Origin of the sequence: Azospirillum aestuarii (assembly GCF_016632405.1) — a bacterium.
Taxonomy (GTDB): Bacteria; Pseudomonadota; Alphaproteobacteria; order Azospirillales; family Azospirillaceae; genus Azospirillum; species Azospirillum aestuarii.
Genome location: NZ_JAEPIV010000006.1, coordinates 112171 through 166247 on the forward strand (window position 1 = coordinate 112171; position 54077 = coordinate 166247).

Below are 54077 nucleotides of genomic sequence, written 5' to 3' on the forward strand. Positions count from 1 at the left end.
TCAGCCCTTGCTCTCGCCCGGCGGGGTGCGGACGGCGGTGGCGGCGAGATACTGGGCCGCCGTGCGCAGCAGGAACTCTGCCACCGCCATGTCGCCCAGGTCGCGGTCGGGGCCGCCCAGCCGGTGGCGGCGGTCGGCGTCGATCAGGCCGGTGGCGATCACCTGCGCGGTCAGCCACGCCCGCTGGTCGGCGTCCGGCACGCCGGCCATGCGCTCCAACATCTCGTTGCAGGCGTGGTCGATCGTCCCCAGGCCGGGCCGGTCGGACGACAGGTAGCTGGTTTCGTTCTGCGGCGCCGGCTCCCCGACGTAGGAGCGGGCGAGCAGCGCCGTCTCCAGGGTCAGGCGGAAGGCGGTGCGGCGCGGCCGACCCTTCCGCCGCAGGCGCAGCGCCATCATGGTGAAGAGCTGGGCCACCGCCTCCACCCGCTCCGCCGGCACCTCGTCGAGGATGTCGACGATCTCGGCGCTGACGGCGTTGCGCGGCGCCTTCTCGCCGGGCCGCACCACCGCGGTGGCGAAGACGGCGATCAGGGTGCGCAGGGCGTCGGCCTGCTCCACGGGAGAGATGCGGCCGATCTGGGCGGGGTCGAACATGGGGGCGCTCCGCTCTGGCTGAGAGGGATGGACAACTCCTCCCAGCAATGTTGGAACGCGAGGGGCGGTCAGGAATCCCCCTCCTTCGGGTCGATGGTCTCCGCCCGTCGGCTGATCAGCTGGTAGAGCCCAAGGCCCAGCACCATGAAGACGATGACCATCAGGAGGATGGCCGGATACACCATGTCGCTCATCTCCGAGGTCCGAGCCTCGAACACCAGCACCAGCCCTTCCAGACTGGCCGCGATGATGATGGTGGTCAGGAACTTGGTCAGGGTGCGCCGCGCCTCGTCGGCGTGGCGCAACTCGCGGTCGTGCTCCAGCTCCTCTTCATAGAGATACTTGGCGATCTCGAAGACGGCGATGGCCAGCACGATCATGCCCACCCCGTCCAGCAGTCCGTGCGTCGTCGCCTCGATGTCGAGGAGCAGAAGGCTGTGAAACACCGCATAGGCGGCCACGCCGATGAACACCAGGGCGAACAGCATCAACACGCCGGTCGCCAGCAAATAGATGACCTGCGACGCTTTCCGGAATCCGTTCCCCACGATGCGTTTCCCTTTCCGACGCGAGTGCCTGCCCTGCGCCTGACAACGCATTGTCCCGGCTTTCGGACCGCAGCCTTGCGGGTCACCCCGGAAGGGAGGGTGGAACCGGCGGCCCGGCGGGCGCGTTTGAAGTCAGGCAGCACAGGGGATTGTGCCTCCTCGACAGGCTCCGCCGCGCTCCCTGAAGCGGCGGAGCCTTTCTTTTCCTGCCCCTTGTCTTTTCCTGCCCCTTGCGTTTATGGCTGCGGTGCCGGACCACGCCGACCACGGAACCGCCCCATGCCCGAGACCCCGCCCCCCTCCGCCGAATCCCTGCACGCCCTGCTCGACCGCTACCTGCGCTGCCCGTCCGAGCCACTGCGCGGCGAACTGAACCAAGCTCTGACCGCTTTCCAATCGGCCTGGATACACGCCCGCGCCGGGCAGGATGCCCCGGCAGCGCCCGCGCCCGCCCCCGCCTCACTCGGCCGCGCCCCGGCGAAGCCGAAATTCCCGATCGCCGCCGCCGATCTGGCGGTGCTGGAAAGGATGGCCGAAGGCTGGGTCCCCACCGCGGCGGAGGTTCCCCGCTGGGTCTGGTTCGAGAACCGGGAGCTGGTGACGATGGAGCCCAACCCCGCCGGCAGCGGCCCGGAGGTGATGCGCCTCGCCCCCGCCGGCTGGGCTGCGCTGGGACGCCAGCCGGGCTGAAGAACGGCCGGCAAAGGAAGCGGACAACAAAAAAGGGAGGCTGAAGCCTCCCCTTTTCTCATTCGGCGACCGGCTCCGCTTACTTCGGAACCTTGCCCTGTACGCCCTCGACGTACCAGTCCATCTTCAGGATCTGCTCGTCGGTGGCATGCTTGCCCTCGGCGATCACGACCTTGCCGGACTGGTCCTTCACCGGGCCCTGGAAGGAGTGGCGCTTGCCTTCCATGATGTCGGTGCGGGTCTTTTCCGCCGCCGCGACGACGTCCGCCGGGAGCGCCGGGTTGTAGGGGGCCAGGAACAGCATGTGGTCCTTGAAACCGCCCCAGGTGTCCTGCGACTTCCAGGAACCGTCCAGCGCCGCCTTGACGCGGCCGACATAATACTCGCGCCAGTCGTCGACGATGGCGGTCAGATGCGCCTTCGGGCCGAAGCGGGTCATGTCGGAGGACTGGCCGAATACCCACAGGCCGCGCTCCTGCGCGACCTGGATGGCCGCCGGGCTGTCGGTGTGCAGCGAGATCACGTCGGCGCCCTGGTCGATCAGGGCCTTGGCGGCCTCGGCTTCCTTGCCGGGGTCGTACCAGCTGTTCACCCAGACCACGCGCACCTCGGCCTTGGGGTTCACCTCGCGCATGGCGATGGTGAAGGCGTTGATGCCGCTGATGACCTCGGGAATCGGGAAGGACCCGATGTAGCCGATGATGTTCGACTTGGTCATCTTGCCGGCGATCTGGCCGATGACCGTGCGGGCCTCGTAGAAGCGCGCGGAATAGGTGGCGACGTTGGCCGAGCGCTTGTAGCCGGTGGCATGCTCGAACTTCACGTCGGGATGGCGCTGCGCGACCTTCAGCGTCGGGTTCATGAAGCCGAAGGAGGTCGTGAAGATCAGCTTGTGGCCGGAGGAGGCGAGCTGCTCGATCACGCGCTCGGCGTCGGCGCCCTCGGGCACGTTCTCGACGAAGGTGGTGGTGACCTTGTCGCCCAACTCCTTCTCCACGGCCAGACGGCCCTGGTCGTGCTGGTAGCTGTAGCCGTGGTCGCTGATCGGACCGACATAGACGAAGCCGACCTTCATCTTCTCCTGCGCGTCGGCCGCGCCGACGCCCAGCGCCAGCATGGCGGCGCCGGTGGCCAGACCCATAAGGGCCTTGCCCATGGTCCTTCTGTTCACGTGTTTGCTCCCTGATCCAATTGATTGAGCACGAACGTAAGACTTGCAGACATCCCGAGACCTGTCAGGCATCGGCCTATCAAGCATCGGGATGGAAAACCTTCCCGAGGCTGGCCGGCGCGTTCAGCCGGATTCGGGCGACATCGCGTGAAATCACCACCAGGACGATGACGGTAGCCAGATAAGGCAGCATCGACAAGAGTTGTGACGGAATGTCGATTCCCAGCCCCTGGACGTGGAGCTGCGCGATGGTCACCCCGCCGAACAGCCAGGCACCGAGCAGCACGCGGCCCGGCTTCCAGGTCGCGAAGACCACCAGCGCCAGCGCGATCCAGCCGCGCCCGGAGGAGATGCCCTCCGACCACATCGGCGTGTAGTCGAGCGACAGAAAGGCCCCGCCCATGCCGCTCATGGCGCCGCCGAACAGCACGGCGAGGAAGCGGATGCGGATGACCTTGTAGCCGAGCGCGTGGGCCGCCGCGTGGTTCTCGCCCACCGCGCGCAGGATCAGCCCCTTGCGCGTGGCGTAGAGGAACCAGTGCACGGCCGGCACCGCCGCCAGCGCCAGATAGACCAGCGCGTCCTGCCCGAACAGCGCCTTGCCGATCACCGGCAGGTCGGTCAGGCCGGGGATGTAGAGCTCCGGCACGTCGGCGATGGGGATGCCGACGAAGCCCTGCCCGATCAGCGCCGACAGGCCGACGCCGAACAGCGTCAGCGCAAGGCCGGTCGCCACCTGGTTGGCGAGCAGGAGCAGGGTCAGCACGCCGAACAGCGCCGCCATGCCCGCACCCGCCGCGGCCCCCGCGACGAAGCCGAGCGTGGAACTGCCGGTCTGGACCGCAACGGCGAAGCCGCAGACGGCACCCACCAGCATCATGCCTTCGACGCCGAGGTTCAGGACGCCGGACTTCTCCACCACCAGTTCGCCCAGCGCGGCGAACAGCAGCGGCGTGGCGGCGGCCAGCATGGCCGCGAGGATCGGGCCGAGAAGGGCCAGTTCGGCGCTCATGCCGCGGCCCTCCCGACAACGCGCTTCGCGCCGAAGCGCAGGCGGTAGCGGATCAGCACGTCGGTCGCCAGAAGGAAGAACAGCAGCATGCCCTGGAACACGCCCGTGATGGCCTTGGGCAGCCCCAGCGCGATCTGCGCCGCCTCGCCACCGATGAAGGACAGCGCCATCAGGAAACCGGCCAGCAGGATGCCCACCGGGTGCAGCCGCCCCAGGAAGGCGACGATGATGGCGGTGTAGCCGTAGCCGGGGGAGATGGTCGGATTCATCTGGCCGATCGGCCCGGCGACCTCGCCCAGACCGGCCAGACCGGCCAGCGCGCCGGAGAGCAGCAGCGTCATCCAGATGATCTTCTTCTGATTGAAACCGGCGTAGCCCGCCGCCGTTGGGGTCAGGCCGATGACCTTGATCTGGAAGCCGATGAAGGTCCGCGCCATCAGGAACCAGCCCAACCCCACCGCCAGCAGGGCGAACAGCGAGCCCAGATGCACGCGCGTCCCGGCGACCAGCAGCGGCAGCACCGCGTCGGCCTCGAACAGGCGGGACTCCGGGAAGGCGAAGCCGTCCGGGTCGCGGTAGGGGCCGTGCATCAGGTAGTTCAGCAGGTGCAGCGCCACGTAGTTCAGCATCAGGCTGGTCAGGATCTCGCTGGCGTTGAAGCGCACCCGCAGGAAGGCGGGGATCGCCGCCCACAGCGCGCCGCCGGCCATGCCCGCGACGATCATCAGCGGCAGCAGCCACCAGCCGCCCTCGCCGTAGAAGGCCAGCGCCAGACCGCCGCCGGTGATGGCGCCGAGCGTGAGCTGCCCCTCGGCCCCGATGTTCCACACGTTGGCGCGGAAGCCGATGGCCAGCCCGATGGCGCAGAGCACCAGCGGGGTCGCCTTGACCGCCAGCTCGCCCAGACCGCGCAGTGACATCAGCGGCGCGATGAAGAAGGCGTGCAGCGCCTTCACCGGGTCGAAGCCCATGGCCCAGAACAGCAGGAAGCCGCTGGCGAGCGTGAGCGCGACCGCCAGCAGCGGCGTCGCGTAGACCATCGCGCGCGACGCTTCGCCGCGGGCTTCGAGACGGAGGAGGGTCATGCCCGTGCCTTACCGAGGATTGCCTCCTCTCCCCCACGGGGAGAGGGACGGGGTGAAGGGTTTACGCGTGGCGCGGCGTTCGGCAAAAGGGCATCCCCCTCGCCCTCCCCTCTCCCCAGAGGGGAGAGGGCCAGAGGGGAGAGGGTATGAAGCGTCGGTCCCATCACTCCTCATCCTCGTCGGGCGGGTGGTTGAACAGGCCGCCCATCAGCAGGCCGATCTCCTCCACGCTGGTGTGGTGGGTGGGGCGGCTCTCCGACAAACGGCCGTGGAACAGCACGGCGATGCGGTCGCTCAGCACGAACAGTTCGTCCAGGTCCTGGCTGATCACCAGAACGGCGGCGCCCGAGCGCGCCAGATCGATCAGCGCCCGGTGGATCGCCGCCGCGGCGCCCGCGTCCACGCCCCAGGTCGGCTGGCCGACCACCAGCAGGCGCGGCTTCTGCAGGATCTCGCGGCCGATGATGAATTTCTGGAGGTTGCCGCCCGACAGCGACCGCGCCTCCGCCCGGTGGCCGTGGGTGACCACGTTGAAGGCGCCGATGATCCGCTCGGCGTAGGAGCGCGCGCGCCCGAAATGCACCAACCCGCTGCGCACCAGCGGCTCGCGGGCGTAGCCGGAGAGCAGCGCGTTCTCCGACAGGCTCAGTTCCGGCACGGCGCCGCGGCCCAGCCGCTCCTCCGGCACGAAGGCGAGGCCGAGCAGGCGCCGCTCGCGCGGGCCGAGATGGCCGGCGGGCCGCCCCTCGATGGCGACCGAGGCCGGGTCGGGCACCAGAGCCTCGCCGCTCAGCGCGGCCATCAGCTCCGCCTGGCCGTTGCCGGCCACACCCGCGATGCCCAGGATCTCGCCGGCCCGCACCTCGAAGGACACGTCCTTCAGGTTGGTGGAGAATGGGTTGTCGGAGGTGGTGGAAAGATGCCGCACCTGAAGCTTCGGCGCCCCGGCCTCACCCTGCGGCAGCCGTTCCGGGGTGGACAGCTCGGTTCCGATCATCATCTCGGCGAGGCTGCGCGCCGTCTCCTTGCGCGGGTCGCAGCTCCCTACGACGCGCCCGCCGCGCAGCACCGTTGCGGTGTCGCAGAGCGCGCGGATCTCCTCCAGCTTGTGGCTGATGTAGAGGATCGTGCAGCCCTCCGCCGCCAGACGGCGCAACGTCTCGAACAGGCGGGTCGCCTCCTGCGGCGTCAGGACCGAGGTCGGCTCGTCCATGATCAGCAGCTTCGGGTCCTGGAGCAGGCAGCGCACGATCTCCACCCGCTGCCGCTCGCCGACCGACAGGGTGTGGACGTGGCGGCGCGGGTCCAGCGACAGGCCGTAGCGCTCCGACACCTCGGCGATGCGCGCCGACAGCGGGTCCATCGGACCGGGCTGGTCCAGGCCGAGCGAGATGTTCTCGGCGACCGTCAGCGTGTCGAACAGGGAGAAATGCTGGAACACCATGCCGATGCCCAGCCGGCGCGCGCCCGCCGGGTCGGGAATGTGGGTGTCATGCCCGTTCCACCGGATCTGGCCGGCGTCGGCGTGCAGCACGCCGTAGATGATCTTCACCAGCGTCGATTTGCCGGCGCCGTTTTCGCCCAGCAGCGCGTGGATCTCGCCCGGCCGGAGGACGAGATCGACCTGATCGTTCGCCAGACAGCCCGGAAAGCGCTTGGTGATGCCGCGCAGTTCGAGCCGGTGCGGAGAGGATGACACGGATGGGGAATCCAAGGAGGCGGACCGGGTAGGGGTGAAGTCGGCAGGGCATTGCCAAAGCCATGCCACTTTCGGAGAGTCTTGCCCGTCAAGGCTGTTCGCCGTCAACAGGGGAAGCGGTTGCCCAGCCTGCGGTCATTCGCCCCGTTCCAGGCGCCCGTCGCAGCCCAACAAAGCGGCAGATGACCCAACAAATCAGCAGTTGCTTCGCACACGGACAGATGCCACGCCGCCGCACGGTTGACAAGAGGCCGCCGTCGTCATCAGCTATGGAAAGGGCCGCCACTTCCGGCGGCCTTTGCTTATGGAGCTTTTGGAATGAACCGCAAGTCGATGCTCGGCGATCCGCCACCGATCCGAATCACCCCCCAGGATCTCGGGCGTCTCGACGTCCTTCTCGCCCATCTCAGCCGGCCCGCCGGCGTCATCGACTTTCTCCAGCGCGAGGTCGACCGCGCCGATGTCGCGGATTCCCCCGATGGCGGCGGCACGCCCTTCGTCCGGCTCGGCAGTCGGGTCACCTTCGCGGACGACCGCGGCACGCGGCACACCGCCACACTCATCACACCGGACGAAGCGGCCCGGCGCCAGGACGGCATCTCGATCCTGACACCGGTGGGCGCCGCCCTGCTCGGCCTGTCCGAGGGGCAATCCATCGCCTACGGCACGCTCGACGGCCGCACCAAGTCGGTGCAGGTCCTGCGGATCGATCCCCCGGCCGGTTAAGACGGTCCATCGACCACGGCTTGCACCGTGGCGCGTCCGCGGAAAAGGCGGACGCGCCATGCAAGGGCCCAGCCTTCGCCACCCTTGCCTCCCCTGCCCCCTTCGCCCAACTATCGGGGACTTGAACGGGACATTCGGAGCAAGGGCATGACGGCGGAACAGGCGGGCTACGCGATCCTGGAGGATCGGGGTGTCATCGCGGTCGCGGGCGAGGACCGGGCGGCCTTCCTGCAGGGGCTGGTGTCCAACGACGTGCGCCGCGTCGCAGCGGACCGCGCCATCTACGCGCTGTTCCTCACCCCGCAGGGCAAGTTCCTGCACGACTTCCGCATCGCCGAATCGGACGGCGCCCTTCTGCTCGACCCCGAGACGGAGCGGCGGGAGGAATTCCTGCGCCGCCTGAAGATGTACAAGCTGCGCTCCAAGATCACGTTGGAGGATCGCGCCGGCGCCCTGGTGGCGGTCGCCCTGTTCGGCGGCGACGCCCTCGCCCGGCTGGGCCTGCCGGAGGAGGCCGGCGCCGCGGTGCCCTTCGCGGGCGGCGTCGCCTTCACCGACCCACGCCTGCCGGCGCTGGGCGCCCGTGCCTTCCTGCCGCGCGATGGCGCCGCGGCGGCGCTGGAAGCGGCAGGCTTCGTTCCGCGCAGTGCCGAGGGCTACGACCGGCTGCGCCTCGTGCTCGGTGTTCCGGAAGGCAGCCGCGACCTCACGCCCGACAAGGCGCTGCCCCTGGAAAACGACCTGGACGACCTCAACGCCATTTCCTGGGACAAGGGCTGCTACATGGGGCAGGAGTTGACCGCCCGCACCAAATACCGCGCGCTGATCAAGAAGAAGCTGTTCCCGGTGGCGCTGGACGGCCCCCTGCCCGCCCCCGGCACGCCGGTGACGCTCGACGGCAAGGAGGTCGGCGAGATCCGCAGCGGCCATGGCTCCTCCGCCCTGGCGTTGCTGCGGCTGGAAGACCTCACCCGTGCGGGGCAAGACGGATTGGTCTTGACAGCCGGAGAGGCCACAGTCACGCCGGCAAAGCCAGTCTGGGCAAGCTTTTGAGTTCTTCGTCACTTTTATTCCCGAACCTTGCACGGACTAGCCGAAAGATTTTTTCGATTTTCCGCGTGACCATTCCTGCCGAGACCCTGTTGTCGAATTGCCTTACCGAGACAAACCAAGGCACTCGACGACACGCCGAAACACGGAGAGGAGTGAGTTATGCGTAGGGAAATCATCGCGGCTGCGTCCGTCCTGGCGCTGATGACCGGCACGGCGATGGCGCAGACCACGTCGCCGACCACCGGCAGCCCCACCACCGGCGCCCCGACCGCGACCGAAATGAACAAAAGCGGCAACGCCCCGGGCAGCGCCGCGACCGGCAGCGCCTCCGGCCTGACCGGCGGCCAGATGGCCAGCGCCGAGAACATGATGGGCAAGAACGTCTACGGCACCGACAACGAAAAGGTCGGCGAGGTCGAGGACATCATCCTCGACGGCAACGGCCAGGCCCAGCAGCTCGTGATCTCCTCGGGCGGATTCCTCGGCATCGGCGAGAAGCAGATCGCCGTGGACATCGGCAAAGCCAACTGGGACGCCCAGCAGGAGCGCGTCCAGCTTTCGGGCATGACCCGCGATCAGGTGAAGGAGATGCCGGAGTTCGAGTACTCCGACACCACCACCTCGCTGAACCGCAACAAGGACAAGGCCGGTGACACGGTGAACGGCGCGGCGAGCCGCTCCTCCACCGGCACCTCCGGCACCATGACCGCTCCGGGCGGTGCCACCGGCACCCCGCCGGCCGCTCCGTCGGGCACCGGCCAGTAACAGCCGGGCAATCGCCGACGTTACCGTTACGAAAAGCCCCCGCGGCCCAGCGCCGCGGGGGCTTTTCCCTGTTCGGAACCGCGTTTACGGGCGCGCGACGTGCCAGACGTTGTTCACCCCGTCACCGGTGGTGTCGCCCGGCTTGCCGTCCTTGGCCCAGCCATAGAGCGGCTTGCCCTTGTAGGCCCACTGCATGGAGCCGTCGTCGCGGGTGACGACCGAATAGTCGCCCATCGCCTTCGCGCCCGCCGGGGCCATCAACGGCGGCCAGTTGGTGGCGCACTGCCCGTTGCAGGCGGACTTGCCGCCCGAATCGCGGTCGAAGACGTAGAGCGTCATGCCCTTGCTGTCGGTCAGCACGGGGCCGCCGGCCGACTGGCCGGTCTTGGCGGGCATGGCGCCCTGCGCGAAGGCGGACGGTGCCGCAAGGCCGAGCGCCAGCACGGTCGCCACGGCGGCGGTGAAACGGATGAAGCGGTGCATGGACGGAACCTCCCTGTCGTGATGGGGCGGATAATCGACCCGGCCCTCACTGACAGGACGCCCACCGTGGCGCTTTATTCCGTCCTCACCCGATGGATGATCACGCCCGCAAAAGATCGACGAAGCGGCGGCAGGCGGCGATGTCCACCCGCAGGGCGGCGCGGCGCTTGGTCGCCTCCGGGTCCTCGCCCCAAGCTTCGATCTGGAAGGTCTCGTCGAGCTGCGACACCGCGAACGCCTCCTCGGCGTCGATGCGCCCTTCGACCAGAGCCAGCGCCACGATCAGCGAGCCGCAGGAGCCGGTGGCGGTCTGGAGCGCCGACAGCGCCCAGTCGTCGTAGGCCTCCACCGCGTTGCGCAGGGCGCGCAACGCCTCGGGCGGCTGCGGCTTGGGCATCAGCCCGGCATTGACGTGCAGCGGCGCGTCGTAGCGCAGCGTCGCCCAATCCAGCAGCGGCTGCCAGCGTTGCGCCTGCAACTCCACCAGGTTCCGGGGATGCTCCGCGCGGTAGCAGAGCAGATCCGTCTCGGCATAGGCGGCCACGCCGTCCACGATGGCGGCCCGGCCCTTGCCGATCAGGTCCACCGCCGTGCTGGCGAGCTGCATCAGCGGCATGCTGTCCGGGGCGATGTCCTCGGGCTGCGCGTCCCATTCGGCGGCGACGGCCTGGGCCAGCGGCCAGCTCGCGAAGACCAGCGGCGCCTTGGCCGGGCTGCGGATCGGGCGGTTGTCCAGGCGCACCTCGAAGCCGCCGCCGGCGGCCTCGTCGACGGAGGCGGTCTTGTAGAAGCGCTTCATCAGAGTCCTTCGAATGCTCTCTTATCGGTGCAACAGGTCCAGCACGGCGCCGGCCACCTCGCGCCCGCGATGGACGATGCGGTCGGCCCCGGCACCCTCCAGCTCGGCCACCGCGTGATAGCCCCAGGAGACGCCGACCGACGCGACCCGCGCGTTGCGGGCCATCTGCATGTCGTAGGTGGTGTCGCCGATCACAACCGTTCCCGCCGCGTCCACCCCGGTTTCGGCCAGCGCGCGGTAGACCATGTCGGGATGCGGCTTGCCGGGGCCGATGTCGCTGGTCTGCAGCGTGACGAAGCGGTCCGTCAGCCCGTGATGGGCCAGCACGGCGTCCAGCCCGCGCCGCGACTTGCCGGTCGCCACGCCCAGCAGCACGCCCTCGGCCTCCAGAGCGTCCAGCGTGTCGCGCAGGCCGGGGAACAGCGGCTCGTGCAGATCGCCCCGGTGGCGCAGCGCCGCGAAGGCGTCCTTGTAGCTCTCCGCGACGGCCACATGGCGGTCGGTGTCCAGATCGGGCAGCAACTGCGACACCGCCTGCACCAGCGGCAGCCCGACCATGCGGCGCACCTCCAGCGAGTCCGGCTCGCCCAGACCGTGGGCGGCCCAGGCGGTGGTCATGGCGTCGATGATGGCGAACTGGCTGTCCACCAGCGTGCCGTCGCAATCGAACAGGGCCAGCCGCAGGGGACGGGCATTCTCTGAGCTGCTCACGGGCATCGCCTCCGGGACGCGGGTCGTACCGGACTTATGCGGCCCATGCCGGGAAAGCGCAACTCACTTTGCCGGTTGCAAGGCGGCGGGGCGCCAGTAAAGCAAGTGGACCGCCCCGCCGAGCAGAAGCCCCCAGAAGGCCGACCCCACCCCGGCGAAGGACAGGCCGGACGCGGTGACCAGCAGCGTGACCAGGGCGGCCGTCCGGTTCGCTTCCACCTGCACGGCGCCCATCAGGGCGGAGCCGAAGGCCCCGACCAGGGCCAGCCCGGCCACCGCCTCGATCAGGATCGGCGGGGAGCGGGTGACCATCACCGCCGTCACCCCGGCCAAGCCGGCGAACAGGATGTAGCCGATGCCGCCGACGAAGGCGGCCTGCCAGCGTCGCGCCGGGTTCGGGTCGGCGTCCGGGCTGGCGCAGAGCGCCGCGGTGATCGCCGCGAGGTTCACGGTCGGCGCGCCGCCCAGCGCCGTCAGGGCGGAGGCCGCCCCCGTCACCAGGAAAATCGGGCGGGTCGGCGGCGTGTAGTTGTAGGTCGCCAGAACGGCAAGGCCGGGGATGTTCTGCGAGGCCATGGTGACGACGAACAGCGGCAGCGCGATGCCGACCATCGCCTCCCAGGTGAAGACCGGCTGGACGAAGGTCACGCCCGGCCAGAGCGCACCGGACAGCGCCGCCCCGCCGGAGGAATCGAGCGCCATCGCCCCCAGCGCCACGGCCACCGCGGCCGGCACGGCGTAGAGCCGCGCCACCCGCCCCACCACAGCCCAGGTCGCCAGCACCAGCAGCGCCACGCCGGGCGCCTGCGACACCGCCAGGAAGGGGGCGAGGCACAGCTTCAGCAGGATGCCCGCCAGCATGCCGTTGGCCAGCGGCTTTGGGATGGCGGCGATCCAGCGGCCCAGCGGCGACCACAGCCCGGCCAGGACGATCAGCACGCCGGTCACCACGAAGGCCCCCACCGCGGCGGCGAACCCGCCCTCCACCGCGCCGGTGGCGGCCAGCAGGGCCATGCCCGGCGTGGTCCAGGCGATGCTGATCGGCTTGCGCCGATAGAGGCTCAGCCCCATCGCCGTCAGCCCCATGGCGAAGCCCACCAGGACGAGGCCCGACACCACCTGTTCCGTGCTGGCGCCAACGGCGGTCAAACCGTGGATGACCACCGCCACCGAACTGGCGTAGCCGACCAGTGCCGCCAGCAGTCCCGCCCCGACCGCGCGCAGGGAAAGCCCCGTCGGAAGGCCCGTCGCCGGAACGGTGTCGGAAGAAGACATGGCGCGGAACCCTCCGTCAGGGGTGCGGAACGATGAGAAGGGTGATAAATTGTATCCAATATCCTGGCAAGCGGAGATCACGCATGGCGGTCAACGAAGGGCTGTCGCGCCTCGTGGCGCGGGCGCAGCCGCGCCACCGCACCACCGCGGAGTTCGTGGAGGCGACGCTGCGCGAAGCGATCCTGACCGGGGTCATCGCGCCGGGCACGCCGTTGCGGCAGGAGGATCTGGCAGAGACCTTCGGGGTCAGCCGCATGCCGGTGCGCGAGGCGCTGCGCCAGTTGGAGGCGCGGGCGCTGGCCGAGTTCCACCCGCACCGCGGCGCCGTCGTCGCGGAGATCTCGGCGGCGGATGGCGCCGACATCGGGGCGATCCGCATGGCGCTGGAACCGATGGCGCTGCGCCTGTCGCTGCCCGCCCTGACGGCGGCGGACCTTGATCAGGCGGAGGAACTGATCGCAGAGATGGACGGGGAGGCCGATCCGGGCCGCATGGGGGAGCTGAACCGGCGCTTCCACATGACGCTTTACGCGCGCGCCGGGCGGCCCCGGCTGCTGGCGCTGACGGAACAGCATCTGCTCGCCGCCGACCGCTATCTGCGCTTCCAGTTCGCGGCACTGGGCTATCGTCCGCGGTCGCAGGACGAGCACCGCGCGCTGCTGGCCGCCTGCAGGGCGGGGGACGCTGACGAAGCGTGCCGGCTGGTGACCGAGCATGTCGGGCAGGCGGCGGAGCAGCTTACGGCGTTTCTGGAGGGGCGCGAGGCGGGGTAAACCCCCGCTTCTACTCGACCCCCTCGAACGGATCGTCCTTCAGGCTGGCGCTGAAGCCCAGATACTTCCAGGTCGTCAGCATGTGGTCCGGCAGCGGCGCCGTCACGTCGATCATCCGGTTGCCGCCGCGCGGGTGCGGCAGGATCAGGCGGCGGGCGTGCAGGTGCAGCTTCTTCTGGACCTCGGCCCCCGGAAGATAGGCCCCCTGCCCGGCGTACTTGCCGTCGCCCAGGATCGGCGTGCCGATGGCGTTCATGTGGACGCGGAGCTGGTGCGTGCGCCCCGTGCGCGGCCACATCGCGACGAAGGCCGCCTGCTTGCCCAGGTTTTCCAGCACCGTGTAGTAGGTGACGGCGCGCTTGCCGTCGTCCTCGTCGCCGGCCACCCGCTCGCCCTGCGGCCCGCCTTCCTTGGCCAGCGCGAGGTCGATCTTGCCCTGGTAGGGCTTCGGCACGCCGACCGTGGCGGCCCAGTAGATCTTGCGCACGTCGCGGCCGCGGAACTGCTCCGTCAGCTTGGACGCCGCGAAGGTGTTCCGCGCCAGCAGCAGAACGCCCGAGGTGTCCTTGTCCAGCCGGTGCACCAGCTTGGGCCGCTCCTTCGCGTCGAAGCGCAGGGCGTCCAGCATGGCGTCGAGATGCTTGGTGGTGTTGGTGCCGCCCTGCACGGCCAGCCCAGCCGGCTTGTTCAGGGCGATGACGTCGCCGTCCTTGAAGAGAACCAGCGCCTGGAGCGCCGCGATGTCCTTGTCCGACATGGCCGGTTTCTTCGGCGCGGGGGCCGGGGCGGCGCCGTCCGGCTTGGCCCAGTCGGCCAGCGGCGGGATGCGGATGGACTGGCCGGCGGCGAGCCGCGTCGAGGTCTCCGCCCGCTTGCCGTCCACGCGGATCTGGCCGGTGCGCAGCAGCTTCTGCAGATAGCCGTGCCCCACGTCGGGGAAATGGCGCTTGAACCAGCGGTCGAGGCGGACATCGGCCTCGTCGGACGACACGGTCCGGGTTTCCACGCTGGGGGCTTTGTTCTCACTCATCAAACGGGCACCGAAACAAGAGAACGCACGACCGCGAGGCCGGCAAAGAAACCCGCGATGGTCAGCACCATCGCGGCCAGGATGCACCCCGTCGCCGCCGGCCGGGCGTTTCGCTCCACCGGCAACCCGACCAATGGCAGCGCGTGCGGCTCCGGCGAGGGCGACCACTCCAGCGCGGACGGTGATGCGATCACGGAACCTCCGGAACGGACGGGACGACGGGCATCCCGCCCGGATTAGAGCCAGAAATACGACGACTTGTCACGTGCCCGGCGCGGCGAAGGCTGGCAGAAGAGCCGCAATGACCGCCGCGCCCACGCATTTGTCGCCCACGCATGTGTCGGCCGCCCAGCCTTCCGTTGATCCGCCGATGGTTCTGCCCGCCAACGCCGCGACGCTGCTGGCCGCCTGGCACCGCACGGGACGCCCCGTGATCCACGTCCGCCACGATTCGACGGACGCCGTGTTCACCTTCGCCCGACGCGACTGGTCCGGCCATCTGCGCAGCGCTCAGGAAGTCCACGATATGAGCCACGCCAACCTGTCGGGCGAATACGCCGTCATCATGGGCACGGCGGCGGTGCTGCGCGCTCCGGGCTGACCCGGTCGCCCACGCCGAAGATCCAGCCCTCCTGCCGCCGCGCCCGCGCGTCCATGGCCGGCGGGCTCCACACCGCCGCCCGCCCGGCCAGCCAGCGCAACCCGGCCGCGGAAACCAGCGCATCCGCGTCGTGGTCGGTCACCGCCCCGGACAAGCCGGCGGGCGGCGCGCCGAGGGCGTCCAAAGCCCCGTCCACCCCGCCCCCGTCGCGGATCTTGCGCAGGCCGAAGCCGGCGCGGATCAGGAACAGGCGCGGGTAGATCTCGCAGAAGACGGTGCGCCCCGGCCCCGGCGGGTCGAAGGGCCAGACCGCCACCCGGTCCGGCGCCGCCCGTTTCAGGGCGCGCAGCATCCGCATTCCGGCCAGCCCGCCCTTCCCCACCTGCTTGGCGCCGATCAGCTTGTAGGGGCTCTGCGGGCTTCCGCAGCCATCGGCCCGGCACACCCGCTCGGTCAGCCGGTGCGGGTCGCGGTACCAGTCCGGCTGCGTCCCGGCGCGCCAGAAATCCGCGCCATAGTCGGGATGCGCCGCGAAGCCGCCCCCGGCGAAGTCCGGTTCCGCCCCGGCCACTGCCTCCACCCGGTCCCACAGGTCGAACACCGTCGCCGCGTCGGGGTCTGGGAAGTAGCGTCCGGCCACCGCGAAGGGCAGCGAGAAGGCGCAGTCGATCCCGACCAGCGCCGGTCCGCGCTCCAGCCCTTCCAGCAGCCAGTCGAACACGGCGGAACGCGACCACAGCCGATCGGTGGGCGCGACGATCCGCGGCGGCCCCTCCGCGCCGCATTCGGCGACGGCGACGCCGGCGTAGCGCTTGCCCGCGGCGCCCGACCAGTCGATGGCGATGAAGCGTGAGAAAGCCGGAACCGCATCACCCGGCGTCATGCGCACACCCCATCCTCATTTCACGATTCCCGACCGAGAGCGTCCGGGATTCAACACGCAGGAATTGCATTCGGGCCGTCTCGATGATTTTTCGCTCAATCCCCGGTCTGTTCGCCGCTCTCATGGCTTTCACCGCCGCCCCGGCCCGGAGCGATCCGTGCCTGGACATGCCCAGCGTCCTGCGCTCCGCCGACCCGGCGTTCAACATGGCGCAGGGCGGGCGTCTCACCCGGCACATCTTCGGCGCGCCGCCGCCGAACGCCGCGCAGGACGTCGGCCAGCCCCTGTTCGCCGACCTCTGGGCCTGGCATGCCGCATGGAGCGCGGTGTCCGGCTATCCGGGCGAACTCCTGTGCGGCGATGAGCTGGGTGGCACCCAGTTCGGCAAGACGCTGAACGTGAAGGTCCCCGCGCGCTGGTGCGAGAAAGCGGACGACAAGGGCCGCTGCATCGACGCCACCCCCTTCACCAGCGCGACGGTGACCTACGTGTTCGAACGGACCGGCCCGCCGGACGCCCCGGCCTGGATTCTCGGGGTCGCCTACCCGAAGCCGTGAAACGCGCCTACTCCTCCCCGTCCGCGGCCTTGCGCTCGCGCAGGCGCGCCCAGTAGTCCTGGCGCTTCTTGATCTCGCGCTCGAAGCCTCTTTCGACCGGCTGGTAGAAGGCGCGCCGCGCCATGCCGTCCGGAAAGTAGTTCTGGCCGGAAAAGCCGTCCGCCGTGTCGTGGTCGTACTCGTAACCCTTGCCGTAGCCGATCTGCTTCATCAGCTTGGTCGGGGCGTTCAGGATGTGCTTGGGCGGCATCAGGCTGCCGGTTTCCTTGGCGGCACGCACCGCGCTCTTGTAGGCGGTGTAGCCGGCGTTCGACTTGGGCGCCGTGCCCAGATAGATGACCAGTTGGGCGATGGCGAGTTCGCCCTCCGGGCTGCCCAGCCGCTCGTAGGCCTCCCAGGCGGCGGTGGCCTGGGCGAGCGCGTTGGGATCGGCCATGCCGATGTCCTCCACCGCGAAGCGGGTCAGCCGGCGGGCGATGTAGCGCGGGTCCTCCCCACCCTCCAGCATGCGGGCGTACCAGTAGAGCGCCGCGTCGGTGTCCGACCCGCGCAGCGACTTGTGCAGCGCGCTGATGAGGTTGTAGTGCCCCTCTTGCGCCTTGTCGTAGAGCGGGGCGCGGCGCTGGATGGCGGTGGCGAGCGCGTTGTTGTCGAGAAGCGCCCCGTCCTCCGGCACCGGCAGGGCGAACAGCTCCTCGCAGAGGTTCAGGCAGAAGCGCCCGTCGCCGTCGGCCATCGCCTTCAGCGCGGCCCGTGCGTCCGGCGTCAGCGGCAGCGGACGGCCCATCTCCGCCTCGGCCCGCGACAGCAGCTTTTCCAGCGCCGCGTCGTCCAGCCGGTTCAGCACGAAGACCTGGGCGCGCGACAGCAGCGCCGCGTTCAGCTCGAAGGACGGATTCTCGGTGGTGGCGCCGACCAGAGTGACGGTGCCGTCCTCCACATAGGGCAGGAAGCCGTCCTGCTGGGAGCGGTTGAAACGGTGGATCTCGTCGATGAACAGCAGCGTGCCCTGCCCGGCCGCGCGCCGCGCCCGGGCAGCGTCGAACACCTTGCGCAGGTCGGCCACGCCGGAGAAGACGGCCGACAGCGGCTCGAAATGCAGGTCGGTGGACAGCGCCAGCAGCCGCGCGATGGTCGTCTTGCCGCAGCCGGGTGGACCCCACAGGATCATCGAGGCCAGCCGGCGCGCGGCGACCATGCGGCCCAGCGGCCCGTCGGGCTTCAGCAGATGCTCCTGCCCGACGACCTCGCCCAGGCTGCGCGGGCGCAGCCGGTCGGCCAGCGGGCGGGGCGCGCCCGCCTCGAAAAGGCCGCCGGTGGCTCCGGAGTCGCCGCGCTTGCTCATCGCCGATCCACCGATCGCACCGGACCGGTCACTGGTTTGTGGGCGCGCCGCAGCGCTGGTAGCACATGCGCAGCGAATGCTGGCAGTTGTCGCTCGGCGAGAAGATGCCGCCGCGGTCCGGACGGTCGAGCCCGCTCTGCGTGCGCGCGGCCACCGAGTCCATGCAGGAGTTGTTGCTGCGCTCGCACTGGGCGCGGCAGGAATCGTCGCTGCCGACACCGCCGTCCAGGCGGAGCGACGGGTCCTCGACCCCGCGGGCCGGGCGCGAAGCTGCCGGAGCCGTGGTGGGGGCTGTTGTGGAGGCCGCCGGAGCACCGCCCACGGCGGCGCCGGACGAACGCCCCGGCGCGTCCGCGCAGGCGGCGAGCGCAACCAGGGCGAGGGCCAGCACCGGCCCCAGAATGAGTTTCGGACGGAACATCTCGGCTTTGACTCCCATTGTTCTTGCGTGACCCCGGACGTTGGCGGATGGTCCCCCGCATGGACCATGCCGCGGGCTCGGCGCCCACTATGCCGGGAACGCAAGCGATAAGGGAATGCCTCAAATGAGTCCCAACAATCCCGGCCCGCCTCCGCGCCGCCGGACATCGACCACCGTCTTCGTGGCGCTGCTGATCGGCGGCCTGCTGCTGCTCGTCGTGCGCATGCTCGCCATGCCCACCGTCAGCGCCGGCGAGGTCGTCCTGCCGCTGCTGGCCGGCATCGGCATGGCGCTGGCCATCGGCGTGATGGTCATGCGCGACCGCCGCGAGCGCAACGCCCTGCCCCCGTCGGAGCGCAACCGCCAGGACCGCGGCATGCCGGATTGATTCCGGCCGGGCTGAATGTGGGTCAAATGCGGGTGACGCGCGGGGCCGAGCCCCGCGCCGCTCACACGAATTTGAAGCTGAGCAGTCCGCCGATGATGATGACCAGCAGAACGGTCGTCACCAGCATCAGCCGCTTCTCGATGATGTCGCGCACCTGCGGCCCGTAGAAGTGCAGCAGGATCGCGATCATGTAGAATCGCGAGAATCGTGCGACGATCGAGCACAGGATGAACACCGTCAGGTCGAGGTGCGCGAATCCCGCGGTGATCGTCAGCAATTTGTACGGTATGGGCGTGATGCCCTTGAGGATCAGGAACCAGGGGCCGAATTCGGCGAACATGTCCTGGAAGCGCTGGAACGACTCCTGCGCGTTGTAGAGGTCGATGATCAGCCGTCCGATGCTCTCGAACAGGTAGAACCCGACCGCGTAGCCGAACAGCCCGCCGATCAGCGAGGCCAGTGCGCAGATGTTGGTGTAGCGCCAGAGCTTCTTGGGCTCCGCCAGACACATCGGCACCAGCATGACGTCGGGCGGCAGAGGGAAGAAGGAGCTTTCCGCGAAGGAGACGGCGGACATCCACCAGACGGCGTCCTTGCGGGCGGAGAGCTTGAGAATCCGGTTGTAGAGAGGTTTCAGCATACCGCGCGCGCGGCGCCCTCCCGAAGTGTCGGAACCCGGAAACCGGAAACCCTCCCTCCGGGGATGAACCCGAAGGGAGGGCCGGTCGGTCACCTATATCGTCGTCCGAAACCCGATGGGCAACGGCGGCGACATGATTTCACGAAAGCTCAACCGAAGGCTCAGCCCTCGGCCTCGACCTCGTCCTTGATCTCCACCGGGCCGGAATCCTGGCCCTTGGCGGCGGCGTCGCGGTCGACCAGCTCGATCACGCCCATGGCGGCGGCATCGCCGTAGCGGAAGCCGGCCTTCAGGACGCGGCTGTAGCCACCCTGGCGGTCCTTGTAGCGGTCGGCCAGAACGGTGAACAGCTTGGTCACCATCGCGTCGTCGCGCAGCTGCGCGAAGGCGAGACGGCGGTTGGCGAGGCCACCCTTCTTGCCGAGCGTGATCAGACGCTCGACGATCGGGCGCAGATCCTTGGCCTTCGGCAGGGTGGTCTTGATCTGCTCGTGCTTGATCAGGGCGTTCGCCATGTTCGAGAACATGGCCTTGCGGTGGCTGGTGGTCTTGCTGAACTTACGTCCGGAAACGCCGTGACGCATGACGGTCCTCCTTCATGGCGTGGCCCCCCTCGGGGAGCCGGTGGTGAACCCGACCGCCCAGTTTTCGGCTGGTACGGCGCGGGGCGGGCCGGTTGGTGGCCCTGGGAACATTTGCCCCCCCGGCCCTCCCCCGCCTTCGGCAAGGGAGGGAGATTATCCCCTCCCCTGCGAAGCGGGGGAGGGTCAGGGAGGGGGCAATGGAACCTGCGAGACTTAGTACGGCTCTTCCAGACGCTTGGCCAGCTCTTCGATGTTCTCGGGCGGCCAGTTCGGGATTTCCATACCGAGGTGCAGACCCATCTGGGCCAGCACTTCCTTGATCTCGTTCAGCGACTTGCGGCCGAAGTTCGGGGTGCGGAGCATCTCCGCCTCCGTCTTCTGCACCAGATCGCCGATGTAGACGATGTTGTCGTTCTTGAGGCAGTTGGCCGAACGGACCGACAGTTCCAGCTCGTCCACCTTGCGGAGCAGGTTCTTGTTGAACGGAACCTCCTCGTGCTTCTCCTCGGCGACCGCGTGGGTCGGCTCCTCGAAGTTGATGAACAGCTGAAGCTGGTCCTGGAGGATGCGGGCGGCGAGGGCCACCGCGTCGTCCGGCTTCACGGCGCCGTTGGTCTCGACGACCATCGAAAGGCGGTCATAGTCGGTGACCTGCCCAACGCGGGCGTTGTCGACCTTGTAGGAGATCTTGCGGACCGGCGAGAACAGCGCGTCGACCGGGATCAGGCCGATCGGGGCGTCTTCCGGACGGTTCTGGCTGGCCGGGACGTAGCCCTTGCCGGTCTCGACCGTCAGTTCCATGTTCAGGCGGGCGCCGTTGTCCAGCGTGCAGATCACGAGGTCCGGGTCCATCACCTGGATGTCCGCGCCGGTCTCGATCATGCCGGCCTTCACCTCGCCGGGGCCTTCGGCGCGCAGGCGCATGCGCTTCGGGCCGTCACCGCCCATGCGCAGACCCATCGACTTGATGTTGAGGACGATGTCGGTCACGTCCTCGCGCACGCCGGGGATCGACGAGAACTCGTGCAGCACGCCGTCGATGTGGATCGCCGTGACGGCCGCACCCTGCAGCGAGGAGAGCAGCACGCGGCGCAGCGCGTTGCCGAGCGTCAGACCGAAGCCACGCTCCAGCGGCTCGGCCACGACGGTCGCCGTGCGGTCGGCGTCGTCACCGGGCTGGATGTCCAGCTTGTTCGGCTTGATCAGTTCCTGCCAGTTCTTCTGAAGAGCCACGGTATTACCTCATGCCATCGGGATGGACACACGTCCGCGGGGACCGGCCGTTCCCATCCGATGGCGCCGCGATGGCTGCGGCGCCTGTCCCGGAACGGCGGGTCCCCGCGGGTGCGGAGTAGCGATGCTTCTTAGACGCGACGCTTCTTCGGCGGACGGACGCCGTTGTGCGGGATCGGCGTGACGTCACGGATCGAAGTGATCTGGAAGCCGATCGACTGCAGGGCGCGCAGCGCCGACTCACGCCCCGAACCCGGACCCTTCACCTCGACCTCGAGGGTCTTCATGCCGTGCTCCTGGGCCTTGCGGCCCGCGTCCTCGGCGGCGACCTGGGCGGCGTAGGGGGTCGACTTGCGCGAGCCCTTGAAGCCCATCGTGCCCGACGACGACCAGGCGATGGTGTTGCCCTGCGCGTCGGTGATGGTGATCATCGTGTTGTTGAAGGAGGCGTTCACGTGAGCGACGCCGGCGGTGATGTTCTTGCGCTCGCGACGGCGAAGGCGCTGCGAAGCGGCTGAGGGCTTGGCCATGGTCCGTGCGTCCTCTTACTTCTTCTTGCCGGCGATCGGCTTGGCCGGGCCCTTGCGGGTGCGGGCGTTCGTGTGGGTGCGCTGACCGCGGACCGGCAGGCCCTTGCGGTGACGCAGGCCACGGTAGCAGGCCATGTCCATCAGACGCTTGATGTTCATCGCGACCGAACGGCGGAGGTCACCCTCGACGCGGTAGTCGGCGTCGATGGTCTCGCGGATCTTGAGGATCTCGTCGTCCGTGAGCTGGTTCACACGGCGCTCCGCCGGGATCGCCAGCTTCGTGCAGATTTCCTTGGCCTTGAAGGGGCCGATGCCATGAATGTAGGTCAACGCAATCTCCACGCGCTTCTGCGCGGGGATGTTGACGCCAGCGATACGCGCCACGCCTGCTCTCCTCGATATCTCAACGGCAGCCCTCATGGGCCGCCTACACACCGATTGATCCCCGATCCGGACGCCGAGGCCCGAAAGCCAAAAGGCAAAACACGGACACGGGACGCACAATGTCTCCCGCCGGGCCGGTTGGGCCGCGGGAGGGTGCGACTATAGAAAAAGCCGGAAATCTGTCAAGGCCGTTCTGCGGCGTTACCGTGCTTTTCCCGGCGCCCGACCATTGTGGGGAGGCGGACCGCGGTTGACAAGCCGGACGGCAGATCCTGTGATGAACGGCCCGCCCCGAACGGCACATATCAGAAGGCAGACCCATGACCCGCAAAGGCATCCCCTTCCGACGCTTCCGCCTGACCAAGATCGTCGCCACGCTGGGGCCGGCCACCGCCACGCCGGAGATGATCCGCGCGCTGTTCGAGGCGGGCGTGGACGTTTTCCGCCTGAACTTCAGCCACGGCACGCACGAGGACCATGGCCAGCGCCTCGCCACGCTGCGCGCGCTGGAAGCGGAACTCGACCACCCCATCGCGGTGATGGCCGACCTCCAGGGGCCGAAGCTGCGGCTGGGCACCTTCGCCGACGGCCCGGTCACCGTCGAGCCGGGGCACCGCATCCGACTCGACCTCTCCACCGAGCCGGGCGACGCGAGCCGTGTCGGCCTGCCCCACCCGGAGATCTTCGCCGCGCTGGAGCCGGAGGCGGAGCTGCTGGTGGACGACGGCAAGGTCCGCCTGCGCGTCGTCGATTGCAGCCCGGACCACGCCGACTGCGTCGTGCTGTCCGGAAGCCGCCTGTCCGACCGCAAGGGCGTGAACGTGCCGGGCGTCGTCCTGCCGCTCTCGCCGCTGACCCCGAAGGATCACGAGGATCTGGCCTTCGCGCTCGACCAGGGGGTGGACTGGGTGGCGCTGTCCTTCGTGCAGCGGCCGGAGGACGTGGCCGAGGCGCGCAAGCTGGTCGCCGGGCGGGCCGCCCTGCTGTCCAAGATGGAGAAGCCGCAGGCCATCCAGCATCTGGAGCGCATCGTCGAGCTGTCGGACGGTGTCATGGTCGCCCGCGGCGACCTCGGCGTGGAGATGCCGGCGGAGGACGTGCCGAGCATCCAGAAGCGCATCATCCGCGAATCGCGCAAGGCCGGAAAGCCGGTGATCGTCGCCACCCAGATGCTCGAATCGATGATCAGCGCCCCTGCCCCCACGCGCGCCGAGGCGTCGGACGTGGCGACCGCGGTTTATGACGGGGCGGACGCGGTGATGCTGTCGGCGGAAACCGCGGCGGGCACCTACCCCATCGAGGCGGTGTCGATGATGGACCGCATCGCCCGCCGGGTCGAGCAGGACCCGCTCTACCGCACGATCACCGACGCCCAGCATCCCGACCCGCAGCAGACCTCCACCGACGCCGTCACCGCGGCGGCCCGGCAGGTCGCCCACACCATCCAGGCCGCGGCCATCGTCACCTACACCACCAGCGGCTCCACCACCCTGCGCGCCGCCCGCGAACGGCCGGAGGTGCCGATCATGTGCCTGACCTCCAGCCTGGAAACAGCACGGCGGCTCCAACTCGCCTACGGGGTGCACAGCGTGCATTCCGCCGACGTGACCGATTTCAACGAGATGGTCCAGAAGGCCGCCCGCTGCGCCTACGAGGACGGGCTGGCGGTGGAGGGACAGCGGCTGGTCATCACCGCCGGCGTGCCCTTCGGCACCCCCGGCAACACCAACATCCTGCGCATCGCCTGGGTGGATGCCCAATAAGGAGTCGAGAACTCGTCAGGCCGGCGCACGCTCCACCGGAGCGACGCGGGGAAAGCGCAGGGTGAAGGTGGTGCCGCATCCCGGCGCGCTGTCCAGCGTGATGCGGCCCTTCAGCTTGCGGGTGGCGATGTTGTAGACGATGTTCAGCCCCAACCCGCTGCCGCCCGCTCCGCGGCTGGTGGTGAAGAAAGGCTCGAACACCTTGCCGTGCAGGTCTGGCGGAATGCCGCGCCCGTCGTCGGCGTAGACCAGTTCCACCTCGTCGGCGCCCACCGAGCGCACGGCGACGCGCAGGGTACCGTGCTGCCCCGGCGCGTAGCCGTGGATGATCGAGTTCATCACGAGGTTGGTCAGCACCTGGCTGAGCGCGCCCGGATAGCCGTCGATCAGCAGGTCGGCCGGGCAATCCACGTCCACGCCGTGGGCCGCCCGTTTGATGCGGACGCCCAGGCTGCGCAGGACCTCGTCGATGTAGTCGCGCAGGTCGAAGACGCGGCGCTCCTCGCTGGCCTGATCCACGGCGATCTGCTTGAAGCTCTGGATCAGCTGGGCGGCGCGGTCGATGTTCAGCAGCATCAGGTGCGCCGCCTCCCCCGCCATGTCGAGGAAGTCGGCGAAGTCGGGCCGGCGCAGCGTTCCCGCCTCGAAATCGCGCCGGATGAGGCGGGTCCGTTCCGCCATGAGCGAGGCGCCGGTCAGGGCGATGCCGATGGGGGTGTTGATCTCATGCGCCACCCCCGCCACCAGGGACCCCAGCGCCGCCATCTTCTCGGACTGGATCAGATGGGCCTGCGCCTCCTTCAGGTCGCGCAGGGCGCGCTCGGCCTCCTCCCGCGCGGCGTGGGCGCGCTCCTCGGCGCGGACCCGTTCCGACACGTCGGTGTGCGAGCCGACGATGCGGAACAGCTCGCCGTCCGGACCAAGAACGCGGATGGCGCGGCTCAGCATATGGACCACGGTGCCGCGCTTGTGGCGGAAGCGCAGGATGAACTGGCATTCGCCCATCGCGCCGTTGATAAGGTCGCGGGCCATCCGGGCCGACAGCTCGCGATCCTCGGGTAGGATCAGCTCGGTCCAACGGGCGGCGGTGTTGACCATCTCGTCCTCGCCGTAGCCGAGCATTCCCCACCAGTATGGCGACAGCCACAACTCCCCCGTGCGCACGTCCCATTGCCAGATCCCCTCGCGCGCCGCCCGGATCGCCAGCTCGAACAGCTCCCGGCTGGCGATGATCTCCCGCTCGGCGTTCCGCCGCTCGGTCACGTCGGTGTAGGTGACGACGAATCCGCCGTCGGGCAGGGGCCGGATCAGGCACTCCAACACCTGCCCGTCGGAGCGGGTGCATTCCCATGACCGCTCGTCCGGAGCAGGCCGGATGGGAAGCGGTGCTCCCAGGGCCGCAGGCGGGCCACCGTCCGGCACGGTATCGGGGCACACGCCCCCCGGCCCGAAGGCCAGCCCCTGCCCGACCCGCCCGGCGATAGCGGCGTAAGACGTGTGATAGGTCAGGAATTCCGGCTCCAGCCCCAGAAGCTCCCCGGCCCGGCCGTTCCAGGCGACGAGGCGGAGCCCCCGATCGAAGGCCATCACCCCCTGGCCCAACCCGTTCAGGACGGCCCTGGTCTGGTCCCATTGAGCCTCAAGCGCCTGTTCGGTGCGCTTACGGGCGGAGATGTCGCTGATGCAAGCGAGCATGGCCTCCTCGCCCCGGAAGCGGAACCGCCGGGCGGAGACCATCGCCCACAGGTCGCTGCCGTCGGGCCGGCACAGCCGGGTCTCGAACCCGTCCACGCCGCCCGCCCCGTCGCGCAGGGCGGCGAGCAGCCGCTCCCGCTCCGCCGGATCGGTGTAGTAGGCATTGGCGAAGCTGCGCCCCACCACATCGTCGAGCGGCACCCCGAACAACAGACCGGCGGGCTGGTTGACCGCCATCACCAAGCCGTCGGACAGCCGGGTCACCACCAGGGGAACGGCGATGGCCTGCATGATCGCCCGCTCCGCCTCGCCGGCCCGGTCGCCCAGAAGATCCTCCAGGCCGATGAATCCGGTCTCTTCCAACGGGGCCGCCATGCCGCCACCATCGTCGGCGAGCGTCAGCACCAGCTCGCCGCCCTCGCCCTCCGCGGGGATCAACAGCCGCCGTCCATCACCCGGCGGAACCACAAGCGCCACCGGATGGCCGACACGCAGCCGGTCAGCCGCCGCGGCAGCGTCCCCGCACGACGGAAGCGCGGCCAGAAGGGCGTCGAGACCATCCCCCGGACAACCGCCCAGCGACGCCCGGAACACGGCGTTGGCCCAGATCAGGCGCCCGTCGGCATCGAAGCGGGCAAGGCCGGCAGCGGCCATCCGCGAACACTCCTCTTCATTCCCCAAGACGACGCCTGCCGGATGAGACGGGTCGGGCGCCCCGAGTCCATCCGCTGCGAATTCATACAAAATGAATCTACACCAGATTATCGCAGCTGCACCATCGCGCCTCCCGCATTCCTGTATGCGCACCCATGTTCCAGCCTCCACACCCCCCGGCCCGGAAGGACCGATCGCCGCATGTCCGAGTTTGCCGCCTACGGCGGGTTGTTCCTGACCGCGTTCCTGGCCGCGACCATCTTCCCGGCCCAATCGGAAATCCTGCTGGTCGGCATGCACGCCACCGGCAACTACGACCATCTGGCGCTGCTGCTGTTCGCCACGGCGGGCAACGTGCTGGGATCGGTGGTCAACTGGGCGCTGGGGCGCTACCTGATGCATTTCCAGGACCGCCGCTGGTTCCCGGTTCCCGCCGCCATGGTGGCGCGGGCCACCCGCTGGTACCAGCGCTTCGGAGTCTGGTCTCTGCTGCTGGCCTGGATGCCCTTCATCGGCGATCCGCTGACGCTGGTGGCCGGCATCCTGCGGGTGGACATCCGGCTGTTCCTGCTTCTGGTCACGGCGGGCAAGGCCGCCCGCTACGCGGTTCTGGTCCTGGCGGTGTGAGCGTCCTACATTCACCTCATGGATGACCAGACCGCCCTTGCGGAGGACGCAGACGTCTGCGCCTCCCCCCTGCGGCGCCGGCTGTGGCTGGCGTTGGGTTACGCCGCGGTCGGGCTGGGCATCGCCGGGACGGTGCTGCCGCTCCTGCCGACCACCCCCTTCCTGCTGCTGGCCGCCGGAGCCTTCGCCAAGAGCAGCCCGGTCCTGCGCGACCGGCTGTACCGTGACCCGCGCTTCGGCCCGCTGCTGCGCGACTGGCAGGCCGAAGGGGCGATCCCGCGCAAGGCCAAGGCGGCGGCGCTGGTCGGCATGAGCGTGAGCTGGGCGATCGTGGCGCTGACCGCCAGCCGCCCGCTGGTTCCCATCCTGTCCGGGATCTGCATGGCGGCGGTGGCCGTCTACATCGTCACCCGCCCCACCCCATCCCCCCCGGCACCGGAGGATGCGGCGTCGGACGCGGCGGAGGATGGCGGAAACGTTTCCGCATTGCGAAACGAAGCTTGAGCCGATCGGCCGATGGACGTATTACAGCCCGTAATCCCGGCCGGTCACCAGCGCCGCTGAAAAATCCTTATAACCCATAGGGATTCTTCAAATCCGTTCTCGTCTTGATCCCGATCAAGAGGCGCTCGGGTCCCGTCCGCTATTGTCCGGTCTTGCGTCCCTATCCGGAGCCAAGGCAGACGATATGCCAGACGGAAGCGCTGTCACGCCGGCGAAAGTCCAGTTCTTCGAAAGCCAGAAGAAGATCCACCCGAAGGCCGTCTCCGGACGGTACCGGCGCTGGAAGACCATCCTGACCTGGGTGCTTCTGGCGGCCTTCTTCATCGCCCCCTGGATTCGCTGGGAACGCGGCCCGGACGCGCCGGCCCAGGCGGTCCTGTTCGACATGACGACGCCGCGCTTCTTCGTCTTCTGGATCGAGATCTGGCCGCAGGAGATCTACTACCTCACCGGCGTGCTGATCGTGGCGGCGCTGGGGCTGTTCCTGGCGACGGCGCTGGCCGGGCGCGTGTGGTGCGGCTTCACCTGCCCGCAGACGGTGTGGACCGACCTGTTCGTCTGGATCGAGCGCGCCTTCGAAGGCGACCGGGCGGAGCGCATCCGCCTGGACAAGGCGCCCTGGACCGCCAGGAAGGTCCTGCGCAAGGCCGGGAAGCACGCCGGCTGGCTGGCCCTCTCCGTGGTCACCGGCTTCGGCTTCGTCGCCTTCTTCACCGACGCGCCGCGGCTCGCCGTCGATCTGCTGACCTTCAACGCGACCTACGAGGCGGCGGGCTTCTTCGCGCTGTTCGCGGGCATGACCTACGTCATGGCCGGCTGGACGCGCGAGCAGATGTGCTACTACATGTGCCCGTGGCCGCGCATCCAGACCGCCATGCTGGACGAGCACAGCCTCGTCGTCACCTACGACACGCTGCGCGGCGACACCCGCGGCCCGAAGCGCAAGTCGCAGAGCTGGGACGAGCGCCGGACCAAGGGCTTCGGCGACTGCATCGACTGCGGCCAGTGCGTGCAGGTCTGCCCGGTCGGCGTCGACATCCGCACCGGCGAGCAGGCGGACTGCATCAATTGCGGCCTGTGCGCCGACGCCTGCGACAACATCATGGTGTCGCAGGAGTTGCCGAAGGGGCTGATCCGCTTCGACAGCCTGGCCGCCCAGGACACCCGTGCCCAGGGTAAGACCTACCAGTGGCGGCTGATCCGCCCGCGCACCATCGTCTACGGCCTGCTGATGCTGGTGATCACCGGCGCTATGGCCTGGAGCTACGCGCTGCGCCCCCGGCTGGACATCGCCGTGCAGCGCGACCGCGCGCCGCTGTTCGTCACGCTCCAGGACGGCACCATCCGCAACGCCTACACCTTCAAGGTCTCCAACAAGACCCGCCAGGACCGCTCCTACACGCTGGCCGCCGCCGGCATCGCCGGTGCCGAGGTGAAGGTGGTGGGCGAGCGCGACGAGGACAGCGGCAGCGCGGTCAGCCACATCTCCGCCTCCCCGGACAGCGTGGCGACCTACCGCGTCTACGTCACGGTGCCGCGCGAATCCGTGCCGGACGCCTCCACCCCGGTCACCTTCCAATTGACCGACACCAACAACGGCGACCGGGACAGCTACAAGAGCGTGTTCCTCGCGCCGGGCAGCAAGTAAGCCTGCCGGACATTCCATAAGGACCGCCGCCCATGACCTCCGCAAAGCCCGCCCGCATCGGCATCGTCACCGTGTCCGACCGGGCCAGCCGGGGCATCTACGAGGACAAGGGCGGCCCGGCCATCCGGGAGGAGCTGGACCGCATCGTCGCCTCCCCCTGGGAGCCGGTGGCCCGCGTCATACCCGACGACCGCGAGGGCATCGCCGCCACCCTGATCGAGCTGGCCGACCGGGAGCGCTGCGACCTGATCGTCACCACCGGCGGCACCGGCCCCGCCCTCCGCGACGTGACGCCGGAGGCGACGGAGCAGGTCTGCGAAAAGATGATGCCCGGCTTCGGCGAACTGATGCGCTCGGTCAGCCTGACCGTGGTGCCGACCGCCATCCTGTCGCGCCAGACCGCGGGAATCCGCGGCGGCAGCCTGATCGTGAACCTTCCGGGCAAGCCTTCGGCCATTCACGACTGTCTGATGGCGGTCTTCCCGGCAATTCCGTATTGCCTCGATCTGATCGGCGCGGCGCGCATCGACACTGACCCATTGGTCTGCAAGGCATTCCGCCCGAAATCCTGAGCTTTTGCCTATACCCTTTTTGCGCGTGCGGAGAGGAATACCATACGCATGGCCATGTTGCCTTGCGGGAACCCGTGCTCACCTTTTCGTTCGAGGGGAGCGGGGTCCCCGATCAAGGTGAGCCAGCCATGCTGTTCGATTTCGAGCCTTCGGGCATCAACGACACCTATCTGCGCCTGACCCGGCGCGGTGTTTCCTGCATCGTCGCTCCGGCCGGGGCGTGGAACGGGTTGCTTCGGGTCAACTACATCGTCGCCGGGTCGCCCGGCGGCGTCGATCCGCACATGATCTACCGCTGCCTGGACATCGGGTGGGACGACGGACGCTTTTGCTGGAAAGGCCGCGCCGCCCCGGTGATGACCACCTCCGCCATGGTGGACATCCTGCAGGAACGCGGTCTCGTCACCAACGGCGAGGCCGAGCGGCTGCTGTTCGGCATCAACAGCCCGGCGTCGGGCGGCTCGACAGACGAGACGCTGATCGCCCGCGCCATGCTTCTGGGCTGCACCTTCTCGCCGATCTATGAAGACGCTCCGCTGAGCAGCGGCCCGCCGCGCGTGGGCGGTTTCGCCCTGCGCACCCTGGCCGATCCCGGCGCCTTCGTTCTGACGGCCCGCGACGGGCTTCCCGTGCTGGACGCGCCCGCCCGCGATGCGCTGAAACGTCTGATGGCCGAAAACGGCATCACGGTCTGACGGCGGCTTTTTTCTCCAACGTGCCAGATTTTTGTTTGGAGGGATTCTGTTTGACGGTGGTCAAAGAAGGGTGACCGCCCCCGGCGCAGTGTGACGGCATGACCGATGCCTCCAACGCGCGGGGAACGCCATGACCAGTTCCGTTGCCGACCAGCCGGACCGCCCTCCGGTCCCCCTGATCTTCGCTTATGGGTTCCGGCCCTTCTTCCTGCTGTCCGGCCTTGCCGCGCCCGTCCTGCTGGCCGCCTGGATCGCCGTGCTGGCGACCGGGTCCTGGCCGGACGGCGCTGTCCCGGCGGCCTCCTGGCACGCGCACGAGATGCTGTTCGCCTTCGTGGTCGCCGCCGTGGCCGGCTTCCTGCTGACCGCGGTGCCGAGCTGGACGGGCACCAAGGCGTTGTCCGGCTGGCCGCTGGCCGGCCTGACGGCGCTGTGGCTGGCCGGGCGGGTGGCGCTGCTGCCCTTTATCGGCGTGCCGCTGCCGATCGCTGCCATCCTCGACCTCGCCTTCCTGCCGGCGCTCGGCGTCGCGCTGGCCGGACCGCTGGTGGCGGCGGGCAAGATCCGCAACACCGCCTTCCTCGCCCTGCTGGGCCTGCTGACCGCGGCCAACCTGCTGTTCCATCTGGACTGGCTGGGCGTGCTGCCCGCCGGCACCGCGCTGGGCGAGACGCTGGCCATCGGCGTGGTGCTGATGATGATCGCGGTGATCGGTGGGCGCATCGTCCCGGCCTTCACCCGCAACGCCCTGCGGCTGCGCGGGCTGGACGGCACCGTCGTCTCCCGCCCCTGGGTGGAGAAGGTGACGCTCGTCTCGACCCTGCTGATGATCCCCGCCGACCTCGCTCTGCCGGGCACCGCCATTGCCGGCCTGCTGGCGCTCGTCGCGGCCCTCGCCCACGCCATGCGGCTGGCCGGTTGGCAGCCGGCGAAGACGCTCGACCAGCCGATCCTGTGGGTGCTGCATCTCGGCTACGCCTGGGTGCCGGCGGCGCTGGCGCTGAAGGCCGCGCATCTGCTGGGGGCGGGCGTGGAAAGCTCCGCCTGGGTCCATGCCCTGACGGCGGGGGCCTTCGCCACGATGATCCTGGCGGTGATGACGCGCGCCACGCTCGGCCACACCGGGCGGATGCTGGTGGTGACCCGCCCGACCGTGGCCGGCTACATCCTGCTGACCGCCGCAGCACTGCTGCGGGTGCTGGCCCCCGAGCTGCCGGGCGGCCTCTACTGGACCGCCCTGGAGGGCGCCGGTGCTGCCTGGATCGCGGCCTTCGCCTGCTATCTGTACGTCTACGCGCCCATCCTGCTCGCCCCGCGGGCCGACGGCCGCCCCGGCTGAGGTCCGCCGGGCTGAAGAAGGCCCATGGCGCGTGGGCTGCGTTTCCCGATGAGGCTGGTGGCGAAGCGGCGCTGGAGGTCTTCCGGATCACGGAAGATCTCCGCGCAGCCGGCCTTGCGCAGATCCTGCTCCGCGAAGCCGCCGCACAGAACCCCCACCACGGTCAGCCCGGCCCGCCCCGCGGCCTTGGCGTCCCAGGGGCTGTCGCCGACCACCACCACCTCCGCCGCCGGCAGGCCCAGCCTTTCCAACGCTGCCTCGAAAATGTCCGGATGCGGCTTCGACCGCTCGGCGTCGTCGGACGAGGTCTCCACATCCACCAGATCGCCGATGTCCGCCGCGCGCTTGTAATGCTCCAGTTCGTCCCCCTTGGCGGATGAGGCGAGCGCGATGCGCAACCCCTCGGCGTGAAGATGCTGGAACAGGCCGCGCACCCGGCGGAAGCCGCGGACCTTCGGCATGTACTTTCGGGCGAACAGCTCGTGCCGGAAATGGTCCAGCTCGTCCTCGATGCGGTCCAGATCCTTCTCCGGCACGAAGACCGGCATCAGCTGGTCGCCGCCCTTGCCGATCTGGGAACGCACCGCGTCGAACTCCGCGTGGTAGCCGAAATGCCGGATCGCCTCCACCCAGGCGTGGGCGTGCAGATCCACCGAGTCGACCAATGTGCCGTCCACGTCGAAAATGACGGCCTTCAGAACGCCGCTCATCGCCGCCTCCTCACCATGGGTTGCCCGTGTCTTTGGGGGTATTCCTTCTCGAACAGGCGGCGCGGCACGGCGTTCCTCGGCATGGTGTGCGGTGCGATAGAATTTGTCACATGGACCCGTCATAGCTGTGTTCCGTTCACTCCTTGCACAGGTTGGCCTCACACAGGTCGGGAAGAACGGACATGCCCAAGACGTTGAAGAGCTACGCCTCGCTGATCGGTCGCGCCCGCCACGCCGTCCGGCGCTTCAACCGCCGTCGCGCCCGCCGCGTGCCGATGGAGCATCTCGACCTCGGCCTGTTCCAGAGCGACATCCGGCTGTAGCACCCTCTTAAGGATAGGGACCCGCCAACCGGAGGCGCTCCCTTCACGCTCCGCGGTCCCGCTCCGCCATAGGACTCCCTCTCCGTCCTAGGCGGGCAAGCTGAATGTTTCCGCCGGAATCGGCGCGCTATTGTCGCGCGGTCCATCCAGCGGAGCCTCAGCCCCCATGACCGCCAGTTCTGAAAGCGCCAGCTTCGAGTCCGCCAGTTTCGAAGACCAGTATTTCTCCGGCGCCGCCCTCTACGGCGACGACTTCGACGCGGCCCGGATCGCCGGCTGGTACGGAGTCGAGGCGCGGGACCCGGCGGAGGACTTCGCGCGTACGGCCCCCGAGCGGCCCGGCTACCGCTACGAGTACCACGCGCTGAACCACCGCCACGCCTTCCGCTTCCTGGCCGGGCGGCGCTTCCGGCAGGCGCTGGCCTTCGGCTGCGCCGCGGGGGACGACGTGGCGCCGATCGCCGGGCAGGTGGAACGCTTCCTGGCCGTGGAGCCCATCGAGCGTTTCTGGAAAACCGACATCGCCGGCACCCCCGCGGAGTACCGCCGGCCCACGCTGGGTGGGCGCATCGACTGCGCGGACGGGGCGAACGACCTGACCGTCTGCCTGCACACGCTGCACCACATCCCGAACGCCGGCGCGCTGTTGGCGGAGTTCGCCCGTGTCACCGCGCCCGGCGGGCTGTTCGTCCTGCGCGAGCCAATCAGCACCATGGGCGACTGGCGCCGCCCCCGCCGCGGCCTTACCGCCAACGAGCGCGGCTTCCCCGTCCAGTGGCTGGAGGAGCGCTTCGCCCGGCTGGGCTTCACGGTGCGGCAGCGCCGCTTCTGCTCCTTCCCGCTGACCGAGCGGCTGGGGCCGCTGGTGGGCGTCCGCCTGCCCTACGGCAACCCGCTGCTGGTGCGGCTGGACGAGGCGGCCTGCGCGCTGACGCGGTGGAACATCGCCTACCACCGCGACTCGATCCGCAAGAAGTTCGCCCCCGGCGCCGTCTATTACGTGCTGGAGCGCAACGCCGCTACGACGACGCCAAAGCGTCCGTGAAGGTCGCCGCGTCGACGTTGCCGCCGCTCAGCACCACCGCGACGGTGCGCCCCGCCGCCGGCAGCTTGCCGGTCAGCACGGCGGCCAGCCCGACCGCCCCGCCCGGCTCGACCACCAGCTTCAGCACGGTGAAGGCGTAGGCCATGGCGGCCTTCACCTCGGCGTCGGTGACCGCGAGGCTGCCGGACAGCAGGGTCTTCATCACCGGGAAGGTCAGGGCGCCCGGCGTCGGGGTCAGAAGCGCGTCGCAGATGGAGCGTTGCCCGACGGCATTCTCCACCCGCTCCCCGGCGGCAAGCGAGCGCGCCACGTCGTCGAAGCCCGCCGGCTCCGCCGCCCACAGGCGAGCGTCGGGAAAGCTATGGCGGACCGCCGTGGCGACCCCGGACATCAGCCCGCCGCCGCTGCACGGCGCGATCACGTCGTCAAGACCCGCGCCGATGGCCTGCGCCTGTGCGGCGATCTCCAGCCCGACCGTGCCCTGCCCGGCCATGATCTGCGGGTGGTCGTAGGGTGGTACGGTGGCCGCACCCCGCTCCTCCGCGATGGCCGTGGCAATGGCTTCGCGGCTTTCGGTCCAGCGGTCATAGAGCACCACCTCGGCGCCGTAGCCGCGGGTGTTGGCGATCTTCAGCGCCGGGGCATCGCTGGGCATGACGATGACCGCCGGCATGCCGAGCAGCGCCGCCGCCGCCGCCACGCCCTGGGCGTGGTTGCCCGACGACCAGGCGACCACCCCGCCCCGGCGCTCCTCCGGCGTCAGTTGGGAAAGCCGGTTGAAGGCGCCGCGGAACTTGAAGGAGCCGCTGCGCTGAAGAACCTCCGGCTTCAGCAGCACGCGCCCGCCGACCCGCTCGTTCAGTAGAGCGTTCTCCAGCAGCGGAGTGCGCACGGCGAATCCGTCCAGCCGCTCCGCAGCCTCCACGATGTCCTGATGGCCAATGACGAAGGAACTCGAAGCGGGCATGGCTCAGCGGCCTCCGGAGACGTTGAGAAGGGCACCGGTCACGTAGGACGCGGCGTCGGACAGCAGCCACAGCACGGTCTCGGCCACCTCGTCCGCCGTCCCGGCGCGCCCGGCGGGCGGGATCAAAGCGGGGTTGTCGAGCCGGGTGCCTTTGCCGGGGATGATCTGGATGTCGGTGTCGATCAGGCCGGGCCGCACGCAGTTCACGCGGATGCCCTCCTTCGCCACCTCGCGGGCGAGGCCGACGGTCAGGCTGTCCACCGCGCCCTTGCTGGCCGCATAACCCACATACTCGTTGGGCGAACCCAGCACGGCGGCGATGGAGCCGACGTTGACGATACCGCCACCTTTCCCGCCGTGGCGGGTGGACATGCGGCGCACCGCCTCCCGCGCGCAGAGGACGGCGCCGGTCACGTTGATGTCCAGCATGCGGCGCAGGTCGTCCGGCGCGGCCTCGTCGAGCCGCCCGTAGGGACCGATGATGCCGGCGTTGTTGACCAGCCCGGCGGTGGGGCCGAAGCGGTCCTCCGCCGCGTCGAACAGGGCGCGGATGTCCTCTTCCCGCGCGGCGTCGCCCTGCACGGCCTGGGCCTGCCCGCCGGCCTCGCGGATCGCCGCCAGGGTGGCCTCGGCCGCCTCGGCGTTGCCGATGTAGGAGAAGGTGACGGCGTAGCCGCGCCGCGCCGCCATGCGGGCGACCGCCGCCCCGATGCCCCGGCTGCCCCCGGTGACGACCAGCGATTTTTGTGTCGATGACATGATTTCTCAGCTCTCCTGCGGGTTGCCGGCCAGCCGGTCGAAGATCCGGACGAGCGCGCCGTCGCCCTCGCGCCCCATTCCCACCGCCGCGGCCATGGTGAAGAGTTGCAGGGCGGAGGCGGCCAGCGGGGTCGGCACGGTCAGCCGCCGCGCCGCGTCCATCACGCTTCCCAGATCGGTCCCGACGATGCCCAGCGGCCGTTGCGACGGGATGTGGAAGGGACCGGCGGCGAGGATCTCGGCCAGCCGTTGCGGATCGACACCGGCGCGGACGCCGAAGGCAGTGGCCTCCGCCACCGCGGCGGCGTGGATACCGGTCAGCATCTGCTCCACAGCCTTCACGGCGGAGCCCTGCCCATGCTCGGTGCCGACACGGTGGAGCGTGCCCGACGCGGCGGCGATCAGGTCCGCCGCCCGCGCGAAGGCATCCTCGGGGCCGGAGGCCATCACCACCATGCGCCCTTCCGCCGCGCGCACCGGGCCGCCGCCGACCGGCGCGTCCAGCATCAGCAGGTCCCGCTCGGCGAGGCGGCGCCCGACGGCGGCGGCCATGTCCGGCGGGACGCTGGTGGACAGAACGACCACGCCGCCCCTCGGCAGAGTGCCGGCCACGCCCTCGGCGCCGAACAGCACCTCCTCCGCCTGCTCCGCCGTGGCGACCAGGACGATGACGCGGTCCACCCGGCGCCCGACGTCGGCGGGCGATCCCGCGGCTTCCCCGCCATGGGTGACGAGGCTCATGCATTTGGCGGCATCAAGGTCGCAGCCGACGACCCGGAAGCCGGCGCGGAGCAGCGACAGCGCCACCCCCATGCCCATGGAGCCGAGCCCGACGACGCCCGCGTTGCGGGCCGGTTCCAATGCGTCGCTCATGATCCCCCCTGCGGACGCGCTTGCGTCTCTCCATGGCCCATTGCCGAGGCCGTTGATCGGAGTGTCGGGGGCGCGGCGGGGAGCGTCAAGCGGCGGATGAATCAGGCCCGTATCCGCTTCGGCACGCGCAGCAGCACCCACAGCACCAACAGATGCGCGCCCATCCAGGCCAGCGCCGCCGCGGGCATCAGCAGGTCCGGCGCCGTGCTGGCCGCGGCGACGCGCAGCGCGGCGGCCAGCCCGACCAGAGCGATGGCGGCGGTGGCGGGCCGTGGGAAGTCCGGCGGCATCGCCTCCCGCTGCAAGGTCGCGCGGACCATCATGGAGGCGGCCAGCGTGCCCAGCGCCCCCGCCCCGATCACGTGCCAGCCCGCCCCGCCGGTCAGCGGAGCCAGCCGCTCCACCCCCAGGAACAGCCAGCCGAGCCCGAGCCAGCCATAGCCCAGATGCAGGCTCCACAGGTCCGGACGCTTCAGCACGGCGCCGGTCCGCCAACGCGCCAGACGCGCGAAGGCCGTCACCCCGGCCAGTGCGGCGCCCGCCGCCCCGATCCAGGCCAGCGGACCGGTCGTCCCCCCACCGGTCGTCCCCCCGATGGCGACGGTGAGGGCGGCCAGCACCGCCCCGGCGACGCCCGCCCATTCCAGGCGCGGCTGCACCCGCTCCACCAGCGTTCCGCCCTGCTTGCGGACCTCCCCCGCCGTGGCGGAGGGAATGATGCGTCCGCCCATCACCAGCATCAGGATGCCGACGAGGTGCAGAGCGAACAGAGCGCCCGTCCGCCCGCCGTCGCCGCCCCACCAGACCAGCGCCTCGGCCAGCGCGAAGGCGCCGATCACCGGGCCGAACAGCCTGTTGTGGCCGCTCTTGGCGGCGCGCAGGAAGGGAACGCCAGCCACCACGAAGAGCGCCACCGGGTAGGCCAGCGCCACCGGAGCCGCGACCTCCGGCGGAAGGCCACCCAGCACCGCCAGCCGCCCGGCCAGCCACGCGGCGAAGGCGACGGCCAGCGCCACCCCGGACGGCCGCGTCAGCAGGAAGCCGCCGACCACTGCCAGCGCGTAGCCCATCAGCATCTCGTGCGCGTGCAGCGCCGGGGTCCAGCCGATGCCGAGCCAGCCGAAATAGCCAGCCACCCACAACGGCACGCTGAGCGCCCCGTAGAGGGCGGCGGCGGGAAAGAACAGGCGGTGCCCCCAGGGACGCTGCGGAGGGGGTGGGACGAAGGCTTTCATCACCGATTCCCGCCTTACTCAGCGGCCGCCATGGCGGATGTCGCGGCGGCGGGGCGCAGATGCTCCTCGCCCCAGGCCTTCAGCGCCAGGATGATCGGCTCCAGGCTCCGCCCGCGCGGCGACAGGCTGTATTCGACGCGCGGCGGCACCTCCGCATAGACGGTGCGGACCAGCAGCCCGTCCGCCTCCAGCTCGCGGAGTTGGGTGGTCAGCATGCGCTGTGTAACGTTCGGCACGCGGCGGCGGATCTCGTTGAAGCGCAGCGTGCCGTCCAGCAGATGGTAGAGGATCAGCCCCTTCCACTTCCCGCCGATGAGGGCGAGAACACCCTCCACCGGGCAGCCCGGCGAGCAGTCCAGGTTGGCGTGCGGGATGCGGGCCATCGCGGTATCCTTTTCGACACTATGTGCGTTTCATGTGCATTCTTGCGCCCTGGTGCTGCAAGGCGCAAGTCTGTCGGCAGAGCACAATACGCCGCAACCAGCACAAGGACTTGAGGCCATGCGCGCCGTCGCCTTCAGCCAATCCCTTCCCATCGACACCCCCGACGCCCTGATCGACGTCGAGCGTCCCCGCCCCGAGCCCCAGGGCCGCGATCTGCTGGTCGCGATCGAGGCCGTCTCGGTCAACCCCGTGGACACCAAGGTCCGCCGCAACATGCCGCCGGCGCCGGGTGCCATGAAGGTGCTGGGCTGGGACGCCGCCGGCACCGTGGTCGCCGCCGGGCCGCAGGCCACCCTGTTCAAGCCGGGCGACGCCGTCTTCTACGCCGGGGCCATCGACCGCGACGGCACCAACGCCGAGTTCCATCTGGTGGACGAGCGCATCGTCGGGCCGAAGCCGGCCAGCCTCGATTTCGCCCAGGCCGCCGCGCTGCCGCTGACCAGCATCACCGCGTGGGAGGCGATGTTCGACCGGCTGGACGTCCGGCGCCCGGTGCCGGGGGCGGCCAACGCCATCCTGATCGTCGGCGGGGCCGGCGGCGTCGGCTCGATCGCCATCCAGTTCGCCCGGCAACTGACCGATCTGACGGTCATCGCCACCGCCTCACGCGAGGAGACGCAGGCCTGGTGCCGCGACCTGGGCGCCCATCACGTCATCGATCACCGCAAGCCGCTGGCCGCGCAGGTCGAGGCGTTGGGCATCGGCGCCCCGGCCTTCGTCTTCTCGACCAACGACACCGGCGCCCATCTGCCGGAGATCGCCGCCCTGATCGCTCCGCAGGGCCGCGTCGCTTTGATCGACGATCCGGCTGGGCTGGACGTCATGGTGCTGAAGCGCAAGAGCGTGTCGCTGCACTGGGAGTTCATGTTCACCCGCCCGCTGTTCGGCACCGCCGACATCGCCGCCCAGCACGCTCTGCTCGGCGAGCTGTCGCGCCTCGTGGACGCCGGCACGGTCCGCACGACGCTGGCCGAGACGTTCGGCACCATCAACGCCGCCAACCTGACGCGCGCCCACGCCCTGCTCGAAAGCGGGCGGGCCAAGGGCAAGATCGTGCTGGCCGGCTTCTGATCCGCGCCTTGCCTTTTGGACGGGGGACGGTCAGTCTCCCGCCCCAATTTTCCGGCGACCCGGGATTGAAGCCCGGCTGCAAACCGGCCTGACGGCGAAGACGGGCGGCGAGAGGGGTTGGGGCGGCGGGGGAGCCATGATATGGGAAGGCGGATTTTCCACCGCCCTTCCCGCACCGTTCACGCCAAGGATTTCCGCCATGCGCCCGGTCAAGATCGCTCCGTCCATCCTCTCCGCCGATTTCGCCCGGCTGGGCGAGGAAGTGCGCGCCGTCGATGCGGCGGGCGCCGACTACATCCACATCGACGTGATGGACGGCCATTTCGTCCCCAACATCACCATCGGCCCGGCGGTGGTCAAGGCGCTGCGCCCGCACACGGCGAAGCCCTTCGACGTTCATCTGATGATCTCCCCGGTGGACCCCTTCGTCGCCGCCTTCGCCGAGGCCGGCGCCGACATCATCACCGTCCATCCGGAAGCCGGCGCGCACGTCCACCGCACCATCCAGCTCATCAAGTCGCTGGGCAAGAAGGCCGGTCTGTCGCTGAACCCGGCCACCCCGCTGGAAGCCGTCGACTATCTGCTGGAAGACCTCGATCTGGTGCTGGTCATGACGGTCAACCCGGGCTTCGGCGGCCAGAGCTTCATCGCCAGCCAGCTTCCCAAGATCCATGAGCTGCGCCGCCGCATCGACGCGCTGGGCAAGCCCATCGACCTCCAGGTGGACGGCGGCATCAACGGCGAGACCGCCCGCATCGCCATCGAGGCGGGGGCCGACGTGCTGGTCGCCGGAACCGCCACCTTCACCGGCGGGCCGGACCGCTACGCCGCCAACATCCGCGCGCTGCGGAGCTGATATCCGCCCCCACCCCTCTTCCTCCCGGCCATGCTCCAGGTGGGTTTATCCGCAAGAGGGTCCTCCTTCGGGCAGAACCAAACGCCGTTTTGGGCGTTATGGCTGCGTGGGATCGAGGACATCGATACTGGAGGGAGAGAGGTTATGGGTATTCTCTGGACGATCATCATCGGCTTCCTGGCCGGCATCGTCGCTAAGTTCCTGATGCCGGGCCGCGATCCGGGCGGCTTCATCATCACCACGCTGCTCGGCATCGCAGGTGCCTTCGTCGCCACCTATCTGGGCGAGGCCGTGGGCTGGTACCGGGCGGGCGAGGGGGCCGGCTTCATCGGCGCCATCGTCGGCGCCATCGTCATCCTGGCCATCTACCGCATGATCGCCGGGCGCCGGACCACCGTGTGACCCGACGGTAACACGGCAGCGCACACGCAAAGGGCGGCCAGACGGGGCCGCCCTTTCGTTTTCAAGCCGAACCTCGATCGACGAACCGCTATCTACGCCAGGGCCACCGGGCTCGGCATGAAGACCGCGCGGGAGATCGCGGCCTGGATCGTCTCGTTGGTGAAGGGCTTGCGGACGATCTGTCCGAGATGGCGGGCGTCCGCCTCCTCCAGATCGCCGTCGAAGGCGGTGACGAAAATGGTCCGCATGGCGCGCTTCTGGCGCAGACGGCGGGCGACCTCGACCCCGCTGCCGCCGTCGGCCAGCCGGACGTCCAGCAGCGCCAGCGTCGGCTTCTCGGCCTCCAGCAGTTCCAGGGCCTCCTGCTCGTTGTTGGCGGTGCCGCAGACGACATGGCCCATGTCGGTGACCAGGGAGCCGATCTCCATCGCCAGGATCGGGTTGTCCTCGACCACCAGAACCCGCTGGGTCAGGGCGTTGCGCACCTTGTCGCGGGCGACGGTCAGCCGGTCCTGGCCCTCCGGCGCGGGGATCTGCAGCACCTGGGCGGCTTCGGGAACCGTCAGCCCTTCCAGCGTGATCAGCAGATACATGCGCCGCTCGCCTTCCGGCAGGGACGCCAGCGCCCGTTCGATGGGATGCGGCGACGGGGTTGGTCGCCCGTCCGCATCCTCGTCGAACAGCAGATTCAGCAGGGCGTAAAGCGGCACCCGCGCCCCGGCTTCCAGCCCGAAGCGGGACGGGGCCATCACGGCGACCTCGACGCAGCGCGTCACGAGATCGTCACCGCGTTCGGTCGCTCCGGTCAGAGCGCGCGCGTAGCGGCGCAGATAGGGGAGATGATCGTAGAGCTGGCGTGCGTAGACTCGCATGACCCGTTCTTCCGCGCCGGTGAGTGGGTCCGTCCGGCCTTTGGCACCGAGGGGCGCTGGCCGGTCGGCTTGATTCATAACTTGTTAACACTCTGAAACACTACCACGCCCCCCAAGGAGGGCGAACCGAAAAAAAGGCAGAGTTCCCCTTCCTCCGTTGGCAGAGTCCGCATGGCCGATGCCGACCGGCGGACCTACCGCGCCTGCTCCCGTTGCTGGCGCGACCGCCATTGCCAGGGCTTCTCCACCCGACCCGCCCACAAGCCCAGCCGGCGGCTCTGCGCGAAGGCCTCGCTGGAGGCGTAGGCCGGCGACAGGCTGCGGTAGGCGAAGGCCCAGCCGCGCGACACCATGGCCGCCCCCAGATCGACGCCGAGCACCCGGCATTCGCCCATCTGTTGCCCGTTGCGGTCCCGTTCGGCGATGGTGCAGGTCACCTCCTGGTCCTTGATCAGGCTGGCCAGCACCGCCGTGGCGATGCGGAAGCAATCAAGCTCGTGCCCGTAACGGTTACGGCATTTCTGCCCGACGTCGGGGGCGTCGATCCCCATGAGGCGAACCGGCGCGCCCTTGACGGACAGCAGGTCGCCCTCCATGGCGACACCCAGTCCTTTTAACGTTTCATTGGGAGTGTTGGCGACCTTGCCTTTGGTCGTCCCTCCCTGGGCATACACTGTTGCGGTTGAGCCAATGAGAAGAATCGCCACCAAAGGAGCGAGCCACTCAGAACAGGGTCGGCGCGTCATCGGGCGGTGCATCGTCCAAGGGAGCCGCGCAGGCGTCATCGTCGTTGCGCACATTGTTGACGCGCGGTCCCACCGCATAGGCCTCCAGCAGCGCGTCGGACGCCGGCTTCAGAAGCCCCTCCAGCACCGGCAGCGGGGCGGCGGGGTCCAGCCACAGGTCCCAGTCCGTCTCGTCCAGGATCACCGGCATGCGCTCGTGCAGCGGCTTCAGCACGGCGTTCGCCGTCGTGGTGACGATGGTCAGCGTCTCCAGGGGCTCTGGGAGTGCCGGGCCACCCTTCGGGCCGTTCCAGCGCTCCCACAGGCCGGCAAAGGCGAAGGGCGCGCGGTCGCGGCGGCGGATGGCGTAGCCCCGCTTGCGCTTGCCCTCGGCCTTCCACTCATAGAATCCGTCCACGGGAACCAGGCAGCGCCGCTTGCGGAACGAATCCCGGAAGGACGGCTTCTCGGCCACCGTCTCGCCGCGCGCGTTGATCAGCCGCGCGCCGATGGACGGGTCGTCCGCCCAGAATGGAACAAGGCCCCAGCGCAGGGTCGCCAGATGGCGCCCATCCTCCTCCCGCCGCACGGCGGGCACCGGCTGGGTGGGGGCCACGTTCCAGCGCGGCTGGAGGTTCGGCAGTTCGGGGAAGCCGAACAGCCGCTGAACCTCCGCGGCCGGCGTGGCGAGTATCATGCGTCCGCACATGGCCTAAGAATAGGCGGCCCGGCGTCGCCACGCCACCGCCGGCTTATGCCCTACCGAGGGTTTTCGCCGGCCAAGGCTCCGCCTATCTTCTCCGGGTGTCTCTCCACGCGACAGGAAAGCCCCGCCCCATGATGAAGTTCGGCATCGGCCAGCCGGTCCCCCGCACCGAAGACGCACGCCTGCTGACCGGCGGCGGGCTCTACACGGACGACGTGTCGCTTCCCGGCCAGACCTACGCCGCCTTCGTGCGCTCCCCCCACGCGCACGCCGACATCCGCGGGATCGACGCGGCGGAGGCGGCGGCGCAGCCGGGGGTGCTCGGCGTCTTCACCGTCGCCGACCTGGAGGCGGACGGCATCCAGCCGATCCCCTGCGCCGCGGCGCTGAGCCAGCGCGACGGCTCCCCCTACGTCGCCCCGCCCCGCCCGGCGCTGGCCAAGGGGCGGGTGCGCCATGTCGGCGATCCTGTCGCCGTGGTGGTGGCGGAGACGCTGGAGGCCGCCCGCGACGCGGCGGAGCTGGTGATGGTCGATTACGACGACCGGCCCGCCGTCACCGGCACGGCGGAGGCGCTGGAGCCGGACCGTCCGCAGGTGTGGGGCGAGGCGCCGGGCAACCTCTGCTTCGACTGGGAGCAGGGCGAGGAGGCGGCGGTGGACGCCGCGCTCACCAGGGCCGCCCGCGTGGTGGAGTTGGAGATCGTCAACAACCGCGTCGTCGCCAACCCGATGGAGGGCCGCGCCTGCCTCGCCGCGGTGGAGGCGGAGACCGGGCGGCTGGTCATTTACGTCACCAGCCAGGGCGTGCACGGGCTGCGCAAGCAGTTCGCCCAGCTGTTCGGCCTGCCGGAATCCAAATTCCGCGTCGTCACCACCGACGTCGGCGGCGGCTTCGGCATGAAGCTGTTCAACTACCCGGAATACATGGTCTGCCTGTTCGCCGCGCGCCGCCTGAACCGGCCCGTGAAATGGGCGGCCGAGCGGACGGAGGGGTTCCTCAGCGACGACCACGGGCGCGACCATGTCAGCCGCGCCCGGCTCGCGCTGGACGGCGACGGGCGCTTCCTCGGCCTGCGGGTGGACACGGTCGCCAATCTCGGGGCTTATCTGTCGAACTACGGCCCCTTCATCCCGACCGACGCCGGGTCGGCGATGCTCGTCGGCTCCTACACCACGCCCACGGTTTATGTGCGGGTGAAGGGCGTCTTCACCAACACCCAGCCGGTGGACGCCTACCGCGGCGCCGGGCGGCCGGAGGCGGCCTACCTGCTGGAGCGGCTGATCGACCACGCCGGGCGCGTCACCGGCCTCGGCCCGGCGGAGATCCGGCGGCGCAACTTCATCCCGTCCGCCGCCATGCCCTACGCCACGCCGATGGGCCAGACCTACGACACCGGCGAGTTCGAGCAGAATCTGCGCGACGGGCTGGAGCTGTCCGATTATGCCGGCCTGCCCGCCCGCAAGGCGGCGGCGAAGGCGCGCGGGAAATTGCGCGGGGCTGGCATCGCCACCTACATCGAGGCCTGCGCGGGCGGTGGCGCGGAGCAGGCGACGGTGCAGGTCAACGGCGACGGGCGCATCGTCCTGATGATCGGCACCCAGACCAACGGCCAGGGGCACGAGACCGCCTACAAGCAGATCATCGCCGACCGGCTGGGCGTCCCGCCGGAGGATGTCGAGGTCGTGCAGGGCGACACCGACCGCGTGTCCTGGGGGGCCGGCACCGGCGGTTCCCGCTCCGTCCCGGTGGGCGGGGCGGCGCTGGCCGAGGGTGCCGCGCGGGTTGTGACCAAGGCGACCGCGGTCGCCGCCGACCTGCTGGAGACCGCCACGGTGGACGTGGAGTTCGTCGAGGGCCGCTTCAGCGTCGTCGGCACCGACCGCAGCGTCTCCTTCAAGGAGGTGGCCGCCAAAGCCGCCGCGCAAGGCTCGATCGCCTTCACCGAGGTGGCCCGCTGGACCCCGCCGGCCAACACCTTCCCCAACGGTTGCCATGTGGCGGAGGTCGAGGTCGATCCCGACACCGGCGTGGTCGAGGTCGTCGGCTACACCGTCGTGGACGATTTCGGCACGGTGGTGAACCCGCTGCTGGTCATGGGGCAGGTCCATGGCGGCGTCGCCCAGGGCATCGGGCAGGCGCTTCAGGAACGAGTGGTCTTCGATCCGGACAGCGGCCAGCTTCTCAGCGGGTCCTTTATGGACTACCAGATGCCCCGCGCGGTCGACGTGCCGGACATCCACATCAAGCTGAACTGCGTGCCGAGCACCACCAACGCGCTGGGCATGAAGGGCGCCGGCGAGGCCGGGGCCATCGGCGCGCCGCCCGCGGTCATCAACGCCCTGATGGACGCGCTGTCGGATTACGGCATCGAGCACATCGACATGCCGGCGACCCCGCTCTCCGTTTGGACGGCGATCCAGGCGCGCAGCAAAGCCGCCGCGGAGTAACCAAGACACAAACGATGAAGAACGGAGTAGTGACGTCATAGGCCCAATTTCCAGACCCGATGTCACACCTTGCTTTGAATAAATTTGAGACAACATACGCACTATAAAGAGTTAAACATAGAATCACCCCACGAAAGAAACGGGCATGACGGCGGAGCGGATCAAGGGCGGCGGGTGCGGCGGGTTGTGCACCGAGGGTTTGGGGTTCGACTTCACCATGGCCTTCCAGCCGATCGTCGATGTCGCGAGCGGGCGGCCCTGGGCGCACGAGGCGCTGGTGCGCGGTCTCGACGGACAGGGGGCCGGCTGGGTGCTGGGCCAGGTGACCGAGGCCAACCGCTACGCCTTCGATCAGGCCTGCCGGGTCAAGGCCATCGAGTTGGCAGCTTGGCTGGGGATGGGCCAGCAGGCCGACACCCGGCTGTCGATCAATTTCCTGCCCAACGCCGTCTACCAGCCCGAAGCCTGCATCCGCGCCACGCTGGCCGCCGCCAGGCGCACCGGCTTCCCGCCGGAGCGCATCATCTTCGAGGTGACGGAGAACGAGCGGGTCGTCGACGGCGCCCATCTGAAGGCCATCTTCACCGAATACAAGCGCCAGGGATTCCACACCGCCATCGACGATTTCGGGTCGGGCTATTCCGGCCTGAACCTGCTCGCCGAATTCCAGCCCGACATCATCAAGCTGGACATGGAATTGACCCGCGCCATCGACACCGACCGCGCCCGCCGCAGCATCGTCGGCGCGATTCTCACCGTGTGCCGCGACCTGGGGATCACCCCGGTGGCGGAGGGCATCGAAACGCCGGGCGAGGCGAAGGCGCTGCGCGATCTCGGGATCACGCTGATGCAGGGTTATCTGTTCGCCCGTCCGGCGGTGGAACGGCTGGTGTCGCCCGCCATGGATTTCGAACCGGCGGTGGCCTGAGCGGGCTACGGCATCCGCGGGCGGCGCACCGCTCGCGGCCGGGGCGCGGCGTAACGCCCCCTTTGCTCGGTCGCGAGGGTCAGCGCCTCATGCGCGATCAGGCGGCGGTAGTCGCGGTCCACCCGCGAGAACATGGCGAAGGCAAACTTCACCGCGTCGGGGGTCGGGCTTGTGGCCGCCTCGCGGAGCGCGTTGCGCAGCATGCGCAGTTCCAGCACGCCTTTGACGCAGATGCGCTCGACCGCCTGAGCCAGGATGTCGATCGAACACAGGGACGCCTCGTCGTCGAGTCGGTACTGCACCCGTCCCTCGCAAGGAAGAACCGTCACGAACCGGCCGGGTTCTAGCTTGGGTTGGGCGGGAATGCCAGCGTTTCGGTGAGGTGGCGGGGGGAGTGGTTGCTACGAGCCCCCCCACCCAACCTCCCCCCGCTCTCGGCGGACCGGCGGTCCGCCTGTCGCGTCAGCGCAAACCTTTGGTTTGCGCGAGAGCTGCGTAGGGGAGGAGAAAAGCCCTCCCCTGCAAAGCGGGGGAGGGTTGGGGGGGGGGCCCTACGCGCCCCTTTCCCTCATCGCCCCGGCGGACGGATGCGCCAGATCGCCGCCGGGTTCTGCTGCGGGTCCAGCCAGACATGCTGGAACTTGCCGATCCAGGTGACGCGCTGGCCGGTGAACAGATCCTCCACCTGGACATGGGCGCCGTCGTCCAGCCCCAACTCCCACAGCGGAACCTCGATGGTGCCGCCATGGCCGTTGTGCGGGTCGAGGTTCACCGCGATCAGGATGACGTTGTCCTTGCTGTCGGTCATCTTGCCGTAGAGCAGGATGTTGTCGTCGTAGGCGTTGTAGAACTTCAGGTTCGTGAATGTGTGGAGCGCCGGATTCTCCGCGCGGATCTTGTTCAGCCGCGTGACGTAATCGACGATGTTGCCGGGCTTGCTCCAGTCCCAGTGCCGGATTTCGTATTTTTCGGAATGGTTGTACTCCTCCTTGCCCGGATAGGGGTCGGCCTCGCAGACGAAATACGGGGCGTAGAGGCCGTAGACGCTCGACAAGGTGCCGGCCAGCACGGCGCGCATCATGTGGGCGGGCCGCCCGCCATGCACCAGGATCGGCGGCAGGATGTCCGGCGTGTTGGCGAAGAAGTTGGGCTGCATGTAGTCCTTGGACTCGCCCTGGGTCAGCTCCGTCAGATACTCGGTCAGCTCCGCCTTGGTGTTGCGCCAGGTGAAGTAGCTGTAGGACTGGGTGAAGCCGATCTTCGCCAGCCGCCGCATCAGCTTGGGCCGGGTGAAGGCTTCGGCCAGGAACAGCGCGTCGGGGTAGCGGTCCTGCACCTCGCGGATCATCCATTCCCAGAAGGGGAAGGGCTTGGTGTGCGGGTTGTCGACGCGGAAGATGCGCACCCCCTCGTCGCACCAGAACAGCACAACGTCGCGCAGCGCGTACCACAGGTCCGGATAGGCTTCGCGGTAGAAGCTGACGTTGACGATGTCCTGGTACTTCTTCGGCGGGTTCTCGGCGTAGCGGATGGTGCCGTCGGGCCGCCAGTAGAACCATTGCGGGTGCGACTTGATCCAGGGATGGTCGGGGGAGCACTGGACGGCGAAGTCCAGCGCGATCTCGATGCCGTGCCGCCGCGCCTCCTTGACCAGCCGGCGGAAGCCCTCGAAGTCGCCGATCATCGGGTCGATGTCGGCATGCCCGCCCTCGGTGGCGCCGATGGCGTAGGGCACGCCTGGATCGTTCGGGCCGGGATTCAGCGTGTTGTTGCGCCCCTTGCGGAAGCTGCGCCCGATCGGGTGGATCGGCGGGAAGTACAGCACGTCGAAGCCCATGCCCCGGATGAAGGGCAGCATGGTCGACACGTCGTCGAAGGTGCCGGGACGCGACGGGTCCGGCGAGGCCGAGCGCGGGAAGATTTCGAACCACGCGGAGTAGCGGGCCGCGGTGCGGTCCACATAGACCTCCAGGTCGCAGCCGTAGCGGGACAGATATTGCCGTTCCCCGTACTTCGCCATGGCGTGGCGCGGTTCGTCCGACAGGGCATAGGTGATCAGCTCCGGCCCATGGAGGCTGGTCATCCGCTCCACCACCCGCTCCAGCGCGGCGCGGCCCTCGCCTTCATTCTGCCCGACCGCGTGCTCGACGAAGCGGCGGCCCTCGATCAGTTCCAGGCTGACGTCCATGCCGACGTCGTGCTTCTTCTTGAAGTCGGCGCGCCAGCTCTCCCAGACGTCGCGCCACGCCAGGATGCTGTACTGGTAGCGCGTGTTGCGGGTCAGCGGCAGCTTGCCTACCCAGCGGTCGTTGTTGAAGAAGGTCATGGGCGCCTCGCGCCATTCCTCCTCGTCCACCGGGCGGTAGGTGACGGCGGCACCCAGAACGAAAGTGCCGTCGGTGTAGATGTCCGCCCACACCTCCATCACGTCGCCGACCACCCGCTTGACCGGGAAGCGCCCGCCGTCCAACTCCGGATAGACGTTCTCGATGGTGACGCGGCGGGAGGCCAACTCATCCATCCAGGCGCGGGTGCCGGCGTCGTGCTCCGCCCCGCGCTCGCCCAGATGATTCAGCTCGATGGGTCGGCTCTGCGCCGGGCGGGCGCGGAAGACGCGCATCTCCAGCGGGCGCAGGCGCAGGTCGTGGCCCGGCTCGAAGGGCAGCGGCTCGGCCTCTGGGGTCACGTCCTCGAAATCGGCGAAACCGCCGCCGGTGCTGGCCAGCAGCGGGCCGGGGTCGATGGCGTGCGGTTGGTTCTCATCCGGGTTGATGAGCAGGACGTTGCAACCCTCTCCGCTCCCGTTGGCCCAGCCACCGGTGTCGCGGATCAGCCCGATCACCGGATTGTGGGGAGAGGTCACCCGCCGCTGCCGCCCTTCGACGTTCAGCGCCGGGCTGTCCGCCTTCATGGCGTTGACCGCTCCGATGAAGCCGGTCAGATCCAGCTTCGGGTCCTCCCAATCGTCCGGTGTGGTGTTCACCACGTCCAGCTTGCGGGTGAATCCGTACTCGTACCCCACCGGCATCAACACGCCGGTCGAGAAGGAGGCGGCGAACAGGTAGTGCATCTTCAGCTGGGCGGCCAACCGCTCGGTGTCCTGGCTGCCGACCTCCGCGGCCAGACGGTCGGTGTCGTGGCTTTCCGGGAAGGCGATGGAGGGGGCGATCCAGCGGAACTCGTCATACTGGTCGAGCAGCCAGTCGGACTTGAAGTCCCACCATTTGGCGCTGTTGAACAGGAAGTCGAAGCCCGCCCCGCACAGGTCGCGCACCTGCTCCACCGTGCAGCCCAGCGTCTCGGCGAAGAACTTCACCTCCGGATCGGCCTCGCGGGAGCGGTCGATCAGCGTCTTCCACACCTCCGCCGGAATCTGGTAGGCGGCGTCGCAGCGGAAACCCTTCACCCCCAGCCCGATGCAATGGCGCAGGTAGCGCGTCCAATAGTCGGTCAGCCCCGCCCGCACATCCGCCCGCTCGTAGTCGAGCATGGCGAGGTCGCCCCAGATGGTCACCCGCGACGGGTCCACCGGGTCGACAGCCCGCGGGCTGTAGAGGTCGCCGCTGGAATCGCGCCGGTACCAGTCCGGATGCTCGCCCACCAGGATCGCGTCCTTGGCGGTGTGGTTGATGACGAGGTCGAGCATGACCGACTGGCCGTGCCGCCCCGCCTCGGCGATGAAGCCGCGCAGCAGCTCGTCCGGATGCTCCGGCGCGCCGCCCTGGATGCGGTCGTGCAGGCGGTAATAGTCCTTCACGGCGTAGAGGCTGCCGGAGAAGCCGGGATAATGGATCGGGTTCAGGAACAGCCAGTCGAATCCCATGCCCTGGATGCGGGGCAGATGCCCGGCCCAGTCGCGCATCGGGCCGACGAGCGTGGGAAACAGGTTGTAGATGCGCGGTCCGGCGGTGGCCATCGGGGAAATCCTCCTGGTCGGCAGCGGCACGCCAGCCGGTCGCCGCTGGTTGACAAGCGTGGCGCCTCACGTGGATCGTCCGAACAGGCCGTCGCCGGCCAAGGGACCATCACCGGAAGGACCATCGCGAGGTTGCAACGCGCACCCTGCGGGGCGCACGCGCTCAACCCCTGCGAAGCGCGAAGGTTCCGAAACCTGACACTTGGGCCAGACATTTCGAAAGGTGCGTGCATGGGCAACGGAAACGGCAAGATCCGTCTCGACAAGCTCGATATGACGGCGGAGGGCATCGGCAGCAAGGACGACTATGAACGCCGCCTCGCCAAACTCCAGAAGGACCTGCTGCACATCCAGCAGACCTACTGGCACGAGAAGCGCCGGGCCATCCTGGTGTTCGAGGGCTGGGACGCCGCCGGCAAGGGCGGCTGCATCCGCCGCCTGACCGAACCGCTCGACCCCCGCGGCTTCCACGTCTGGCCGATCGGCACCCCGACGGCGGAGGAGCAGGGCAAGCACTACCTCTACCGCTTCTGGACCAGGCTGCCCGCCCCCGGCACCTTCGCCATCTTCGACCGCTCATGGTACGGCCGCGTGCTGGTGGAGCGGGTGGAGGGCTTCGCCGACAGGGAGCAGTGGAAGCGCGCCTATGACGAGATCAACCAGTTCGAGACGATGCTGACCGACGACGGGGTCCGCATCATCAAGATCTTCATGCACATCACGCCCGACGAGCAGCTCAACCGCTTCCGCGAGCGGCTGAGCAACCCCTACAAGCGCTGGAAGCTGACCGAGGAGGATCTGCGCAACCGCGCCCGCTGGGACGACTACACCAAGGCCATCGAGGCGATGTTCGAGAAGACCTCGACCGAGACGGCGCCCTGGCGGGTCGTTCCCGCCAACTCCAAATGGCACGCCCGCCTGAACGTGATGGAGATCGTCACCGAGGCGCTGAGCCGGGGCGTCAACGTCGCGCCGCCTCCCATCGACCTGACCGTCGCCCGGATCGCCGCGGAGGTGCTTGGTGTCCACCTGACCTTCGACGGCAACGGGAAGGATTGAACATTCCCCCCGGTCACTTCGTCGCGGTGGGCGCACAGGTGGTTGCCTGACGCGCCGGCATCTCCTAGCGTTGGTTGGTGGGGAAAACAATAAGCAGGGTGCGTTCGATGGACGAGGTCAAGACGGGTGCCGGGGCCGGGGCGGAGGAGAAGCCGCGGAAGAAGCGCAAGGCGCTGAAGCTGAAGGACCTCGGGCTCGGTGTTCCGGCCACCGGCGGCGAGGTGCTGCGCGACGCCAAGGAGGTCGCGGCCATCGAATCCCACTGGCGCGCGCTGAGCGGCGGCAAACCGGCGAAGGGCGGCAAGAAGCTCAAATACATCGACGAGCTGGCCCGGCTGCAGTTCGAGCTGATCAAGCTGCAGGAATGGGTGCGGGTCAATGGCCTGAAGGTCTGCGTGCTGTTCGAGGGGCGCGACGCCGCCGGCAAGGGCGGGGTCATCAAGCGCATCACCGAAAGCCTCAACCCCCGCGTCTGCCGGATCGTGGCGCTCGGCACGCCGACCGAGAAGGAGCGCGGGCAGTGGTACTTCCAGCGCTACGTGGCGCAGCTTCCCGCCAAGGGTGAGATCGTCCTGTTCGATCGAAGCTGGTACAACCGCGCCGGTGTCGAGCATGTCATGGGCTTCTGCACCGACGCGGAGTACCAGGAGTTCCTGCGCGCCTGCCCGCTGTTCGAGGATATGCTGGTCCAGTCCGGCATCATCCTGATCAAATACTGGTTCTCGGTCAGCGACGAGGAGCAGGAGAAGCGCTTTACCGAGCGGATGCGCAACCCGATCAAGCGCTGGAAGCTCAGCCCGATGGACCTCGAATCGCGCAAGCATTGGGTCGAGTACTCCAAGGCCAAGGACGCCATGCTGGAGCACACCGACAGGAAGCTGACGCCCTGGTACATCGTCGACGCCGACGACAAGAAGAAGGCCCGGCTGAACTGCATCAGCCACCTGCTTCAGCAGATCCCCTACCAGGACATCGCCCCGGTCGAGTTGGACCTTCCGCCGCGACAGAGCGACGACGGCTACAAGCGGCCGAAGAAGTCAAAGCAGAACTGGGTGCCGGAGATGTACTGACCATCACCGCCGCCGGACGGACGCTCAATCCCGCCCGTAGAGACTGCGTTCCCCCAACTCCTCGCCGCGCTGCCGCTCCAGCTCCTGGCTGTAGCGGCGCAGGGCGTAGGCCTCGGTGACGTAGCCGACAATCCGTCGGTCGGTGGGCGACGTCACGACCGGCAAGGACTCCACCTCGGCGCTGCAGAAGCGCTGGAGCACGCTGCGCACGTCCTCGCCGGGCCGCAGGAAGTCGTCGGCGTGCCGGGCCAGCTCACCGACCGGCGTCTTCGCGTCCTCGTCGCCCAGCGACGGGTCGTGCACCGCGCCCATGTCGATGATGCCGGCGTAGGACCCGTCCGGCTCGACCGCGAAGACGGTCTTGGCAGCGCCCAGCGGGTGCAGGCGGCGCAGCGTGTCCAGGGTCTGGGTGGTCAGGATCGTCTTCACATCGCCGCGCATCAGCCGCATCGCCGTCAGTTCCGACACCCAGCCGACGTCGTAGGCGCCGCGGATCGGCACGCCGCGCAGGTGGAAGCGCCACGTCGCGAAGGAATAGCCGAAGGCCTGCCGGACCACGGTGGTGGACACCACCACGCCGATCAGCACGCCGGACGCCGCCCAGAAATCCTGCGTCGCCTCCAGCACCAGGAGCACCATGGTGACCGGTGCGCCGATGATCCCGGCGGCGACCGCCCCCATGCCGGCCAGCACCAGCAGCATCCGGTCGAGTCCCAGCCCCGGCACCAGCAGCTCGATCACCCCATAGGCCAGCCCGCCGAACAAACCGCCGAGAAGGAGCGAGGCGCTGAACAGCCCGCCGCGAAATCCCGAACCGAGCGACAGGGCCGACGCGACGATCTTGGCGACCAGCAGCACCGCCATGGCCTCCAGCCCGCGGGCCAGTTGCGACGGGTCGGCGCCGGGACCGGCCCCCAGCACCTGCGGCACCGCCAGAGCCAGCGCGCCCAGGGCGAGGCCGCCCAGCGCGGGGCGCCCCCAGACGGGGATGGGCAAGGCGCGGAAGCCGCGCTCCGCCACCGTCACCGCCTGCATGGCGAGGATGCTGAGCCAGCCCGCCAGGAAGCCGAGCACCCCACAGGCCACGTAATCCCAGCCCTCCACCGCCACCGGACGGCCGAAGAACAGGACCGGGGACGGGTCGGTCAGCCAGTGGGCCACCGCCACCGCGGCGACCGAGGCCGCGCCGATCGGGGCCAGCGTGGCGATGGTGTAGCCGCCCATGACCAGTTCGAAGGCGTAGAAGGCGCCGGCCAGCGGCGCGCCATAGGCGGCGGAGATGGCCGCCGCCGCCCCGCAGCCGACCAGCGTGCGCAGGTCCGCCCGCCGAAGGTGGAGCTTTTGCCCGAGCGTCGAGGCGATGCCCGCCCCCGCCTGGGTGTAGGCCGCCTCCATCCCCACCGACGCGCCGGAGCCGTTGGACAGCAGAGTCGCCAGGGTCAGACGCAGGCTGTCGATCAGGGACATCTTGCCGCCGTAGAGCGCGTTCGCCTCGACGGGATCGACGATGTCGTTGGAGCGCCAGCGCCGCACCAGCTTCACCATCACGCCGAGCAGCAGGCCGCCGACGGCCGGGACCAGCAGGGTCCGCCAGGGGTCGGCCAGCGCGGCCTCGCCCAGATCCTGCCCGTGGGCCACCGAGAAGACGAAGGACTGCGTCCAGACCACAGCCTCGTGCAGCATGGCCACGGCCAGCCCGACCCCGGCACCGATGATCCCGGCGAGCATCAGCACGCCCAGGACGCTGTCGCGCAGGCTCCGCCGTGTCAGCACCCTGAGGAACCGCCGGCCGGGGTTTCGTGCTCTGGTCAGGGCGCCGGCCGCTTCCCCCGCGGCGCCCCGGATTCCCGTCATGTCATCCGGCATGCCGGTCAATGTGTGCCCTGCCTCCGCGCCGTCAACCGCGCGGCGCGGCCCTAACCCTTTAGGGCTTGCCCGTCTGGGCCGCAGCCGGAGAGGCGCCGGACGGCTGAGCCGAAGGCTGGGCAGAGGGCGGGTTGACGGCGAGGCGGCGCAGCACCTCCGCCAGATTGTCGCGCACCTTGTCGGCCAGCCCAATGTCGGCCTCCTGCGCCTCGTGGAACAGGATCGTGAACAGGCGGCCGGGCGACAGGAAGAAGGTCAGCGAAACGTGCATCTTGCCCTCCTTCAGCGCGCAATCGACCGAACCGGTGCGCAGCATCAGG

At 69.3% G+C, this 54077-nt stretch carries 58 protein-coding genes (1 of these 58 running past the window's edge); 24 read left to right on the forward strand and 34 right to left on the reverse strand.

What is annotated here, in order from left to right:
• On the reverse strand, window positions 1–597 hold the full coding sequence (locus tag JJL56_RS14140; RefSeq protein ID WP_145625710.1) for a hypothetical protein: 597 nt from the start codon (window positions 595–597) through the stop codon (window positions 1–3).
• 68 nt (window positions 598–665) lie between these two features.
• Window positions 666–1145: a hypothetical protein gene (locus tag JJL56_RS14145; RefSeq protein WP_145625709.1), complete on the reverse strand. Its 480-nt coding sequence runs from the start codon at window positions 1143–1145 to the stop codon at window positions 666–668.
• A 279-nt stretch (window positions 1146–1424) separates the two neighbouring features.
• Between JJL56_RS14145 and JJL56_RS14150 the strand changes: the two genes are divergently transcribed.
• Window positions 1425–1835, forward strand: a complete 411-nt coding sequence (locus tag JJL56_RS14150; protein ID WP_145625708.1) for a hypothetical protein — start codon at window positions 1425–1427, stop codon at window positions 1833–1835.
• A 79-nt stretch (window positions 1836–1914) separates the two neighbouring features.
• Here the strand turns inward: JJL56_RS14150 and JJL56_RS14155 are convergent, their stop codons facing one another.
• The 4 genes from JJL56_RS14155 to JJL56_RS14170 all read right to left on the reverse strand — a co-directional run bounded on the left by JJL56_RS14155 (window position 1915) and on the right by JJL56_RS14170 (window position 6802).
• Window positions 1915–2991 carry a BMP family ABC transporter substrate-binding protein gene (locus JJL56_RS14155; protein ID WP_200485503.1) on the reverse strand — a complete coding sequence of 359 codons (1077 nt, stop codon included), beginning with the start codon at window positions 2989–2991 and terminating at the stop codon, window positions 1915–1917.
• 94 nt (window positions 2992–3085) lie between these two features.
• Window positions 3086–4018 (reverse strand): ABC transporter permease, encoded by a 933-nt coding sequence (locus tag JJL56_RS14160; protein ID WP_200485453.1) that lies wholly within the window; start codon window positions 4016–4018, stop codon window positions 3086–3088.
• A complete protein-coding gene (locus tag JJL56_RS14165) occupies window positions 4015–5103 on the reverse strand; it encodes an ABC transporter permease (RefSeq protein ID WP_200485454.1) in 1089 nt (362 codons plus the stop codon). Before JJL56_RS14165 ends, JJL56_RS14160 begins: the two co-directional genes overlap by 4 nt.
• Before the next feature lie 163 nt (window positions 5104–5266).
• Window positions 5267–6802, reverse strand: coding sequence for an ATP-binding cassette domain-containing protein (locus JJL56_RS14170; RefSeq protein ID WP_200485455.1), 1536 nt, complete (start codon window positions 6800–6802; stop codon window positions 5267–5269).
• 318 nt (window positions 6803–7120) lie between these two features.
• Here JJL56_RS14170 and JJL56_RS14175 point away from each other — a divergent pair, with 318 nt between their 5' ends.
• From JJL56_RS14175 to JJL56_RS14185, 3 genes are all read left to right on the forward strand, one after another.
• Window positions 7121–7528: a GreA/GreB family elongation factor gene (locus tag JJL56_RS14175; RefSeq protein WP_145625703.1), complete on the forward strand. Its 408-nt coding sequence runs from the start codon at window positions 7121–7123 to the stop codon at window positions 7526–7528.
• Between the two features lie 147 nt (window positions 7529–7675).
• Window positions 7676–8581 carry a CAF17-like 4Fe-4S cluster assembly/insertion protein YgfZ gene (ygfZ, locus tag JJL56_RS14180; RefSeq protein ID WP_200485456.1) on the forward strand — a complete coding sequence of 302 codons (906 nt, stop codon included), beginning with the start codon at window positions 7676–7678 and terminating at the stop codon, window positions 8579–8581.
• Window positions 8582–8740: 159 nt separating this feature from the next.
• The gene (locus tag JJL56_RS14185; RefSeq protein WP_145625701.1) at window positions 8741–9346 is read left to right on the forward strand and encodes a PRC-barrel domain-containing protein; all 606 of its coding nucleotides are present in this window, start codon (window positions 8741–8743) and stop codon (window positions 9344–9346) included.
• Between the two features lie 84 nt (window positions 9347–9430).
• Here the strand turns inward: JJL56_RS14185 and JJL56_RS14190 are convergent, their stop codons facing one another.
• From JJL56_RS14190 to JJL56_RS14205, 4 genes are all read right to left on the reverse strand, one after another.
• Window positions 9431–9829, reverse strand: a complete 399-nt coding sequence (locus JJL56_RS14190; protein ID WP_145625700.1) for a COG4315 family predicted lipoprotein — start codon at window positions 9827–9829, stop codon at window positions 9431–9433.
• Window positions 9830–9929: 100 nt separating this feature from the next.
• Entirely contained in the window at window positions 9930–10628 is a 699-nt protein-coding gene (locus JJL56_RS14195) for an ATP12 family chaperone protein (protein WP_200485457.1), read from the reverse strand.
• A 21-nt stretch (window positions 10629–10649) separates the two neighbouring features.
• On the reverse strand, window positions 10650–11339 hold the full coding sequence (locus tag JJL56_RS14200; RefSeq protein ID WP_345772577.1) for an HAD-IA family hydrolase: 690 nt from the start codon (window positions 11337–11339) through the stop codon (window positions 10650–10652).
• A gap of 63 nt (window positions 11340–11402) precedes the next feature.
• Entirely contained in the window at window positions 11403–12614 is a 1212-nt protein-coding gene (locus JJL56_RS14205) for a benzoate/H(+) symporter BenE family transporter (RefSeq protein WP_200485459.1), read from the reverse strand.
• Between the two features lie 83 nt (window positions 12615–12697).
• Between JJL56_RS14205 and JJL56_RS14210 the strand changes: the two genes are divergently transcribed.
• Window positions 12698–13387, forward strand: coding sequence for a GntR family transcriptional regulator (locus tag JJL56_RS14210; protein WP_145625696.1), 690 nt, complete (start codon window positions 12698–12700; stop codon window positions 13385–13387).
• A 10-nt stretch (window positions 13388–13397) separates the two neighbouring features.
• Here JJL56_RS14210 and JJL56_RS14215 read toward each other — a convergent pair whose 3' ends face one another.
• Together JJL56_RS14215 and JJL56_RS14220 are read right to left on the reverse strand one after the other, a co-directional pair.
• Window positions 13398–14417, reverse strand: a complete 1020-nt coding sequence (locus JJL56_RS14215) for an RluA family pseudouridine synthase (protein ID WP_200485460.1) — start codon at window positions 14415–14417, stop codon at window positions 13398–13400.
• A complete protein-coding gene (locus JJL56_RS14220; RefSeq protein ID WP_186452909.1) occupies window positions 14417–14611 on the reverse strand; it encodes a CrcB family protein in 195 nt (64 codons plus the stop codon). The genes JJL56_RS14215 and JJL56_RS14220 overlap by 1 nt, the downstream gene beginning before the upstream one ends.
• 107 nt (window positions 14612–14718) lie before the next feature.
• Between JJL56_RS14220 and JJL56_RS14225 the strand changes: the two genes are divergently transcribed.
• On the forward strand, window positions 14719–15018 hold the full coding sequence (locus JJL56_RS14225) for a hypothetical protein (protein ID WP_200485461.1): 300 nt from the start codon (window positions 14719–14721) through the stop codon (window positions 15016–15018).
• Here the strand turns inward: JJL56_RS14225 and JJL56_RS14230 are convergent.
• Window positions 14981–15901, reverse strand: a complete 921-nt coding sequence (locus JJL56_RS14230; RefSeq protein WP_200485462.1) for a hypothetical protein — start codon at window positions 15899–15901, stop codon at window positions 14981–14983. The genes JJL56_RS14225 and JJL56_RS14230 overlap by 38 nt on opposite strands.
• Before the next feature lie 122 nt (window positions 15902–16023).
• On the opposite strand from JJL56_RS14230, the gene JJL56_RS14235 reads away from it, so the two are divergent.
• Window positions 16024–16458 (forward strand): hypothetical protein, encoded by a 435-nt coding sequence (locus tag JJL56_RS14235; RefSeq protein ID WP_200485463.1) that lies wholly within the window; start codon window positions 16024–16026, stop codon window positions 16456–16458.
• Between the two features lie 7 nt (window positions 16459–16465).
• Here JJL56_RS14235 and JJL56_RS14240 read toward each other — a convergent pair whose 3' ends face one another.
• Window positions 16466–17803 (reverse strand): replication-associated recombination protein A, encoded by a 1338-nt coding sequence (locus JJL56_RS14240; protein ID WP_145625691.1) that lies wholly within the window; start codon window positions 17801–17803, stop codon window positions 16466–16468.
• Window positions 17804–17831: 28 nt separating this feature from the next.
• On the reverse strand, window positions 17832–18224 hold the full coding sequence (locus tag JJL56_RS14245) for a hypothetical protein (RefSeq protein WP_145625690.1): 393 nt from the start codon (window positions 18222–18224) through the stop codon (window positions 17832–17834).
• A gap of 124 nt (window positions 18225–18348) precedes the next feature.
• Here JJL56_RS14245 and JJL56_RS14250 point away from each other — a divergent pair, with 124 nt between their 5' ends.
• Complete coding sequence (locus JJL56_RS14250; RefSeq protein WP_145625689.1) at window positions 18349–18612, forward strand: hypothetical protein; 264 nt, start codon at window positions 18349–18351, stop codon at window positions 18610–18612.
• Between the two features lie 61 nt (window positions 18613–18673).
• Here JJL56_RS14250 and JJL56_RS14255 read toward each other — a convergent pair whose 3' ends face one another.
• The 5 genes from JJL56_RS14255 to rpsM all read right to left on the reverse strand — a co-directional run bounded on the left by JJL56_RS14255 (window position 18674) and on the right by rpsM (window position 21983).
• Window positions 18674–19252: a YqaA family protein gene (locus JJL56_RS14255; protein ID WP_014240057.1), complete on the reverse strand. Its 579-nt coding sequence runs from the start codon at window positions 19250–19252 to the stop codon at window positions 18674–18676.
• A gap of 161 nt (window positions 19253–19413) precedes the next feature.
• Window positions 19414–19836 (reverse strand): 50S ribosomal protein L17, encoded by a 423-nt coding sequence (gene rplQ / locus JJL56_RS14260; protein ID WP_145625688.1) that lies wholly within the window; start codon window positions 19834–19836, stop codon window positions 19414–19416.
• 213 nt (window positions 19837–20049) lie between these two features.
• The gene (locus JJL56_RS14265) at window positions 20050–21069 is read right to left on the reverse strand and encodes a DNA-directed RNA polymerase subunit alpha (RefSeq protein ID WP_014240055.1); all 1020 of its coding nucleotides are present in this window, start codon (window positions 21067–21069) and stop codon (window positions 20050–20052) included.
• Between the two features lie 131 nt (window positions 21070–21200).
• Window positions 21201–21599: a 30S ribosomal protein S11 gene (rpsK, locus tag JJL56_RS14270; RefSeq protein ID WP_012974490.1), complete on the reverse strand. Its 399-nt coding sequence runs from the start codon at window positions 21597–21599 to the stop codon at window positions 21201–21203.
• A gap of 15 nt (window positions 21600–21614) precedes the next feature.
• Window positions 21615–21983 carry a 30S ribosomal protein S13 gene (rpsM, locus tag JJL56_RS14275; RefSeq protein ID WP_145625687.1) on the reverse strand — a complete coding sequence of 123 codons (369 nt, stop codon included), beginning with the start codon at window positions 21981–21983 and terminating at the stop codon, window positions 21615–21617.
• A 320-nt stretch (window positions 21984–22303) separates the two neighbouring features.
• Between rpsM and pyk the strand changes: the two genes are divergently transcribed.
• A complete protein-coding gene (gene pyk / locus JJL56_RS14280) occupies window positions 22304–23746 on the forward strand; it encodes a pyruvate kinase (protein ID WP_200485464.1) in 1443 nt (480 codons plus the stop codon).
• A gap of 15 nt (window positions 23747–23761) precedes the next feature.
• On the opposite strand, the gene JJL56_RS14285 is transcribed toward pyk, so the two are convergent.
• A complete protein-coding gene (locus tag JJL56_RS14285; protein WP_247891074.1) occupies window positions 23762–26095 on the reverse strand; it encodes an ATP-binding protein in 2334 nt (777 codons plus the stop codon).
• A gap of 201 nt (window positions 26096–26296) precedes the next feature.
• Between JJL56_RS14285 and JJL56_RS14290 the strand changes: the two genes are divergently transcribed.
• The 6 genes from JJL56_RS14290 to JJL56_RS14315 all read left to right on the forward strand — a co-directional run bounded on the left by JJL56_RS14290 (window position 26297) and on the right by JJL56_RS14315 (window position 31480).
• On the forward strand, window positions 26297–26722 hold the full coding sequence (locus JJL56_RS14290; RefSeq protein ID WP_200485465.1) for a YqaA family protein: 426 nt from the start codon (window positions 26297–26299) through the stop codon (window positions 26720–26722).
• An 18-nt stretch (window positions 26723–26740) separates the two neighbouring features.
• Entirely contained in the window at window positions 26741–27226 is a 486-nt protein-coding gene (locus tag JJL56_RS14295; protein WP_200485466.1) for a YbaN family protein, read from the forward strand.
• A gap of 184 nt (window positions 27227–27410) precedes the next feature.
• Entirely contained in the window at window positions 27411–28874 is a 1464-nt protein-coding gene (gene ccoG / locus JJL56_RS14300; protein WP_145625682.1) for a cytochrome c oxidase accessory protein CcoG, read from the forward strand.
• Window positions 28875–28906: 32 nt separating this feature from the next.
• Window positions 28907–29446: a molybdopterin adenylyltransferase gene (mog, locus tag JJL56_RS14305; RefSeq protein WP_200485467.1), complete on the forward strand. Its 540-nt coding sequence runs from the start codon at window positions 28907–28909 to the stop codon at window positions 29444–29446.
• A gap of 128 nt (window positions 29447–29574) precedes the next feature.
• Window positions 29575–30141 (forward strand): hypothetical protein, encoded by a 567-nt coding sequence (locus tag JJL56_RS14310; protein WP_145625680.1) that lies wholly within the window; start codon window positions 29575–29577, stop codon window positions 30139–30141.
• Between the two features lie 130 nt (window positions 30142–30271).
• Complete coding sequence (locus JJL56_RS14315; protein WP_200485468.1) at window positions 30272–31480, forward strand: NnrS family protein; 1209 nt, start codon at window positions 30272–30274, stop codon at window positions 31478–31480.
• Here JJL56_RS14315 and JJL56_RS14320 read toward each other — a convergent pair.
• Complete coding sequence (locus tag JJL56_RS14320; RefSeq protein WP_145625678.1) at window positions 31432–32190, reverse strand: HAD family hydrolase; 759 nt, start codon at window positions 32188–32190, stop codon at window positions 31432–31434. The genes JJL56_RS14315 and JJL56_RS14320 overlap by 49 nt on opposite strands.
• 182 nt (window positions 32191–32372) lie before the next feature.
• On the opposite strand from JJL56_RS14320, the gene JJL56_RS14325 reads away from it, so the two are divergent.
• Window positions 32373–32513 carry a hypothetical protein gene (locus JJL56_RS14325; protein WP_170295928.1) on the forward strand — a complete coding sequence of 47 codons (141 nt, stop codon included), beginning with the start codon at window positions 32373–32375 and terminating at the stop codon, window positions 32511–32513.
• A gap of 166 nt (window positions 32514–32679) precedes the next feature.
• Entirely contained in the window at window positions 32680–33558 is an 879-nt protein-coding gene (locus JJL56_RS14330) for a class I SAM-dependent methyltransferase (RefSeq protein WP_200485469.1), read from the forward strand.
• On the opposite strand, the gene JJL56_RS14335 is transcribed toward JJL56_RS14330, so the two are convergent.
• The 5 genes from JJL56_RS14335 to JJL56_RS14355 all read right to left on the reverse strand — a co-directional run bounded on the left by JJL56_RS14335 (window position 33533) and on the right by JJL56_RS14355 (window position 37775).
• Window positions 33533–34525 carry a threonine ammonia-lyase gene (locus tag JJL56_RS14335; RefSeq protein ID WP_200485470.1) on the reverse strand — a complete coding sequence of 331 codons (993 nt, stop codon included), beginning with the start codon at window positions 34523–34525 and terminating at the stop codon, window positions 33533–33535. The genes JJL56_RS14330 and JJL56_RS14335 overlap by 26 nt on opposite strands.
• A 3-nt stretch (window positions 34526–34528) precedes the next feature.
• On the reverse strand, window positions 34529–35284 hold the full coding sequence (locus JJL56_RS14340) for an SDR family oxidoreductase (RefSeq protein WP_200485471.1): 756 nt from the start codon (window positions 35282–35284) through the stop codon (window positions 34529–34531).
• Window positions 35285–35290: 6 nt separating this feature from the next.
• Window positions 35291–36157 (reverse strand): NAD(P)-dependent oxidoreductase, encoded by an 867-nt coding sequence (locus JJL56_RS14345; protein WP_200485472.1) that lies wholly within the window; start codon window positions 36155–36157, stop codon window positions 35291–35293.
• A gap of 101 nt (window positions 36158–36258) precedes the next feature.
• Entirely contained in the window at window positions 36259–37392 is a 1134-nt protein-coding gene (locus tag JJL56_RS14350; RefSeq protein WP_200485473.1) for an NnrS family protein, read from the reverse strand.
• Between the two features lie 14 nt (window positions 37393–37406).
• On the reverse strand, window positions 37407–37775 hold the full coding sequence (locus JJL56_RS14355; RefSeq protein ID WP_145625672.1) for a winged helix-turn-helix transcriptional regulator: 369 nt from the start codon (window positions 37773–37775) through the stop codon (window positions 37407–37409).
• A gap of 118 nt (window positions 37776–37893) precedes the next feature.
• Here JJL56_RS14355 and JJL56_RS14360 point away from each other — a divergent pair, with 118 nt between their 5' ends.
• The 3 genes from JJL56_RS14360 (at window position 37894) to JJL56_RS14370 (ending at window position 40165) form a co-directional block, all read left to right on the forward strand.
• Window positions 37894–38907, forward strand: a complete 1014-nt coding sequence (locus JJL56_RS14360; protein WP_200485474.1) for a zinc-binding alcohol dehydrogenase family protein — start codon at window positions 37894–37896, stop codon at window positions 38905–38907.
• 199 nt (window positions 38908–39106) lie between these two features.
• On the forward strand, window positions 39107–39763 hold the full coding sequence (gene rpe, locus JJL56_RS14365) for a ribulose-phosphate 3-epimerase (protein ID WP_200485475.1): 657 nt from the start codon (window positions 39107–39109) through the stop codon (window positions 39761–39763).
• A gap of 144 nt (window positions 39764–39907) precedes the next feature.
• Window positions 39908–40165, forward strand: coding sequence for a GlsB/YeaQ/YmgE family stress response membrane protein (locus JJL56_RS14370; RefSeq protein ID WP_109072137.1), 258 nt, complete (start codon window positions 39908–39910; stop codon window positions 40163–40165).
• A gap of 92 nt (window positions 40166–40257) precedes the next feature.
• Here the strand turns inward: JJL56_RS14370 and JJL56_RS14375 are convergent, their stop codons facing one another.
• From JJL56_RS14375 to JJL56_RS14385, 3 genes are all read right to left on the reverse strand, one after another.
• Window positions 40258–41037: a PhyR family response regulator anti-anti-sigma factor gene (locus JJL56_RS14375; RefSeq protein ID WP_145625669.1), complete on the reverse strand. Its 780-nt coding sequence runs from the start codon at window positions 41035–41037 to the stop codon at window positions 40258–40260.
• Window positions 41038–41231: 194 nt separating this feature from the next.
• Complete coding sequence (locus JJL56_RS14380; protein WP_145625668.1) at window positions 41232–41633, reverse strand: thermonuclease family protein; 402 nt, start codon at window positions 41631–41633, stop codon at window positions 41232–41234.
• 127 nt (window positions 41634–41760) lie between these two features.
• A complete protein-coding gene (locus JJL56_RS14385; RefSeq protein ID WP_200485476.1) occupies window positions 41761–42459 on the reverse strand; it encodes an SOS response-associated peptidase in 699 nt (232 codons plus the stop codon).
• Between the two features lie 140 nt (window positions 42460–42599).
• On the opposite strand from JJL56_RS14385, the gene JJL56_RS14390 reads away from it, so the two are divergent.
• Entirely contained in the window at window positions 42600–44918 is a 2319-nt protein-coding gene (locus JJL56_RS14390) for a xanthine dehydrogenase family protein molybdopterin-binding subunit (protein ID WP_200485477.1), read from the forward strand.
• 145 nt (window positions 44919–45063) lie between these two features.
• On the forward strand, window positions 45064–45846 hold the full coding sequence (locus JJL56_RS14395) for an EAL domain-containing protein (RefSeq protein WP_247891075.1): 783 nt from the start codon (window positions 45064–45066) through the stop codon (window positions 45844–45846).
• Window positions 45847–45851: 5 nt separating this feature from the next.
• On the opposite strand, the gene JJL56_RS14400 is transcribed toward JJL56_RS14395, so the two are convergent.
• Together JJL56_RS14400 and JJL56_RS14405 are read right to left on the reverse strand one after the other, a co-directional pair.
• Window positions 45852–46175: a hypothetical protein gene (locus tag JJL56_RS14400; RefSeq protein ID WP_200485478.1), complete on the reverse strand. Its 324-nt coding sequence runs from the start codon at window positions 46173–46175 to the stop codon at window positions 45852–45854.
• A 239-nt stretch (window positions 46176–46414) separates the two neighbouring features.
• Entirely contained in the window at window positions 46415–49762 is a 3348-nt protein-coding gene (locus JJL56_RS14405) for a maltotransferase domain-containing protein (RefSeq protein WP_200485479.1), read from the reverse strand.
• A 231-nt stretch (window positions 49763–49993) separates the two neighbouring features.
• Between JJL56_RS14405 and JJL56_RS14410 the strand changes: the two genes are divergently transcribed.
• Window positions 49994–50821 carry a polyphosphate kinase 2 family protein gene (locus JJL56_RS14410; RefSeq protein WP_145625662.1) on the forward strand — a complete coding sequence of 276 codons (828 nt, stop codon included), beginning with the start codon at window positions 49994–49996 and terminating at the stop codon, window positions 50819–50821.
• 107 nt (window positions 50822–50928) lie between these two features.
• Window positions 50929–51891, forward strand: a complete 963-nt coding sequence (ppk2, locus tag JJL56_RS14415) for a polyphosphate kinase 2 (protein ID WP_200485480.1) — start codon at window positions 50929–50931, stop codon at window positions 51889–51891.
• A gap of 24 nt (window positions 51892–51915) precedes the next feature.
• On the opposite strand, the gene JJL56_RS14420 is transcribed toward ppk2, so the two are convergent.
• Window positions 51916–53664 (reverse strand): chloride channel protein, encoded by a 1749-nt coding sequence (locus JJL56_RS14420; RefSeq protein WP_345772578.1) that lies wholly within the window; start codon window positions 53662–53664, stop codon window positions 51916–51918.
• A 151-nt stretch (window positions 53665–53815) separates the two neighbouring features.
• A protein-coding gene (locus tag JJL56_RS14425; RefSeq protein ID WP_145625660.1) for a hypothetical protein crosses the window boundary here: on the reverse strand, window positions 53816–54077 show its 3' end. It continues 941 nt past the right edge of the window; 262 of the gene's 1203 nt are visible here — the last part of the coding sequence; its start codon lies off the right edge, out of view; its stop codon occupies window positions 53816–53818.

Excerpts from the sequence above, each read along its gene's own strand:
- JJL56_RS14350 (WP_200485473.1), bottom strand. The coding sequence starts at position 37,392 with ATGAAAGCCTTCGTCCCACCCCCTCCGCAGCGTCCCTGGGGGCACCGC.
- JJL56_RS14345 (WP_200485472.1), bottom strand. The coding sequence starts at position 36,157 with ATGAGCGACGCATTGGAACCGGCCCGCAACGCGGGCGTCGTCGGGCTC.
- JJL56_RS14380 (WP_145625668.1), bottom strand. The coding sequence starts at position 41,633 with ATGGAGGGCGACCTGCTGTCCGTCAAGGGCGCGCCGGTTCGCCTCATG.
- JJL56_RS14245 (WP_145625690.1), bottom strand. The coding sequence starts at position 18,224 with ATGTTCCGTCCGAAACTCATTCTGGGGCCGGTGCTGGCCCTCGCCCTG.
- JJL56_RS14205 (WP_200485459.1), bottom strand. The coding sequence starts at position 12,614 with ATGTCTTCTTCCGACACCGTTCCGGCGACGGGCCTTCCGACGGGGCTT.
- JJL56_RS14165 (WP_200485454.1), bottom strand. The coding sequence starts at position 5,103 with ATGACCCTCCTCCGTCTCGAAGCCCGCGGCGAAGCGTCGCGCGCGATG.
- rpsK (WP_012974490.1), bottom strand. The coding sequence starts at position 21,599 with ATGGCCAAGCCCTCAGCCGCTTCGCAGCGCCTTCGCCGTCGCGAGCGC.
- JJL56_RS14360 (WP_200485474.1), top strand. The coding sequence starts at position 37,894 with ATGCGCGCCGTCGCCTTCAGCCAATCCCTTCCCATCGACACCCCCGAC.
- JJL56_RS14395 (WP_247891075.1), top strand. The coding sequence starts at position 45,064 with ATGACGGCGGAGCGGATCAAGGGCGGCGGGTGCGGCGGGTTGTGCACC.
- JJL56_RS14325 (WP_170295928.1), top strand. The coding sequence starts at position 32,373 with ATGCCCAAGACGTTGAAGAGCTACGCCTCGCTGATCGGTCGCGCCCGC.
- JJL56_RS14190 (WP_145625700.1), bottom strand. The coding sequence starts at position 9,829 with ATGCACCGCTTCATCCGTTTCACCGCCGCCGTGGCGACCGTGCTGGCG.
- JJL56_RS14290 (WP_200485465.1), top strand. The coding sequence starts at position 26,297 with ATGTCCGAGTTTGCCGCCTACGGCGGGTTGTTCCTGACCGCGTTCCTG.
- JJL56_RS14285 (WP_247891074.1), bottom strand. The coding sequence starts at position 26,095 with ATGGCCGCTGCCGGCCTTGCCCGCTTCGATGCCGACGGGCGCCTGATC.
- JJL56_RS14320 (WP_145625678.1), bottom strand. The coding sequence starts at position 32,190 with ATGAGCGGCGTTCTGAAGGCCGTCATTTTCGACGTGGACGGCACATTG.
- JJL56_RS14390 (WP_200485477.1), top strand. The coding sequence starts at position 42,600 with ATGATGAAGTTCGGCATCGGCCAGCCGGTCCCCCGCACCGAAGACGCA.
- JJL56_RS14410 (WP_145625662.1), top strand. The coding sequence starts at position 49,994 with ATGGGCAACGGAAACGGCAAGATCCGTCTCGACAAGCTCGATATGACG.
- JJL56_RS14210 (WP_145625696.1), top strand. The coding sequence starts at position 12,698 with ATGGCGGTCAACGAAGGGCTGTCGCGCCTCGTGGCGCGGGCGCAGCCG.
- ygfZ (WP_200485456.1), top strand. The coding sequence starts at position 7,676 with ATGACGGCGGAACAGGCGGGCTACGCGATCCTGGAGGATCGGGGTGTC.
- JJL56_RS14250 (WP_145625689.1), top strand. The coding sequence starts at position 18,349 with ATGAGTCCCAACAATCCCGGCCCGCCTCCGCGCCGCCGGACATCGACC.
- JJL56_RS14255 (WP_014240057.1), bottom strand. The coding sequence starts at position 19,252 with ATGCTGAAACCTCTCTACAACCGGATTCTCAAGCTCTCCGCCCGCAAG.
- JJL56_RS14335 (WP_200485470.1), bottom strand. The coding sequence starts at position 34,525 with ATGCCCGCTTCGAGTTCCTTCGTCATTGGCCATCAGGACATCGTGGAG.
- JJL56_RS14295 (WP_200485466.1), top strand. The coding sequence starts at position 26,741 with ATGGATGACCAGACCGCCCTTGCGGAGGACGCAGACGTCTGCGCCTCC.
- JJL56_RS14235 (WP_200485463.1), top strand. The coding sequence starts at position 16,024 with ATGGCTTTCACCGCCGCCCCGGCCCGGAGCGATCCGTGCCTGGACATG.
- JJL56_RS14315 (WP_200485468.1), top strand. The coding sequence starts at position 30,272 with ATGACCAGTTCCGTTGCCGACCAGCCGGACCGCCCTCCGGTCCCCCTG.
- JJL56_RS14140 (WP_145625710.1), bottom strand. The coding sequence starts at position 597 with ATGTTCGACCCCGCCCAGATCGGCCGCATCTCTCCCGTGGAGCAGGCC.
- ppk2 (WP_200485480.1), top strand. The coding sequence starts at position 50,929 with ATGGACGAGGTCAAGACGGGTGCCGGGGCCGGGGCGGAGGAGAAGCCG.
- JJL56_RS14230 (WP_200485462.1), bottom strand. The coding sequence starts at position 15,901 with ATGACGCCGGGTGATGCGGTTCCGGCTTTCTCACGCTTCATCGCCATC.
- JJL56_RS14160 (WP_200485453.1), bottom strand. The coding sequence starts at position 4,018 with ATGAGCGCCGAACTGGCCCTTCTCGGCCCGATCCTCGCGGCCATGCTG.
- rplQ (WP_145625688.1), bottom strand. The coding sequence starts at position 19,836 with ATGCGTCACGGCGTTTCCGGACGTAAGTTCAGCAAGACCACCAGCCAC.
- JJL56_RS14175 (WP_145625703.1), top strand. The coding sequence starts at position 7,121 with ATGAACCGCAAGTCGATGCTCGGCGATCCGCCACCGATCCGAATCACC.
- mog (WP_200485467.1), top strand. The coding sequence starts at position 28,907 with ATGACCTCCGCAAAGCCCGCCCGCATCGGCATCGTCACCGTGTCCGAC.
- JJL56_RS14155 (WP_200485503.1), bottom strand. The coding sequence starts at position 2,991 with ATGGGCAAGGCCCTTATGGGTCTGGCCACCGGCGCCGCCATGCTGGCG.
- JJL56_RS14225 (WP_200485461.1), top strand. The coding sequence starts at position 14,719 with ATGACCGCCGCGCCCACGCATTTGTCGCCCACGCATGTGTCGGCCGCC.
- JJL56_RS14150 (WP_145625708.1), top strand. The coding sequence starts at position 1,425 with ATGCCCGAGACCCCGCCCCCCTCCGCCGAATCCCTGCACGCCCTGCTC.
- JJL56_RS14215 (WP_200485460.1), bottom strand. The coding sequence starts at position 14,417 with ATGAGTGAGAACAAAGCCCCCAGCGTGGAAACCCGGACCGTGTCGTCC.
- JJL56_RS14355 (WP_145625672.1), bottom strand. The coding sequence starts at position 37,775 with ATGGCCCGCATCCCGCACGCCAACCTGGACTGCTCGCCGGGCTGCCCG.
- JJL56_RS14370 (WP_109072137.1), top strand. The coding sequence starts at position 39,908 with ATGGGTATTCTCTGGACGATCATCATCGGCTTCCTGGCCGGCATCGTC.
- ccoG (WP_145625682.1), top strand. The coding sequence starts at position 27,411 with ATGCCAGACGGAAGCGCTGTCACGCCGGCGAAAGTCCAGTTCTTCGAA.
- JJL56_RS14310 (WP_145625680.1), top strand. The coding sequence starts at position 29,575 with ATGCTGTTCGATTTCGAGCCTTCGGGCATCAACGACACCTATCTGCGC.
- JJL56_RS14185 (WP_145625701.1), top strand. The coding sequence starts at position 8,741 with ATGCGTAGGGAAATCATCGCGGCTGCGTCCGTCCTGGCGCTGATGACC.
- JJL56_RS14330 (WP_200485469.1), top strand. The coding sequence starts at position 32,680 with ATGACCGCCAGTTCTGAAAGCGCCAGCTTCGAGTCCGCCAGTTTCGAA.
- rpe (WP_200485475.1), top strand. The coding sequence starts at position 39,107 with ATGCGCCCGGTCAAGATCGCTCCGTCCATCCTCTCCGCCGATTTCGCC.
- JJL56_RS14240 (WP_145625691.1), bottom strand. The coding sequence starts at position 17,803 with ATGAGCAAGCGCGGCGACTCCGGAGCCACCGGCGGCCTTTTCGAGGCG.
- JJL56_RS14385 (WP_200485476.1), bottom strand. The coding sequence starts at position 42,459 with ATGATACTCGCCACGCCGGCCGCGGAGGTTCAGCGGCTGTTCGGCTTC.
- pyk (WP_200485464.1), top strand. The coding sequence starts at position 22,304 with ATGACCCGCAAAGGCATCCCCTTCCGACGCTTCCGCCTGACCAAGATC.
- JJL56_RS14375 (WP_145625669.1), bottom strand. The coding sequence starts at position 41,037 with ATGCGAGTCTACGCACGCCAGCTCTACGATCATCTCCCCTATCTGCGC.
- JJL56_RS14340 (WP_200485471.1), bottom strand. The coding sequence starts at position 35,284 with ATGTCATCGACACAAAAATCGCTGGTCGTCACCGGGGGCAGCCGGGGC.
- JJL56_RS14405 (WP_200485479.1), bottom strand. The coding sequence starts at position 49,762 with ATGGCCACCGCCGGACCGCGCATCTACAACCTGTTTCCCACGCTCGTC.
- JJL56_RS14195 (WP_200485457.1), bottom strand. The coding sequence starts at position 10,628 with ATGAAGCGCTTCTACAAGACCGCCTCCGTCGACGAGGCCGCCGGCGGC.